Origin of the sequence: Clostridium sp. ATCC BAA-442 (genome assembly GCF_964239415.1) — a bacterium.
GTDB classification, from domain to species: domain Bacteria; phylum Bacillota; class Clostridia; order Oscillospirales; family Oscillospiraceae; genus Flavonifractor; species Flavonifractor plautii.
On record NZ_CAXSQB010000002.1, the window covers coordinates 959 to 57802 of the forward strand.

The 56844-nt window shown below is 54.2% G+C and carries 60 protein-coding genes (1 of these 60 running past the window's edge); 39 read left to right on the forward strand and 21 right to left on the reverse strand.

The window, feature by feature from the left end:
- Positions 1-39: 39 nt before the first annotated feature.
- The 4 genes from ACESY8_RS01075 to ACESY8_RS01090 all read right to left on the reverse strand — a co-directional run bounded on the left by ACESY8_RS01075 (position 40) and on the right by ACESY8_RS01090 (position 2939).
- Positions 40-1107 (reverse strand): class I mannose-6-phosphate isomerase, encoded by a 1068-nt coding sequence (locus ACESY8_RS01075; protein WP_054338595.1) that lies wholly within the window; start codon positions 1105-1107, stop codon positions 40-42.
- A gap of 42 nt (positions 1108-1149) precedes the next feature.
- A complete protein-coding gene (locus ACESY8_RS01080; RefSeq protein WP_154025142.1) occupies positions 1150-1518 on the reverse strand; it encodes a thioredoxin family protein in 369 nt (122 codons plus the stop codon).
- A 13-nt stretch (positions 1519-1531) separates the two neighbouring features.
- Positions 1532-2539 (reverse strand): permease, encoded by a 1008-nt coding sequence (locus ACESY8_RS01085; protein ID WP_009260765.1) that lies wholly within the window; start codon positions 2537-2539, stop codon positions 1532-1534.
- Positions 2540-2633: 94 nt separating this feature from the next.
- Entirely contained in the window at positions 2634-2939 is a 306-nt protein-coding gene (locus ACESY8_RS01090; protein WP_007489954.1) for an ArsR/SmtB family transcription factor, read from the reverse strand.
- 398 nt (positions 2940-3337) lie between these two features.
- Here ACESY8_RS01090 and ACESY8_RS01095 point away from each other — a divergent pair, with 398 nt between their 5' ends.
- The 27 genes from ACESY8_RS01095 to ACESY8_RS01225 all read left to right on the forward strand — a co-directional run bounded on the left by ACESY8_RS01095 (position 3338) and on the right by ACESY8_RS01225 (position 30730).
- Positions 3338-3955 (forward strand): TetR/AcrR family transcriptional regulator, encoded by a 618-nt coding sequence (locus tag ACESY8_RS01095; RefSeq protein ID WP_009260766.1) that lies wholly within the window; start codon positions 3338-3340, stop codon positions 3953-3955.
- Positions 3956-4012: 57 nt separating this feature from the next.
- A complete protein-coding gene (locus ACESY8_RS01100; RefSeq protein ID WP_434307703.1) occupies positions 4013-5806 on the forward strand; it encodes an ABC transporter ATP-binding protein in 1794 nt (597 codons plus the stop codon).
- A 16-nt stretch (positions 5807-5822) separates the two neighbouring features.
- Positions 5823-7574, forward strand: a complete 1752-nt coding sequence (locus tag ACESY8_RS01105) for an ABC transporter ATP-binding protein (RefSeq protein ID WP_054338639.1) — start codon at positions 5823-5825, stop codon at positions 7572-7574.
- A gap of 914 nt (positions 7575-8488) precedes the next feature.
- Positions 8489-11581 (forward strand): type I restriction endonuclease subunit R, encoded by a 3093-nt coding sequence (locus ACESY8_RS01110; protein ID WP_054338598.1) that lies wholly within the window; start codon positions 8489-8491, stop codon positions 11579-11581.
- Positions 11581-12288, forward strand: a complete 708-nt coding sequence (locus ACESY8_RS01115) for a M48 family metallopeptidase (RefSeq protein WP_054338597.1) — start codon at positions 11581-11583, stop codon at positions 12286-12288. The genes ACESY8_RS01110 and ACESY8_RS01115 overlap by 1 nt, the downstream gene beginning before the upstream one ends.
- Positions 12289-12971: 683 nt before the next feature.
- On the forward strand, positions 12972-14486 hold the full coding sequence (locus ACESY8_RS01120; RefSeq protein ID WP_054338599.1) for a ParB/RepB/Spo0J family partition protein: 1515 nt from the start codon (positions 12972-12974) through the stop codon (positions 14484-14486).
- 298 nt (positions 14487-14784) lie between these two features.
- Positions 14785-15126, forward strand: a complete 342-nt coding sequence (locus tag ACESY8_RS01125; protein ID WP_054338600.1) for a DUF7768 domain-containing protein — start codon at positions 14785-14787, stop codon at positions 15124-15126.
- A 1-nt stretch (position 15127) separates the two neighbouring features.
- Positions 15128-15832, forward strand: a complete 705-nt coding sequence (locus ACESY8_RS01130) for an antirestriction protein ArdA (protein ID WP_054338601.1) — start codon at positions 15128-15130, stop codon at positions 15830-15832.
- A gap of 27 nt (positions 15833-15859) precedes the next feature.
- On the forward strand, positions 15860-16366 hold the full coding sequence (locus ACESY8_RS01135) for a PcfB family protein (protein WP_054338602.1): 507 nt from the start codon (positions 15860-15862) through the stop codon (positions 16364-16366).
- Positions 16353-18188 carry a VirD4-like conjugal transfer protein, CD1115 family gene (locus ACESY8_RS01140; RefSeq protein ID WP_257361539.1) on the forward strand — a complete coding sequence of 612 codons (1836 nt, stop codon included), beginning with the start codon at positions 16353-16355 and terminating at the stop codon, positions 18186-18188. Before ACESY8_RS01135 ends, ACESY8_RS01140 begins: the two co-directional genes overlap by 14 nt.
- Positions 18189-18283: 95 nt before the next feature.
- Entirely contained in the window at positions 18284-18496 is a 213-nt protein-coding gene (locus tag ACESY8_RS01145) for a Maff2 family protein (RefSeq protein WP_002578752.1), read from the forward strand.
- Between the two features lie 11 nt (positions 18497-18507).
- Positions 18508-19374, forward strand: coding sequence for a VirB6/TrbL-like conjugal transfer protein, CD1112 family (locus tag ACESY8_RS01150; protein ID WP_054338603.1), 867 nt, complete (start codon positions 18508-18510; stop codon positions 19372-19374).
- 14 nt (positions 19375-19388) lie between these two features.
- The gene (locus tag ACESY8_RS01155; protein ID WP_082382850.1) at positions 19389-19955 is read left to right on the forward strand and encodes a septation protein SpoVG family protein; all 567 of its coding nucleotides are present in this window, start codon (positions 19389-19391) and stop codon (positions 19953-19955) included.
- Entirely contained in the window at positions 19945-20739 is a 795-nt protein-coding gene (locus tag ACESY8_RS01160; protein WP_054338604.1) for a DNA methyltransferase, read from the forward strand. Before ACESY8_RS01155 ends, ACESY8_RS01160 begins: the two co-directional genes overlap by 11 nt.
- A gap of 17 nt (positions 20740-20756) precedes the next feature.
- Positions 20757-21320 carry an MT-A70 family methyltransferase gene (locus ACESY8_RS01165; protein WP_498794465.1) on the forward strand — a complete coding sequence of 188 codons (564 nt, stop codon included), beginning with the start codon at positions 20757-20759 and terminating at the stop codon, positions 21318-21320.
- A 2-nt stretch (positions 21321-21322) separates the two neighbouring features.
- Entirely contained in the window at positions 21323-21718 is a 396-nt protein-coding gene (locus ACESY8_RS01170) for a PrgI family protein (protein ID WP_054338606.1), read from the forward strand.
- A gap of 31 nt (positions 21719-21749) precedes the next feature.
- The gene (locus ACESY8_RS01175; RefSeq protein WP_498794517.1) at positions 21750-24035 is read left to right on the forward strand and encodes a VirB4-like conjugal transfer ATPase, CD1110 family; all 2286 of its coding nucleotides are present in this window, start codon (positions 21750-21752) and stop codon (positions 24033-24035) included.
- Positions 24016-25767, forward strand: a complete 1752-nt coding sequence (locus ACESY8_RS01180) for a C40 family peptidase (RefSeq protein ID WP_498794467.1) — start codon at positions 24016-24018, stop codon at positions 25765-25767. The genes ACESY8_RS01175 and ACESY8_RS01180 overlap by 20 nt, the downstream gene beginning before the upstream one ends.
- Before the next feature lie 13 nt (positions 25768-25780).
- Positions 25781-25999: a DUF4315 family protein gene (locus tag ACESY8_RS01185; protein ID WP_054338607.1), complete on the forward strand. Its 219-nt coding sequence runs from the start codon at positions 25781-25783 to the stop codon at positions 25997-25999.
- Positions 25999-26778, forward strand: a complete 780-nt coding sequence (locus ACESY8_RS01190) for a DUF4366 domain-containing protein (protein WP_054338608.1) — start codon at positions 25999-26001, stop codon at positions 26776-26778. The genes ACESY8_RS01185 and ACESY8_RS01190 overlap by 1 nt, the downstream gene beginning before the upstream one ends.
- Positions 26775-26951, forward strand: a complete 177-nt coding sequence (locus tag ACESY8_RS01195; protein WP_498794469.1) for a hypothetical protein — start codon at positions 26775-26777, stop codon at positions 26949-26951. The genes ACESY8_RS01190 and ACESY8_RS01195 overlap by 4 nt, the downstream gene beginning before the upstream one ends.
- Positions 26952-26955: 4 nt before the next feature.
- A complete protein-coding gene (locus ACESY8_RS01200) occupies positions 26956-27309 on the forward strand; it encodes a cysteine-rich VLP protein (protein WP_257361544.1) in 354 nt (117 codons plus the stop codon).
- A 332-nt stretch (positions 27310-27641) separates the two neighbouring features.
- Positions 27642-28268, forward strand: a complete 627-nt coding sequence (locus ACESY8_RS01205; protein ID WP_498794471.1) for a defense against restriction DarA-related protein — start codon at positions 27642-27644, stop codon at positions 28266-28268.
- Between the two features lie 10 nt (positions 28269-28278).
- Positions 28279-28443 carry a hypothetical protein gene (locus tag ACESY8_RS01210; protein ID WP_164468429.1) on the forward strand — a complete coding sequence of 55 codons (165 nt, stop codon included), beginning with the start codon at positions 28279-28281 and terminating at the stop codon, positions 28441-28443.
- Positions 28440-28787: a plasmid mobilization protein gene (locus ACESY8_RS01215; protein ID WP_054338610.1), complete on the forward strand. Its 348-nt coding sequence runs from the start codon at positions 28440-28442 to the stop codon at positions 28785-28787. The genes ACESY8_RS01210 and ACESY8_RS01215 overlap by 4 nt, the downstream gene beginning before the upstream one ends.
- A gap of 158 nt (positions 28788-28945) precedes the next feature.
- Positions 28946-29236 carry a CD1845 family protein gene (locus ACESY8_RS01220; RefSeq protein ID WP_054338611.1) on the forward strand — a complete coding sequence of 97 codons (291 nt, stop codon included), beginning with the start codon at positions 28946-28948 and terminating at the stop codon, positions 29234-29236.
- Positions 29237-29383: 147 nt separating this feature from the next.
- Entirely contained in the window at positions 29384-30730 is a 1347-nt protein-coding gene (locus tag ACESY8_RS01225) for a relaxase/mobilization nuclease domain-containing protein (protein WP_054338612.1), read from the forward strand.
- Between the two features lie 190 nt (positions 30731-30920).
- Here the strand turns inward: ACESY8_RS01225 and ACESY8_RS01230 are convergent, their stop codons facing one another.
- The gene (locus ACESY8_RS01230) at positions 30921-31280 is read right to left on the reverse strand and encodes a helix-turn-helix transcriptional regulator (protein WP_054338613.1); all 360 of its coding nucleotides are present in this window, start codon (positions 31278-31280) and stop codon (positions 30921-30923) included.
- Between the two features lie 151 nt (positions 31281-31431).
- Between ACESY8_RS01230 and ACESY8_RS01235 the strand changes: the two genes are divergently transcribed.
- From ACESY8_RS01235 to ACESY8_RS01280, 10 genes are all read left to right on the forward strand, one after another.
- Complete coding sequence (locus ACESY8_RS01235; protein WP_257361676.1) at positions 31432-32145, forward strand: response regulator; 714 nt, start codon at positions 31432-31434, stop codon at positions 32143-32145.
- A complete protein-coding gene (locus tag ACESY8_RS01240; RefSeq protein ID WP_054338614.1) occupies positions 32138-33418 on the forward strand; it encodes a sensor histidine kinase in 1281 nt (426 codons plus the stop codon). Before ACESY8_RS01235 ends, ACESY8_RS01240 begins: the two co-directional genes overlap by 8 nt.
- A gap of 115 nt (positions 33419-33533) precedes the next feature.
- Positions 33534-33713 (forward strand): hypothetical protein, encoded by a 180-nt coding sequence (locus ACESY8_RS01245; RefSeq protein ID WP_054338615.1) that lies wholly within the window; start codon positions 33534-33536, stop codon positions 33711-33713.
- Between the two features lie 5 nt (positions 33714-33718).
- Positions 33719-34390: an ABC transporter permease subunit gene (locus tag ACESY8_RS01250; protein WP_162231854.1), complete on the forward strand. Its 672-nt coding sequence runs from the start codon at positions 33719-33721 to the stop codon at positions 34388-34390.
- Positions 34391-35284, forward strand: coding sequence for an ATP-binding cassette domain-containing protein (locus ACESY8_RS01255; RefSeq protein ID WP_257361707.1), 894 nt, complete (start codon positions 34391-34393; stop codon positions 35282-35284).
- A 2-nt stretch (positions 35285-35286) separates the two neighbouring features.
- A complete protein-coding gene (locus ACESY8_RS01260; RefSeq protein WP_257361708.1) occupies positions 35287-35652 on the forward strand; it encodes a GntR family transcriptional regulator in 366 nt (121 codons plus the stop codon).
- A gap of 478 nt (positions 35653-36130) precedes the next feature.
- The gene (locus ACESY8_RS01265; protein WP_257361582.1) at positions 36131-36568 is read left to right on the forward strand and encodes a sigma factor-like helix-turn-helix DNA-binding protein; all 438 of its coding nucleotides are present in this window, start codon (positions 36131-36133) and stop codon (positions 36566-36568) included.
- 322 nt (positions 36569-36890) lie between these two features.
- A complete protein-coding gene (locus tag ACESY8_RS01270) occupies positions 36891-37091 on the forward strand; it encodes a hypothetical protein (RefSeq protein WP_021903912.1) in 201 nt (66 codons plus the stop codon).
- A gap of 109 nt (positions 37092-37200) precedes the next feature.
- The gene (locus ACESY8_RS01275; protein WP_022200308.1) at positions 37201-37374 is read left to right on the forward strand and encodes a hypothetical protein; all 174 of its coding nucleotides are present in this window, start codon (positions 37201-37203) and stop codon (positions 37372-37374) included.
- Positions 37375-37458: 84 nt separating this feature from the next.
- Positions 37459-38940, forward strand: a complete 1482-nt coding sequence (locus ACESY8_RS01280) for a recombinase family protein (protein ID WP_054338617.1) — start codon at positions 37459-37461, stop codon at positions 38938-38940.
- Here ACESY8_RS01280 and ACESY8_RS01285 read toward each other — a convergent pair.
- From ACESY8_RS01285 to ACESY8_RS01310, 6 genes are all read right to left on the reverse strand, one after another.
- Positions 38890-40002, reverse strand: a complete 1113-nt coding sequence (locus ACESY8_RS01285; protein ID WP_498794477.1) for a DUF3800 domain-containing protein — start codon at positions 40000-40002, stop codon at positions 38890-38892. The genes ACESY8_RS01280 and ACESY8_RS01285 overlap by 51 nt on opposite strands.
- 24 nt (positions 40003-40026) lie before the next feature.
- On the reverse strand, positions 40027-41814 hold the full coding sequence (locus ACESY8_RS01290) for a restriction endonuclease subunit S (RefSeq protein WP_054338618.1): 1788 nt from the start codon (positions 41812-41814) through the stop codon (positions 40027-40029).
- Positions 41808-44258, reverse strand: a complete 2451-nt coding sequence (locus ACESY8_RS01295) for a type I restriction-modification system subunit M (protein WP_204681926.1) — start codon at positions 44256-44258, stop codon at positions 41808-41810. The genes ACESY8_RS01290 and ACESY8_RS01295 overlap by 7 nt, the downstream gene beginning before the upstream one ends.
- A gap of 44 nt (positions 44259-44302) precedes the next feature.
- The gene (locus ACESY8_RS01300) at positions 44303-45292 is read right to left on the reverse strand and encodes a restriction endonuclease (RefSeq protein ID WP_498794478.1); all 990 of its coding nucleotides are present in this window, start codon (positions 45290-45292) and stop codon (positions 44303-44305) included.
- A gap of 103 nt (positions 45293-45395) precedes the next feature.
- Positions 45396-45605 carry a helix-turn-helix domain-containing protein gene (locus ACESY8_RS01305; RefSeq protein WP_054338619.1) on the reverse strand — a complete coding sequence of 70 codons (210 nt, stop codon included), beginning with the start codon at positions 45603-45605 and terminating at the stop codon, positions 45396-45398.
- A 65-nt stretch (positions 45606-45670) separates the two neighbouring features.
- Complete coding sequence (locus ACESY8_RS01310) at positions 45671-46138, reverse strand: hypothetical protein (RefSeq protein WP_054338620.1); 468 nt, start codon at positions 46136-46138, stop codon at positions 45671-45673.
- A 109-nt stretch (positions 46139-46247) separates the two neighbouring features.
- On the opposite strand from ACESY8_RS01310, the gene ACESY8_RS01315 reads away from it, so the two are divergent.
- Complete coding sequence (locus ACESY8_RS01315) at positions 46248-46559, forward strand: helix-turn-helix domain-containing protein (RefSeq protein WP_054338621.1); 312 nt, start codon at positions 46248-46250, stop codon at positions 46557-46559.
- A 57-nt stretch (positions 46560-46616) separates the two neighbouring features.
- Here the strand turns inward: ACESY8_RS01315 and ACESY8_RS01320 are convergent, their stop codons facing one another.
- From ACESY8_RS01320 to ACESY8_RS01340, 5 genes are all read right to left on the reverse strand, one after another.
- On the reverse strand, positions 46617-46862 hold the full coding sequence (locus ACESY8_RS01320) for a DUF6061 family protein (protein WP_054338622.1): 246 nt from the start codon (positions 46860-46862) through the stop codon (positions 46617-46619).
- A 454-nt stretch (positions 46863-47316) separates the two neighbouring features.
- On the reverse strand, positions 47317-48492 hold the full coding sequence (locus ACESY8_RS01325; RefSeq protein ID WP_054338623.1) for an AAA family ATPase: 1176 nt from the start codon (positions 48490-48492) through the stop codon (positions 47317-47319).
- Entirely contained in the window at positions 48482-48817 is a 336-nt protein-coding gene (locus ACESY8_RS01330) for a plasmid mobilization protein (protein WP_054338624.1), read from the reverse strand. Before ACESY8_RS01330 ends, ACESY8_RS01325 begins: the two co-directional genes overlap by 11 nt.
- A 4-nt stretch (positions 48818-48821) precedes the next feature.
- Positions 48822-49904, reverse strand: a complete 1083-nt coding sequence (locus ACESY8_RS01335) for a site-specific integrase (protein ID WP_054338625.1) — start codon at positions 49902-49904, stop codon at positions 48822-48824.
- 2 nt (positions 49905-49906) lie between these two features.
- On the reverse strand, positions 49907-50110 hold the full coding sequence (locus ACESY8_RS01340) for a MerR family transcriptional regulator (protein WP_054338626.1): 204 nt from the start codon (positions 50108-50110) through the stop codon (positions 49907-49909).
- A gap of 303 nt (positions 50111-50413) precedes the next feature.
- Here ACESY8_RS01340 and ACESY8_RS01345 point away from each other — a divergent pair, with 303 nt between their 5' ends.
- Complete coding sequence (locus tag ACESY8_RS01345) at positions 50414-50902, forward strand: helix-turn-helix domain-containing protein (protein ID WP_054338627.1); 489 nt, start codon at positions 50414-50416, stop codon at positions 50900-50902.
- Between the two features lie 293 nt (positions 50903-51195).
- Here the strand turns inward: ACESY8_RS01345 and guaA are convergent, their stop codons facing one another.
- The 5 genes from guaA to carB all read right to left on the reverse strand — a co-directional run.
- Complete coding sequence (guaA, locus tag ACESY8_RS01350; protein WP_054338628.1) at positions 51196-52737, reverse strand: glutamine-hydrolyzing GMP synthase; 1542 nt, start codon at positions 52735-52737, stop codon at positions 51196-51198.
- A 155-nt stretch (positions 52738-52892) separates the two neighbouring features.
- The gene (locus ACESY8_RS01355; RefSeq protein WP_055180817.1) at positions 52893-53525 is read right to left on the reverse strand and encodes an HAD family hydrolase; all 633 of its coding nucleotides are present in this window, start codon (positions 53523-53525) and stop codon (positions 52893-52895) included.
- Entirely contained in the window at positions 53522-54157 is a 636-nt protein-coding gene (locus tag ACESY8_RS01360; protein WP_243427648.1) for an HAD family hydrolase, read from the reverse strand. Before ACESY8_RS01360 ends, ACESY8_RS01355 begins: the two co-directional genes overlap by 4 nt.
- 69 nt (positions 54158-54226) lie before the next feature.
- The gene (locus ACESY8_RS01365; protein ID WP_009260796.1) at positions 54227-54889 is read right to left on the reverse strand and encodes a hypothetical protein; all 663 of its coding nucleotides are present in this window, start codon (positions 54887-54889) and stop codon (positions 54227-54229) included.
- Positions 54890-54904: 15 nt separating this feature from the next.
- Positions 54905-56844: the 3' portion of a carbamoyl-phosphate synthase large subunit gene (carB, locus tag ACESY8_RS01370; protein WP_434307705.1), read on the reverse strand. The gene runs 1279 nt beyond the window's last position; the window shows 1940 of its 3219 coding nt (coding positions 1280-3219); its start codon lies beyond the right edge, outside the window — the gene reads right to left on this strand; the stop codon is at positions 54905-54907.

Here is a 56844-nt window from a genome sequence, read left to right on the forward strand (position 1 = left end):
GCGCCGGCCGGCGCTCCGCCCCTCTGTTTCCCAGCCGCTTCACACGCCCGGAAGCCCGCACTCCAGCAGGCGGCACGTCCCCTCCGCCGTACACTGGTAGGAGGCCACGCCGTGGGGGACAAAGAGCTCCTCGCCCCTGCGGGCCCGCAGGGAACCGCCCTCCCACTGGAACTCCGCCTCCCCCTCCAGCACCAGGAGCACCTGGAACCCACGGTTGACACAGAGGGCGCTCCCATGGGCCTCCCGGCGCAGCTCCACCTCATCCATATAGAAGCGGGGGGTCTGCTCCGGCGTGATGAGCCGCTTCCGCCAGGGCTCTTCCGCCCCGGGGGCGGGGCGGAACCGGTGCCGGGCCAGCAGCTCCTCCCGGGGCAGGCAGTCAAAATGGAAGCAGTCCAGCAGGCCGTCCATGCCGGCGGGGCCATACATGCTCTCCACCGGCAGGCGGGAGCCGTCCGGGCGGATGTACTCCGCCCGCAGGGTGATGTCCACCGGCTCCTGCAGCTCGGCCACCAGGGAATCGCTCCCCATGGCGTGGGCCGTGCCCGCCGGGATGAAGTACACCTCCCCCGGACGGATGGGGATCTGGTGCAGGCAGTCCAGCAGGGCCGCCGTGTCCTGCCGCTCGATCAGCTCCCGGAAATACGCCGGCGTGACGCCGGGCCGGAACCCCAGCCAGATGCACGCCCCCGGACGGGTGTCCAGCACGTACCACGCCTCATCCTTCCCGGAGGGCAGGCCGAAATACTTCCGCGCCCGCGCCCCGTCCGGATGGGTCTGGAGCAGCAGGCGGTCCCTGGAGTGGAGCAGTTTGAGCAGAAAGCCCAGGCTGACCCCCCAGTGCGCGGCGTGAGCCTCTCCCAGCCAGGCCGCAGGGTTTTTCGCCAGGCAATCCCGCAGAAAAACGTCCGTCCCCGCCACCCTGGACAGCCCCGTGGCAGTGCCGGGCTGGAGCGCGGAGGTCACCAGGGAGGCGATCCACATCTGGGAACACACCCGCGCCCCCGGTCCCTCCCCCAGAAATTCGTTGATCATCTCGCCCCCGGGGATTAGGTAATCCACCTTGTTGGGGGCCAGTCTGAGCATTTGGTTCGGTGATAGGTCCATTCGTCCCAGCCTCTTTCCCATTGTGATACTGGGGCCAGTATATCACACCGCAGGGCCCTGTTCCAGCGTTTCTTTTTCTAGGGCCTCCCGGAGCATCTCCCGGAGTTCCGCCTGGCCCGGCACGCGGCCGCAGGACACCACCCGGCCTCCCACCACCAGGGCCGGGGTGGTCATCACCCCATAGGCGGCGATCTGCATGAAGTCCGTCACATGTTCAATGGCGGCGTCCACCCCAAGCTCCGCCAAAGCCGCACGGACGGCCGCTTCCAGGGCGCTGCACCTGGCGCACCCGGAGCCCAGCACCTTGACGCTGGCGGCGGTCTTGTCCGCTCCCACCCACACCGCCGTTTCAGGGGTACGGCCACAGCAGGGCGGGGGCGTACCCCTTTTCTTTTTTCCGAACAGTCCCATGTTTCGTTACCTCCTAAATGGAAATCAGATAGAATTGGAACACGTTGAACAGATAGCCGATGAGGATAATACCGCCTGTGCAGATGGCGATAAACAGCCCCAGCAGTCTGGGCTTCACCGCCTTGCGGAGCATGATCATCGAGGGCAGGCTCAGCGTGGTGACCGCCATCATGAAGGCCAGGACTGTACCGAGCTGCGCGCCCTTGGCGAGCAAGGCCTCCGCCACCGGGATCGTACCGAAAATGTCCGCATACATCGGGACGCCCACCAGCACGGCCAGGACAACGCCGAAGGGATTGCTGCCGCCCAGAACGGTCTCAATCCATGACTCGGGTATCCAGTTGTGGATCACCGCGCCGAGCCCCACGCCCACCAGGATGTAGGGAGCTACTTTCTTGAAGGTGGACACAGCCTGCTCCCTTGCGTACCGCACCCGCTCTCGCCTTGTCAGCTCGGGCGACTCAATGTCTATACTGCCGGCCGAAAAGACGAATTGCTCAACATGCTTCTCCATGTGCAGCCGCTCCAGAAGTGTACCGCCCGCCACGGCAAGCGCCAGCCCTACCACCACATAGAAAATGGCCACCTTAGTCCCAAAGATGCTCATCAGCAGCACCAGACTGCCCAAGTCCACCATCGGCGAGGAGATCAGAAAGGAAAAGGTGACGCCCAGGGGCAGCCCCGCGTTGGTAAAACCGATGAACAGCGGGATGGACGAGCAGGAGCAGAAGGGCGTCACCGTCCCCAGCAGGGCGGACACCAGATTGGCGCCCACGCCGTGGAGCCGGCCCAAAATGTGCTTGCTCCGCTCCGGTGGGAAATAGCTCTGTATATAGGAAATAGAAAAAATCAGAACACAGAGCAGTACTGTAATTTTCAAGCTGTCATACAGGAAAAACTGTACACTGCCGCCGAGCCGTCCATGGATATCCAGACCCAGCGCGGACAGGCCGCGTCCGAGCCACTCGTTCAGCCACTTCATGCCCAAAATCTGCTCCTGAAACAGGCTCCATAACTCCATATCGTTCCGCCTCCCTTTATGTATTATAGATCAAGTTTTTTTGATGCTTTACTGGAAAACACGCCATCTACTGTGACGGCGTGTTCCGCTCCCACTATTCAAGCGGTGTCCCCTGTTCTGTAACCGGCGTAGTCAGCTCCAGCAGCAGCTTCACCGCATACTCCCTGCCCGTCCTGCTCAGCTGGTAGTGGGTCCACTTGCCCTCCTGACGGCTCTCCACCAAGCCGGACTCGCACAGCACCTTCATGTGGTAGGATAGCCCGGACTGGGTCAGCTCCATGGGCTCCTGCAAGACACAGGCGCACTTTTCCCCGCCGCGCAGCTCCTCCAAAATGGCCAAGCGCTTGGGATCGCACAACGCCTTGAATACCCGAGCCGCCGCCCTATAATCTCTTTCCATAAAGCCCTCTTCATATCAAATATTTTTGATATTATTTTATATGGCTTTTCTTCAATCGTCAACCCTCAATTTTTAAGCAAAAGCCATCCCAGCAGGATAGCCATACTGCTCTGCCTCCGAAAACAAAGGCTGTATAAAAACTCTGTATGTCAAATCCCTTTCCAGCAGAACATCGGCAGAGCGGACAGAGAACTCTTCGTAACTATATAGAACAAGCGGCACACTGTGCCCGATACCGTATACCTTGTGTCCTGTCACAGTACAGCGGCGGGCCGGTTCGCCTACAACTTTGTAGTTGATATGATCACAAAAAGTATTTTCAGATAAGTTGACACCCTTTCCGCTCAATGGTATAATAACACCGTTATATAACACTGTTATAAGGCGGTGAAGTTTGAATGGAGGAGCGGTCCACTGCTACACTGGAAAAAATTCAGCAGGCGGCTTTGGCGGAATTTCTGGACAAGGGATTTCTGGGAGCCTCCCTGCGGCAGATTGTAAAGAACGCCGGGGTGACCACCGGGGCCTTTTACGGCTACTTTTCCAGCAAGGAGGCCCTGTTCAACGCCATCGTGGAGCCCCACGCCGCGGCCCTCATGGGCCGCTTTATGGAAGCACAGACTACCTTTGCCGAGTTGCCGGAAAAGGAGCAGCCGGAGCACATGGGCCTGGAGTCCGGTAGATGTGTGGACTGGATGGTGGACTATATCTGCGCCCACCGGGAGCCGGTGAAGCTGCTGCTCTGCTGTGCGGAGGGGACCAGCTATGAGCACTTCGTCCATAACATGGTGGAGGTAGAGGTGGAGTACACCCAACGCTACATGGAGGTGCTCCGCCGCCTGGGCCGGGACATCCCGGTGCTGGACAAATCCCTGTGCCATATCATCGCCAGCGGGATGTTCAATGGCATCTTTGAGATCGTGGTTCACGATATGCCCCGGGATCAGGCGATGCGGGATGTGGATCAGTTGCGGGCGTTTTACACCGCTGGTTGGTCAAAACTGATGGGGGAATAATCCCCTATCCTTTTGAAATATGGTTAGTTTATACTAACTTTAAGAGGAGGTTTTTTCATGAAGCAGAAGAGAAAGAGCGATGTGGCCGTCCTGCTGGACTACGCGGGCAGCCACAAAGGGCTGACCTTCCTGGGGCTGGCCCTGTCGGCGGTGTCCATGCTGCTGAGCATGGCGCCCTACATCTGCATCTGGCTGGCGGCCCGGGATCTGATCGCGGTGGCGCCGGACTGGACGGCGGCGCAGAGCGTCGCCCAATACGGTTGGCTGGCGTTCGCCTTTGCGGTGGCTGGCATCATCCTGTACTTCGCGGGATTGATGTGCACCCATCTGGCTGCCTTCCGCACGGCGGCCAACATCCGCAAGCAGGGCGTGGCCCATGTGATGAAGGCCCCGCTGGGCTTTTTCGACGCCAACGCCTCCGGCCTCATCCGCGGGCGGCTGGACGCGGCGGCGGCCGACACGGAGACCCTGCTGGCCCACAATCTGGCGGACATCGTGGGCACCATCACCTTGTTCATCGCCATGCTGGTGATGATGTTCGTCTTTGACTGGCGGATGGGGGCGGCCTGCCTGCTGGCGGCAGTGATCTCCATTGCGGCCATGTTCTCCATGATGGGCGGTAAAAACGCCCAAATCCTGGGGGAATATCAGGCGGCCCTGGACCGCATCACCAAGGCGGGCACCGAGTACGTCCGGGGTATCCCGGTGGTCAAGATCTTCCAGCAGACCGTTTACTCCTTCAAGGCGTTCCAGGAGGCGATTGAGGACTACAGCACCAAGGCCGAGCACTACCAGGCGGATATTTGCCGGACACCCCAATCCGTCAACCTGACCTTCACCGAGGGGGCCTTTGTGTTCCTGGTTCCGGCGGCCCTGTTCCTGGCGCCCGGGGCCCTGGCCGGCGGCGACTTCGCGGGGTTTGTCACGAACTTCGCCTTTTACGCGGTGTTCTCCGCCATCATCTCCACGGCCCTTGCCAAGATCATGTTCGCCGCATCGGGCATTATGCTGGCTGGCACCGCTCTGGGCCGCATTGATCAGGTCATGGGCGCTCCCGAGCTGAAAGTGCCGGAGCATCCCAAGTCCCCCCAGAGCAGCCGTGTGGAATTTGAGGATGTGAGCTTTACCTACGACGGTGCGGAGACGCCCGCCCTCTCCCATGTCTCCTTCACAGCGGAGCCGGGACAGACTGTGGCCCTGGTGGGGCCCTCCGGCGGCGGCAAAACTACCGCCGCCAGCCTGATCCCCCGTTTCTGGGACGCCGCCTCCGGCGCGGTGAAGGTGGGCGGCGTGGATGTGCGGCAGATCGACCCCCATGTGCTCATGGACCAGATCGCCTTTGTGTTCCAGAACAGCCGCCTGTTCAAAGCCTCTATCTTGGAAAATGTCCGGGCCGCCCGCCCCGACGCCACCCGGGAGCAGGTGCGCGCGGCGCTGATGGCCGCCCAGTGCGGGGACATTCTGGAGAAACTGCCCCAAGGCATGGACACCCTGATCGGCTCCGAGGGGACCTATCTCTCCGGCGGCGAGCAGCAGCGCATCGCCCTGGCCAGGGCCATCTTAAAGGACGCGCCCATCGTGGTCCTTGACGAGGCGACCGCCTTCGCGGACCCCGAGAACGAGGCGCTGATCCAAAAGGCGTTCTCCGAGCTGACCCGGGGCCGCACCGTTATCATGATCGCCCACCGCCTGTCCACCGTTGTGGGCGCGGACAAGATTCTGGTGTTGGAGGAGGGCCGCATCGTGGAGCAGGGCTCCCATCAGGAGCTGACCGCCGCCGGCGGGCTCTATGCCCGGATGTGGGCGGACTACAACCAAGCGGTCCAGTGGAAGATCACCAGCGAGCAGTGAGAGAGGGGTGAAGAAGATGTTCAGCAAAAGCTTTCAGCGCAAATACGCCCTCACCGACCAGGGCGTGAAAAACACCAAAAAGGGCGCCTTCTGGACGGTCATTGTCAATCTGGTCGTCATGGGCGGCATGGGCATCCTGTACCTGTTGATGTACGGCCTGATGGGAACCCTGACGGACGGAGCGCCGCTACCCGGCCCGGCGCTCTTTCTTGGGCTGGTAATCGCGTTTGTCATTCTGTCCTTCGTGACCCACCTGCAGCAGTACCACGCCACTTACGGCCTAGTCTATAACGAGGTGAAGTCCACCCGTCTCAGCCTGGCGGAGCGGCTGCGCAAGCTGCCCTTGGGCTACTTCGGCAAGCGGGATCTGGCGGATCTCACCGAGACTCTCATGGGCGATGTGAACCGCATGGAGCACGTCTGGTCCCATGTGCTGGGGTACCTGTACGGGGCCTACATCTCCACGGCCATTATCGCGGTGTGCCTGCTGGTATATGACTGGCGGCTGACCATCGCCTGCCTGTGGGGGGTGCCGGTGGCCTTCGGCCTGTTGTTCGGCACCCGGAAGATCTCCGCCCGTGCCTCGGAACGGACGAAACAGGCCGCGGTCCGTGTCTCCGACGGCATCCAGGAGGCGTTGGAAAATGTCCGGGAAATCCGCGCCACCAACCAGGAGGCGCGCTATCTGGCCGGGCTCAACCAGAAGATCGACGACCATGAGAAGGTCACCATCCAGGGCGAGCTGGGCACCGGCATCTTTGTCAATGCGGCCAGCGTCATCATGCGCCTGGGGGTAGCCACCACCATCCTGGCGGGGGCCAGCCTGATCCTCTCCGGGCAGATCGACTTCATGCTGCTGTTTTTGTTCCTGCTGGTCATCACCCGTGTGTACGCCCCCTTCGACCAGAGCCTGGCCCTCATCGCAGAGCTGTTCGTGTCCCAGGTGTCCGCCGACCGCATGAACGAGATTTATGATACGCCCACCGCAGAGGGGGCCGAGGTGTTCCAGCCCAAGGGCCACGACATTGTGTTCGACCATGTGGGCTTCGCCTACGACAAGAAGAAGGTACTGGACGATGTGAGCTTTACCGCCCGGGAGGGTGAAGTGACCGCTCTGGTGGGGCCCTCCGGCTCCGGCAAGAGCACCTGCGCCCGGCTGGCCGCCCGGCTGTGGGATGTTACGGAGGGCACCATCAGGGTAGGAGGCGTGGACATCTCCACCGTGGACCCGGAGGCGCTGCTGACCGACTACTCCATGGTGTTCCAGGATGTGGTGCTCTTTGACGATACCGTGATGGAGAACATCCGCCTGGGCAAGCGAGGAGCCACCGATCAGGAGGTGCGGACCGCGGCGGAGGCCGCCAACTGTGGGGAGTTCATCCGCCGTCTGCCCCAGGGATACGACACCCCCATCGGAGAAAACGGGGCGAAGCTCTCCGGCGGGGAGCGGCAGCGCATCTCCATTGCCCGGGCGCTTTTGAAGAACGCCCCCATCGTCCTGCTGGACGAGGCCACCGCCAGCCTGGATGTAGAGAACGAGACCAAGGTGCAGGGCGCCCTCTCCCGCCTGCTGGCAGACAAGACGGTGCTGGTCATCGCCCACCGGATGCGCACCGTGGCCGGGGCGGACCACATCGTGGTGCTGGAAAATGGTCGGGTGGCCGAGCAGGGCACGCCTGCGGAGCTGATGGAAAAAGGAGGACTCTACCGTCGTATGGTGGAGCTACAGAGCCACAGTGCCCAGTGGCAACTCAACGGGAACGAATAACATAGGATCCCGTAGCAGAGACTAGGTAGTTTTCCTTTATCAGAAATTTGGCCGCTGATCTGTTACTGGTTTTTCGTTTGCAATTATGAAAGAATCAATCATAAAACATAAAAAGGTCTTACCGATTTGCAAAAATCGGTAAGACCTTTTGTTATTAATAAGCTATGCGTTGTACTTAAAGTCCAGTGATGATCTGACTGAAATCCAAGAGGTGTGAATTGGGAAAGTATTATCAGATACGAAAAATTTTTTCTTAAAAGCACCGTTTTCCCGGCTAAAGCACTGCAAGAGCCGGAGACAGAATGAAATCTCCTCATTCCCACTCGCTCCTGACAAGCCCATCTTAAACAGGTTTGTTAGGACGATTTAGCACATAATATTTACATTCTTTGCATTACCGCAAAAACAGGGGCTATCCGATTTCCTGTTGCCAAATCGTTGCCACAAAATCAGCCCATTTGCAGTCTTTTCGGGTGGTTTACGATTATATTTTACTACAAAAGGTAATGGATTGCAACTATTTCCCCCGCATAGCCATTATCAAAACTTCCCTCAATTTGATGTAAGTTTCTGTCGAAATATGGCTCAAATTGATCCATATTTCGACCACCCTCAGGGAGCGTTTACGCTCCCTGAGGAGAGGAGGAGCGGCGGGCGGTGCCCGCCGGGAAATCAATCGCACCATGGGACGCAATCCAGCAACCGCACCCTGCACAGAGTCAGGGGCATCGGGTAATACTTACCCGACGTGATTATCGTATAGCAAAATAGATAAAGGAAATGCGTAATAATCTGTTTTTTAATTCTGAATACCAGCATTGGTGCCAAGTAATTATTCAAAATATTGCCGAGTCGGATTTTTCGCGGCATGCAGCTTGTTTCGATGAATTATATTCAAGTGGAGGAGGAGAGCCATGAGTATCGGCCAACGGGAAAAAGCCACGCAGAAGCGTGTCATAAATTTATTTGTCCAGGAACTTGGATATACATATCTGGGCGATTTTACCGAGAGGAAAAACTCCAATATTGAAACCGAACTGTTGACGAAATTCCTGACTGGCAAGGGCTATTCGCCGGTACTCATCAGTCGTGCCTTGAAGGAGTTGCAGAATGCTGCCGGAGATCAATCGGTGAACCTTTACGACCTGAACGAGCAGACCTATAAAAAGCTGCGTTATGGGGTCAAGGTCAGCGAATCTGTCGGCCAACATAAAACCACCGTCCAGTTTGTGGATTGGGAGCATCCGCTGGAAAATGACTTTTACATTGCCGAAGAAGTCACTATTAAGCACAAACGCCCTGATTTGGTGCTTTACATAAATGGCATCGCTTTTGCCGTCATCGAGCTGAAGCGCAGCACAGTTTCCATGTCAGAGGGCATCCGCCAGAACCTGACCAACCAGCGCCCGGATATGATCATGCAGTTCTTTGCCACCATTGGGCTCGTCCTGGCGGGCAATGATTCGGAGGGGGCGCGTTACGGTACTGCTGGCACACAAGAAAAGTATTATCTTTCCTGGAAAGAAGATCCCAATGCCAAAGATGAGGTTTCCGTAGCGGTACGCGCTCAAATCGAAAAATACCCCCTGCGTCTGGACAAAAACCTGATTTCTCTGTGCCGGAAAGAGCGGCTTGCAGAACTGCTGTACAATTTTATCGTATTTGACAGTGGAAGAAAAAAGACCTGTCGGCCTAATCAGTTCTTTGGCAATATGGCAGCGCGGGATTTTGTGCGGCGGCATGAAGGCGGCATCATCTGGCACACTCAAGGCTCTGGAAAATCCTTGACCATGGTGTGGCTCAGTAAGTGGATCAAAGAGAATATTTCTGACAGCCGTATCCTGATTATCACCGACCGGGACGAGCTGGATGTGCAGATCGAGCAGGTGTTTGCCGGAGTCAATGAGAGCATTGTCCGTATTCGCCGGGGAAGTGAATTGATCCAGAAGATTAACGACACCTCGCCTGTCATGATGTGTTCCCTGATCCATAAGTTTGGCAAGAAAAACAGAAGCAAGAGCGGCGAGACCGATTATACTGGATTTATTGAGGAGTTGAAACGCTCGCTGCCGGAAAACTTTTCTCCCAAAGGAGATTTCTATGTCTTTGTGGATGAATGTCACCGCACCCAGTCCGGCAAGCTCCACAAAGCGATGGAGACCATTTTGCCGAAGGCCACTTTTATCGGCTTTACCGGTACTCCGTTGATGAAAAAGGATAAGGAGACCAGTCTGGAGGTATTTGGCCCTTATATTCATCGCTACAAGTTTGATGAAGCGGTGCGGGATAAAGTGGTTTTGGATCTGCGTTATGAGGCCCGAGAGGTGGAGCAGAATGTTGTCCAGCAGGATCGGATCGACGCCTGGTTTGAGGCGAAAACGCGCGGTCTAACCAATGTGGCAAAGGCTAAGCTGAAGCAGCGCTGGGGTAATCTGCAAAAGATGTTCAGCTCCAAGGCCCGGCTGGGACAGATCGTAGCGGATATTGTTTTTGATATGGAGACAAAGCCGCGTCTGCACGATGGCCGAGGCAATGCCATGCTGGTGGCTGGCAGTATCTATCAGGCGTGCAAATTCTATGAATTGTTCCAGGAGACCGAGCTGAAGGGGAAGTGCGCCATCGTGACTTCTTACGAGCCGACGGTGGGCGATATTCGCACCGAAACGGTAGGGGATGATGGCGAGACTGAGGCTGTGGAGCAGTACGAGATCTATATGAAAATGCTGGGTGGAAAAGACCCGAAGGCATTCGAAAAAGAGGTCAAGGAAAAGTTTATCAAGCAGCCGGAACAGATGAAACTGTTGATCGTGGTGGACAAGCTGCTGACAGGCTTTGATGCTCCGCATGCCACTTATCTGTATATTGATAAGTCTATGCGAGATCATGGCTTATTCCAAGCAATCTGCCGCGTCAATCGCCTGGATGGTGAAGATAAAGAATTTGGGTATATTATTGACTACAAAGACCTGTTTCGCTCCTTGGAAAATGCGGTTGCAGACTATACCTCCGAAGCATTTGACTGCTACGATAAGGAAGATGTTTCCGGCCTGCTGACAGACCGTTTGGACAAGGCTAAGGAACAGCTGGAGGATTCGCTGGAAGCTCTGCGTGCACTGTGCGAGTCTGTGACTCCACCCAAAGATATGGTGGACTACTACCATTATTTCTGCGGTGCCGACACTGAAGCCTTTGACTTGGATGAATTGGAAGAGAATATGCCCAAGCGGGAACAGCTTTATAATCTGTCGGCGACAGCTCTTCGCGCTTTTGGCGAGGTATCGGGCGAATTACAGGAAAAGTACCACTATACTGTGGAACAGATTAAGGCGTTGGAGAGAGAAGTTACCTACTACATCAAGGTGCGTGACGATGTGCGTTTGGCCAGCGGAGACTATGTGGATTTGAAGAAATATGATCCGGACATGCGCCATTTAATCGATACTTATTTGTCGGCTGATCCAAGTCGTGTGTTGACCTCCTTTGGAGGAGCAACACTGGTCGAGCTGTTGGTAGACAACGGGATTTCCGCATTGAAGGATATGCCTGCCTCTACACCCAAAGAGCAGGAAGCGGTTGCAGAGACTATTGAAAACAATATTGGCAAGGAAATTGTTGAGAGAACCCAAAGCAACCCCAAATACTACGAGAAGATGTCTGCACTTCTTCGTGAGTTGATTGAAAAACGCAAAAATGACGTGATCAACTATGAGGAGTATTTGCGTCAAATTGTGGAACTGGCAAGGAAGGTACATAAACCAGAAAGCGGCACAGAATATCCTCCGGAAATCCGGGAGAGTGCCGCCAAGCGAGCCTTTTATGACCATCTCAACGGGGATACGGTTGTGGCCAATCAGATATATGACGCTGTCATGTCTAGCAAACAGGACAATTTCCGGGGAAGCAAAATCAAAGAGCGTAAAATCTGGCGGGCTATTCGTGCTGTCGTAAAAGATGACCAGGAAGCCGATCAGTTGCTTGCATTGGTAAAGGAGCAGAGTGAATTTTAGTGGATGAACTGCAAATCGGCAACATGAGTATTGCCGTTACAAAAAAGAACATCAAGAATATGTACATCCGCGTTCTGCCGCCCGATGGGAAAGTCCAAATTACTGCACCGCACTCTGCTGGGGATGACGCAATCCGAATGTTTGCGGTATCCAGAATTTCCTGGATTAAAAAGCAGCGTGCAAACTTCGCAGCACAGGCACGACAAACGAAGCGACAGTATGTGACCGGAGAGAGCTACTATGTCTGGGGGCGTCGTTATCGTCTGGATGTGCAATACTCAAATGTTAGGAATGAGGTGTCCCTTACAGGCGGGCATCTGATTTTGCAAGTGAGGCCTGAAAGCACCCCGGAGCAGCGCGAGCGTGTTTTGAATGATTGGTATCGGGAGCAGCTAAAAAGCAAGCTGCCGGAAGTGATTCAAAAATGTGAACAGGTTGTAGGTGTCCATGCATCTGAGTGGAAGGTCAAAAACATGCGTACCAAATGGGGAACCTGCAATATAGACCGAAAAAGGATTTGGATTAACCTCCAGCTTGCAAAGAAAACTCCAGAGTGTCTCGCTTATGTCGTGACCCATGAATTGGTGCACTTGCTGGAGCGAAATCACAATGAGCTATTCCAGAAGTATATGGACGCCTTTTTCCCGGAGTGGCGAGTAGTAAAGGAAACACTGAATCAGCAAATGCTGGATTATATGAGCGAGTAATGTCTGATTAGGCAAAATGAAATTTCTATAGAAAATTCGATAAAACCATGCTATAATACTCCTAAGCCACCCAATCATCCATCTCAAGCAAAACTCCTGATAGGATGGCCCAGATAGATTTTTGATAGCAAAAGTCCGAATAGACCTTAGGATAAGGATAATCTGCATCAAATAAAACCACGTCGAATCAAATCCTCTATACAAAAAAGTTTAGAAATGGATTTAACTCGGCGAGTGGGAATAAATTGAAAATCCCTAAAGTTCACTATTATGGACTTTAGGGATTTTTGTATAAGAACGGTTATTGCCTGGCAGGCATTCCTTTTTACAAGAAAATCACAAGAAACAAAAAATTCTTGTAATCTTGTATTGACAAATCAAATAAATGCATATATTATAAAGAAAAAAGGGGGAGTGTCTTTGACAACGAGTTCAAAAATACAAGAAAAGATTCTTGAATACCTAAGGTTTCTTTACAAAGGCATAATCATAAATCACAACAAAAAACCGAGCCAACCTACACTAAAACGTCGCTTTTTCAAGAAAAAGGCGGCGTTTTTTTCATGGCCCGGTTTGGGAAAGGAGTGGTGCTGACTTAATACTAAAACGAAAGGGGGAATTTTTTAGCTGGCCAGGCCGGGAGGTCTGGCCTTTTTTCATCTCACGAAAAAGGAGGTTAGCCAATGGCAGATGAAAAAGTAAACGTGAGCCCGGAGGAAAGAAAAACCCCGGAAGCTCCAGCCCCGTCCGGGCCGGGCGATCCGCCCGCGCCGGAACACACCGAGGGGCCCGCTGTCCCTGGTGGGGATCAAGCGGCCCCCGCTCATGTGGAGCCCGCCACGCCAGAGCAGTCTGTTATCCCTGGTATGGGTGAGGACGCTCCCGCGCCGTCCGGCAAGGTAATCAACCTTTCGGACATCCAGGCCGCTGATAAGGGCGGCAAGGAGGCTTCTGCTCCTGCCCAGGACAAGAAAGCGCCGGAGGCAGATAAGCCGCCGAAGCGCCGGGGCCGCCCGCCGAAAGAGCAGGCCGGGCCGACTGCGGAGAAAAAGGCGAAAGCGGCGGAGCCCCGCACAGGCCGCCCGTCTAAGGTTGACAAGGCGGCCCGTGAGGAGGCTCCGCCCTCTGTTCTGGACAAAGTGTCCAGAGGTAAGAAAGCCGACAAGGGCAAGGAAACGGGCTCCGGCGGTGCGCCTGCGTCTAAATCCGCTAAGACGGTAAAGCCGGGCAAGGCCGCTCCCGTCAAGGAGGCGGCAGTCCCGCCGCCGGAGATCAAGCTGCCGCCCACGCCGGAGGTGCCGCCCCGCCCGGTGGAAGAGGGAAAAATCGTCTATCTGAAGATGTCGGAGCTCCACCCGTTCCATACGTTCCGGGAGCATCCCTACAAGGTGCAGGACGATAAGGCGATGGACGATCTGGTGGGGACGATCAAGGAACACGGCATTATGACCCCCGCTACCGTCCGCCCGGAAAAGGACGGCAAGGGCTATGAGATCATCGCGGGCCACCGCCGCCATCATGGTGGTGCGCGGGCCGGGCTGGAGGAAATGCCCTGTATTGTCCGCGAGATGACTGACCTTGAAGCTGTCCGGGAAATGCGGAACAGCAACAAACAGCGCGGTGATCCCCTCCCCAGCGAGCTGGCAAAGCTCCTGGATTTGGAGGTGGAGGCCATCAAGCGCCAGGGGGCCCGCCCGAAAAATGAGAAAGAGGCCGAGGCCCTGGGTAAGCTCTCGGTGGAGATCGTGGGTAAGGAACACGACATGAACTATAAAAAGGTCATGCGGTATATCCGGCTCAACTCCCTGGTGCCGGAGCTTCTGGACAAGGTGGACGCAAAGCAGATGGGCTTTATGCCTGCGGTGGAGATCTCGTATATCAGGCCGGAAAACCAGCGGCTGATTGCCGTTTCCATTGACGGGGAGCAGTCCTCCCCCTCAGTGGCCCAGGCAAAGCGGCTCCACGAGCTGGACAAGGAGGGCAAGCTCAACGGCGATGTGATTGACGGTATTTTGAGTGAAGAGAAAAAGGAGGATCGCGGTGTGATTATTTCGACTGCTGAACTGTCTAAGTATTTCGGCAAGGAGGTCACTCCTGCCAAAATGAAGGAGCAGATCATGGCCCTGCTGGACGAGTGGAAAGAGAAACAGCCGCCCGAACTGGCAAAGCCGGACAAGAAAAAGGACTTGGAAAAGTAACCGGGCCCCGCTTCTGGACACTTTGTCCAGAGGTAAGCGCCCCGCGCTTGGGATGGGCTCTGTGGTGATATATCCCCCGTCGCCGCCTATATTCCTGCACAGCCGGGAGTGGGCCGTCAAGGGTGCAACGCACCGCCGCTTGCGGCGGCCTGCCCTTGACGGTCTGCCCCGGCTGTGCTACTTCCAGCGGCGCGGCGGGGGCATATATCCTCCAGAGCCGCCCCCTTTCCCTGGATAGGGAAAGGGCGGGGGGATAGGGTCGAACTACCACCTATTATAAATATCGGAGGTGTTGAAGATGAAACGATCCCTTGCTTATATTACTGCCGCATGGCGCGGCGATCCTGCGGCGGACATGGAGCAGGCGGCGCATTACTGCCGCGTGGTCTACGATGCGGGCTATTCCCCCATCTGCCCCATGCTCTATCTGCCGCTGTTTCTCAATGATGCGGTGCCGGAGGAGCACAAAAACGGCATCGACATGGGCCGTGATCTGCTCCGGCGCTCCCGTGTGCTGGTGGTGTGCGGGCATACCGTCACCGAGTCTATGAAAAATGATATTGCCGTGGCCCAGCGGCTGGGGATTACCGCCACCACCCTTGAGGGCATCCTGACCGTCAAGGGCCAGGGCCGCCGCTGATATGGCGTTCCTGTTTGAAGCCTACATCACCAACCTGGGAAAATACAACGAGGGCGAGCTGGTCGGTGAAACCTTGAAATTCCCCACTACCACGGAGGAGGTGCAGGCACTCCTAAAGCGCATCGGCGTGAACGGGGTGCGGTATGAGGAATTTTTCATCACCAGCTTTGACGGCGATGTGTTGGGGCTCTATGACTATTTGACGGAATACGAAAACCTGGACGAGCTTAACCATCTGGCCTGCCTGCTCTCCGAGCTGGATCAAGGCGACTTGGAAAAGTTTGAGGCGGTCATTGACAGCGGCGGACATACCTCCAGCGTGGCCGATCTCATCAACCTCACACAAAATCTGGATTGCTTTGAATTTTATCCTGATATTGAAAATGAAGAAGATTTAGGCCGCTATTTTACGGAGGACTTGCCGATCCCGGAGGAGCTCAAAGATTACTTTGATTATGAGGCTTACGGACGGGATTTTCTAATCAATGAGGGCGGCCATTTGGCTCCCGGCGGCTATATCGTCCAGACCAGCGGTGACTTCAAGGAATTTTATCACGGGATCGAGGACATTCCCGCCGAGCACAAGGTTTTTGCGTTCCCGCAGCTCTCAGTGCGGGAGCAGATGGCGGCCTACAAAGAAATTATTGACGGCTCCTCCCTGGAGGGCTATCGGAAGATCGCCAAAAAGGAGCATGAGGAGCGATAGCGGCACTTCTGGACATTTTGTCCAGAGGTGCTTTTTTCACGGAAAGGAGGGATACGGCTGATTGATGAGGACGTTTCCAGACGTACCATAGCAGTTTCCATCAAGGCGACAAAGCTCACGGGCCGGGTGCTGGCCCAGGCGTGTCTGGCGGTGGGCCGGAAGATCAAGAAAGCGCACCAGGCCCGCCAGACACCCCACGGCAAACAGACGGTGCGCCAGCTCATGGGCCACGGGGCCGCCACGAACAGCATCGAGGTGGAGTCCCCAAAGGACTTTGACCGGGTGGCCCGCCGCTGGAATGTGGACTATGCCTTTTATAAGGCCGGGCCGGACAAGTACCTGCTGTTTTTCAAAAGTGGGCAGGCCGATGCCATCACCGCTTGTTTTTCGGAATATTCCCGGCGCGTGATGAAGCGTTCCAAGTCCCGGCGCGTCCCGATCCGGGAACAGCTCAAACGGGCCGCCGCTGAACTGGCCCGTCAGCCGTCCCACAAGAAAGAACGTGCAAGGGAGGCGGTGCATGAGGACAGATAGCGTCAAGAAATATGTGATACCCAACATCCCGTACCTGTTTATTCTGTGGGCCTGCCTAAAGCTGGGGACGGCCTACCGCCTGGCTCCCGGAGCGGACTTTGCTCACAAGCTCATGGGCCTGGGGCAGAGCATCGGCCCGGCCTTTGCCGACTTTGCGCCGGGGCTCCATCCCCTTGACTGGCTCATCGGCATTGTGGGCGCGGTGGGCTTCCGCCTTCTGATCTATATGAAAAGCAAGAACGCAAAGAAATTTAGGCGGGATGAAGAGTACGGGTCGGCACGATGGGGCACCGAAAAAGACATCAAGCCCTTTGTCGATCCGAAGTTTGAGAACAACGTCATTTTGACAAAGACGGAGTTTCTCACCATGAACACCCGGCCCAAAAACCCGGCCAACGCCCGCAACCTCAACGCCTGCATCATCGGCTCGTCCGGGTCGGGCAAAACCCGCTTCTGGCTCACGCCCCAGCTACTCCAGGCGCACAGCTCTTATGTGTGCGTCGATCCAAAGGGCGGGGTGCTCTCCCAGGTGGGTGCTTTCCTGCAACGCCGGGGCTATAAAGTCAAAGTGTTCAACAGCATTGATTTTTCAAAATCCATGCACTACAATCCGCTGTCCTACATCCACAATGAGGCGGACATCCTAAAATTCGTGGACACCCTCATAGCGAACACCAAAGGCGAGGGCAAGGAGGGCGATCCGTTCTGGACAAAGGCAGAAACGCTCCTTTATTGTGCGTTGATTGCCTATATCATCTTTGAAGCGCCCGCCGAGGATCGGAATATCAATACCCTGGTGGACATGATTTCCGGCATGGACGTGAAAGAGGATGACGAGTCCTATATGAACGCGGTGGACTATATGTTCAAGGGCCTGGAAAAGCGCAAGCCGGATTGCTTTGCCGTAAAGCAGTACAAGAAATATAAGCTGGCCAGCGGCAAAACCGCGAAAAGCATTTTAATTTCCTGCGGCTCCCGGCTGGCCCCCTTTGACATCCCCCAGCTCCGGGAGATTATGTCTTATGACGAGCTGGAGCTTGACCGCATCGGGGATCGGAAAACGGCGGTTTTCTTCACCATTTCCGACACCACCCCGACTTATAACTTCATTGTGGCCCTGGCCTTTTCGCAGATGTTCAATCTTCTGTGTGAACGGGCGGACAATGTTCACGGGGGCCGCCTGCCCCATCATGTGCGGGTGCTGTGGGACGAGGCGGCGAACACGGGGCAGGTGCCCTCGCTGGAGAAACTTGTCGCCGTTATTCGTTCCCGCGAGGTGAGCCTGTGCCTGTTCTATCAGCAGTACGCGCAGTGCAAGGCCATTTACAAAGACAACGCGGAAACGATCTTAGGCAACATGGACAGCGTGATCTTCCTGGGCGGGCGGGAAAGCTCCACCATCAAGGAAATATCGGAAAACTGGCTGGGAAAGGCCACGATCTCCATGCAGACCGAGGGCCGTTCCCGTGGCCAGTCGGAAAGCTACAACCAGAACACCCAGCGGCTGGGCCGGGAGCTGATGACACCCAGCGAGCTGGCTACCATGCCGGGCGATAAGTGCATTTTGCAGTTGCGGGGCCTGCCCCCGTTCTTTTCGTCCAAATACGATTTGAAACAGCACCCGAACTACAAGTACACGGCTGAGGCCGATAAAAAGAAAAACGCCTTTGACCTGGATAAGCTCATCAACCGCCGCAGGCGGCCTGGGCTTTCCGAGGCTTGTGAGGTGTACGAGGTAGACGTATCCGAGGCGGGGCCCGTAAGCGAGGACGAGGACATCCTCAATTACGACGACGTGGACGATCCGGATGCCTATGTATAAATCACTTCTGGACAAAGTGTCCAGAGGTCGCAACCTGCCGCCAGAAATGGCGGCTTTTTTCATGGCCGGGGAAAACCCGGAGAAATGGAGGCTATATGCAGTTCTTTTCTTCCGCTATTGATACTTTGCAGACCCTTGTTGTGGCTCTCGGCGCTGGCCTGGGCGTGTGGGGCGTTGTCAATCTCCTGGAGGGCTACGGCTCGGACAACCCTGGCTCCAAAAGCCAGGGCATGAAGCAGCTCATGGCGGGCGGCGGCATCATCCTGCTGGGCACCACCCTGATCCCTCTGCTGAGCGGTTTGTTCTAAGGTAAGGGCCTATGGATTTTCTCACCGACTGGCTCACGGACTGGCTCAAAGAGCTGTTGATTGGCGGGATCATGGGGAACCTGGAGGGGCTCTTTGATTACGTCAATACCCAAGTCGGAGAGATCGCGGTACAGGTGGGGACTACCCCGGCGGCGTGGAACGCCGGGGTATTTTCCCTCATCCGCCAGCTTTCCGAAACGGTGATTTTACCGATTGCCGGGCTGGTACTGACCTTTGTTGCCACCTATGAGCTCATTCAGATGCTTTTGGAAAAAAACAATATGCACGAGTTTGACGTGGCGAATATCTACAAGTGGATGTTCAAAACGGCTTGTGCCATCTTCATTCTCTCGAATACCTTTGATATTGTGATGGCCGTCTTTGACGTGTCGCAGACGGTGATCGCCCAGGCCGGAGGGCTCATCCAGGGCTCCACGGACATCACGCCGGATATGATCACGGAGCTGGAAACCACCCTGGAGGGGATGGACTTAGGGCCGCTTCTCGGCCTGTGGCTCCAGTCCTCGATTATCGGCGTAACCATGTGGGCGCTGGGCATCGTCATCTTTGTCCTGGTCTACGGGAGGATGCTGGAAATATATTTGCTCACCAGTTTGGCCCCGATCCCTATGGCGACAATCTCCCACCGGGAGGTGGGCCAGATCGGGCAGAACTATCTGCGCTCCCTGTTTGCCGTGGGCTTCCAGGGGATGCTCATTCTGGTGTGTGTTGCAATCTATGCGGTGCTGATCCAGGGGATTGCCACGGGCGGAGATCCCATCGGGGCGATCTGGGGCACCGTGGGCTATACGGTTTTGCTCTGCTTCATGCTGTTCAAAACCGGGACGATAGCGCGCAGCATCTTTAGCGCGCACTAAGGAGGTTTGATTTTATGGCGAATATGCAGACGGCGGCACAAGGGGCCCCCGTTATGGACGAGGCGGCGATGGCGGAAATGCGCCGCCTGATTTTTGAAGCGCCCATCCAGGAACTGGCGGACGCCCAGGGCATTTCCATTGATGAGGCCGTACAGCTCCGGGTGGAGAAAAACCTGGAGGCCGCCGAGGTGCCCATCGAGGTGTCAGTGCGGCCCATTGAGCCCCAGGGCAAGCTGATTGGCTTTGCCAGTGTGAATATCGGCGGCATCGTGATTGACGATTTTAAGGTAGTCAACGGGAAAAACGGGATCTTCCTGGGTGAGCCCAGCAAACCCGATCCCACAACCCGGACGGGCTACCGCTCCACAGCGCGGGTGACAAACCGGGCCTTGCAGGAGCGGTTGAGCGCGGCGGCGGCAGACGGCTACAACATGGCCGTGGAAAAGCTGATTGCCCGCGCCGAGGCCCTGCGTCCAAAGCCGATCCGGGAGCAGATGGCAAACGCGGCAAAGGAGGCCGCAAAGGAAAACGCCACCCGGCCCGCCCAGGCAAAGGGCAAGGAGGCCAGGGATGACCGATAAGGGCACCTCTGGACAAAGTGTCCAGAAGTCCCCGGAGCTCTCGGAGGGGCTGTTCCTCATGGATGGCATCGAGGGCCTGCGCTCCCTGCCCCGTCATTCCGTGGATATGCTCTTAACAGATCCGCCCTATGGCACCACCCGGAACTTTTGGGATGTGCCCCTGCCGCTCCCGGAGCTGTGGGAGGCGGTGAAATGGGCGGTCAAACCGGACGGCGCGATCCTGTTCTTTGCTCAGTGCCCCTATGACAAGGTGCTGGGGGCATCCAACCTGTCCATGCTCCGCTATGAGTGGGTATGGTACAAAAGCCGCTCCACTGGCTTTCTCAATGCCCGCCGCGCTCCGCTGAAAAAGACGGAGAACATCCTTGTATTCTATCAGAAGCTCCCCCTTTACAATCCGCAGTTTGAACAGGGCAAGCCCTATAAGCGGAGCTTGACAAACAACGGGGACAGCCCGAACTATGGAAAATTCGTCCGCACCACGGGCGGCTCGGAGGACGGCCTGCGCTTTCCAGGGAATGTGCTCACGTTCCCCGCTGTCCAGCGCACCGTCCACCCAACGCAGAAGCCGGTGGCCCTGTGCGAGTATTTCATCAAGACCTATACCCGGCCCGGCGAGCTGGTGGCGGACATCTGCGCTGGCTCCGGCACAACGGCGGTGGCCGCCCTCAACACGGGCCGCCGCTTCCTCTGTTTTGAAACCGTCCCGGCCTACTATGCCGCCGCCAGTGAGCGCATCCGCGTGGCGGGCGCGGCGGTGGAGGCCGGGGAGAAAGGAGTGTAACTATCGGGAAATATTCTGTGATCTACGCCGATCCCCCCTGGCGGTATGCTCAAAAGGGCTTGCAGGGGGCGGCGGAAAAGCATTACCCCACAATGGGGATTGACGAGTTATGCACGCTCCCGGTGGCGGATCTGGCGGCCCCGAACAGCGTGCTTTTTTTGTGGGCTACGTTCCCGCAGCTCCCGGAGGCCCTGCGGCTGATCAAGGCGTGGGGCTTCACCTACAAGAGCGTTGCTTTCGTCTGGCTGAAGAAAAACCGCAAGTCCGAGGGCTGGTTCTACGGCCTGGGCTTCTGGACGCGGGGCAACGCGGAGATCTGCCTGCTGGCAACACGGGGACACCCAAAGCGGCAGGCGGCAAACGTCCACCAGTTTATCATTTCCCCTATCCAGGAGCACAGCCGCAAGCCGGAGGAGGCCCGTGAAAAGATCGTGGCCCTCATGGGTGACGTGCCCAGGGTGGAGCTGTTCGCCCGGCAGTCCCCGCCCGGCTGGGACGTGTGGGGGAACGAGGTGGAAAGCACCATCCCGGACTTCTGGACAAAGTGTCCAGAGGTGGCCGGGCCGGAAAGGAGTGAGTAAAAATTCCCTATGTAAATGTCCCCAACGACTTATCCAAAATCAAGACCAAACTTGCCTTTAACCTGACAAAGCGCCAGCTTGTGTGCTTCGGGATTGCGGCGGCGGTGGGCATCCCGTCCTACCTGCTGGCCCGGAGCACTATCGGCAACACGGGAGCCATGTTCCTGATGATGGGGGTGGCGCTCCCGGCGTTCCTGCTGGCGATGTACGAAAAAGACGGGCTCCCCTTTGAAAAGGTGGTGCGGAACGTCCTGCGGGCAAAGTTCCTGCGGCCTGGGGTGAGGCCCTACCAGACGGAAAATATCTATGCCCCGTTCACCCAGCGGGGCGCTGTGAGAAAGGAGGATGCGATTGCAGAACGCAAAAAGCCCAAAGCGCGGCCCCGGAAAGGCCGCTAAACGGAAAGCGGCTCTCTCCGCCCAGCAGACGATCCCCTATCTGGTGATGCACCCGGACGGGGTGTGCCAGCTCCCCGGAGGGCTCTACACAAAGACGGTGGAATATGAGGACATCAACTATTCCGTGGCAAGCACCGAGGATCAGACGGCGATTTTTGGCGGGTGGAGCTCGTTCCTCAATTACTTCGACAGCTCCCTGCCGTTCCAGCTCTCTTTTATCAACCGCCGCTCCCGTTCCCGGAGCAAGTACAAGGTGAACATTCCCCCGGCCCAGGATGACTATGACAGCATCCGGGCGGAGTTCACGGGAATGTTAAAAAGCCAGATTGCCAAAAGCAACAACGGCATCGAGCGGTCAAAATACATCACGTTCGGCCTGCCCGCCGAGGGGATCGCGGAGGCCCGCCCCCGCTTGGAACGGGTGGAGGCCGACGTGACAGGCAACCTCAAACGGCTGGGCGTTCCCTCTGTCCCGATGGACGGGCAGGCGCGGCTGGCCCTGCTCCACGGCCAGATGCACCCCGGCAACCGGGAGCCGTTCCGCTTCTCCTGGCAGGACATCCCCAAAACCGGGCTTGGCACAAAGGACTATATCGCGCCGGACAGCTTCGACTTCCGGCAGTCCCGGACGTTCCGCATCGGCCAATACTGGGGCGCGGCGTCCTACTTGCAGATTTTGGCGTCCGAGCTCTCTGACAAGCTCCTGGCGGAGATCCTGGAGCTGGATGCGGAAATGACGGTTACGCTCCATATTCAGACGGTGGATCAGCTCAAGGCCATTAAGACCATCAAGGGCAAGCTCTCCGACATCGGCAAAATGAAGGTGGAGGAACAGCGCAAGGCGGTGCGGGCCGGGTACGATCCCGACATCCTGCCCCCTGACCTGATTACATTCAGCAAGGACGCGGCGGAGCTCCTGGCCGATCTGCAGTCCCGCAACGAGCGGATGTTCCTCTTGACGTTTACGGTGATCAATATCGCGCCCACCCGCCAGCGGCTGGAAAACGATGTGTTCACGGTGGGCGGTATCGCACAGAAATACAACTGCGCTTTGAAGCGGCTGGACTGGCAACAGGAACAGGGCTTTGTGTCCTCTCTGGCCCTGGGATATAACGAGGTGGAAATCCAGCGGGGCATGACAACCAGCTCCACGGCGATCTTTATCCCCTTTATGACCAGGGAGCTGCGGATGGCCGGGCCGTCCCTCTACTACGGCATGAACGCCCTTTCCCACAACGTCATCATGGCTGACCGCAAAAAGCTGAAATCGGCCAACGGACTGTATCTCGGCTCCACGGGCTCCGGCAAGAGCTTCGCCGCAAAGCGTGAGATCATCAACGTGTTTCTCGCTATCCCAAAAGACCGCATTATCATTGTCGATCCGATGGGGGAATATGCCCCGCTGGTGCGTAGGCTGGGCGGCCAGGTGGTGGAAATCGCGCCCGGCTCCCCCAGCCATATCAACCCGATGGACATCCAGCTTGATATGGACGATGACGAAAGCCCGCTTTCCATGAAAGCGGATTTTTTGTTGTCCCTGTGCGAGCTGGTGGTGGGCGGCAAGGACGGCCTGCAACCCATCGAGAAAACCGTGATTGACCGCTGTGTGCGGCTCATTTACCGGGACATGGCCCTGGGCCTGGGGGACGGCAAGCCGCCTTTGCTCCAGGACTTATACGAGGAGCTTCTCAAACAGCCGGAGCCGGAGGCCCGTCGGGTGGCAACCGCCCTGGAACTCTACTGTACGGGCTCCCTTAACCTGTTCAACCATCAAACCAACGTAAAACTGACGGCGCATATTGTCTGCATCGTTCTCAAAGGACTGGGAGAAAACCTCCGCAAGATCGCCATGCACGTTACCAACGACTTTGTAACGTCGGCGGTCAATGTGAATTTCCACAACGGCGTTTCTACCTGGTGCTACTTTGACGAGTTCCACATCCTGCTCCGGGACGCGCTCACCGCCAGCTACTTTGTAGCCGTGTGGAAGATGCTCCGCAAAAAGGGTTGCGTGCCCTCGGCTTTAACGCAGAACGTCAAAGACCTTTTGGCCAGCCGGGAGATCGAGGCCATTCTGGACAACACCGACTTTATGATCCTGTTGTCCCAGGCCCAAAGTGACCGGGCGATTTTGGCGAAACAGCTCGGCATTTCCGAGCATCAGCTCTCCTATATCACCCACTCCAATTCCGGCGAGGGCCTGCTGTTCTATGGCAATGTGACCATCCCCTTTGTGGATCGGTTCCCCAAAGGGGAGATCTATAACCTGCTCACCACCCGCCCGGAGGATTTGAAGAATGAAGCGAAAACCGAATAAACCCCAACAGGAGCCCAGGGAGCGCCCCGGCTCCTGGGAGGAGCCCGCCGATCCCGGCGGCGCTTCTTCCGGGGACGCTGGGGGCGGCTCCCCAGGCGGTGCCGGGACGGAGGGCACTTCTGGACAAAGTGTCCACAAGTCTAAGTTTAGGCAGAAAAGCAAGCAGGAACAGGCCGCCGCATCTAAGCTCCGCATGGAAAAGCGCGGGGAAAAGCTGGAGGCGGCCAGGGGCAAGCTGGCAAAACAGAAGCCCCCGAAAAAGCCCGGCCCCGTCCGGCGGGTGGGCCGCGCCGCTGGCGGGGCCGTTCACGGCTTTGTGCATGGGAAGATTTACGAAAACGAGCAGGAAAACGTGGGCATCGAGGGGGCCCACCGCTCCGAGCTGGTGGGCGAGGCCGCCCTGCGGCATGGCTCCCGGTTTGTGAAGCGGAAAGTCCGGGAACACCCGGCAAAGGCCGTCCAGCGGGCCGAGTCCAAATATGTCAAGGCCACGGCGGACTATCACTTCCGCATGGCCGCCCAGGAGCACCCGGAAATGTCCGGCAACCCGGTTTCCCGGATGTGGCGCAAGCACCGCTTGAAAAAGCAGTATCAGAAGCGGGCGCGGCAGGCGGTCAAGACCGGGGCGGCAGGCGCGGCGAAAAAGACCGTCGCCGCCACGGAAAAGGCCGGGGCAAAGGCGGTGGGCTTTGTGAAGCGGCATCCCGTGGGGGTGGTGCTGGCCCTGGCCTGTGTGCTCCTGCTCTTTCTGATGCAGTCCTGCTCGTCCTCCCTGGTGACGCTTGGCAACGCCGGGGCGGGCGCGGTGGGCGCGACTACCTACCCATCCCAGGACGAGGAAATGCTGGCGGCGGAGGCGGCTTATGTGGGAATGGAGGCGGAGCTCCAGGATTACCTGGACAGCTACGAAAGCACCCACGACTATGACGAGTACCACTTCGACTTGGACAGCATTGAGCACGATCCCTATGTGCTGATCTCCATTCTGTCGGTGCTCCATGAGGGGGCATGGACGCTGGATCAGGTGCAGGGGACGCTGGAAACCCTCTTTGACCGCCAGTACATTCTCACCGAGGATGTGGTGGTGGAGGTGCGCTACCGGACGGAAAGCCGGACGGACAGCGAGGGCAACTCCTACGATGTGGAAGTCCCCTATAATTACTACATCTGTTATGTGACGCTGGAAAACAAAAACCTGTCCCACCTGCCCCTGGAAATGATGGACGAGGAACAGATGTCCCGGTACTCCCTCTATATGTCCACCCTGGGGAACCGGCCTGACCTGTTCCCTGAGTCGGCCTATGTGGGAAAATACGTTACCAACCCGCCCGCCGGATATGACGTGCCGGGGGAATATCTGGACGATGAAACCTTTGCGGCCATGCTCACTGAGGCGGAGAAATACCTGGGCTATCCCTATGTGTGGGGAGGCTCCAGTCCGGCCACATCCTTTGACTGCTCCGGCTTTGTGTCCTGGGTCATCAATCACTCCGGCTGGAATGTGGGCCGCCTGGGGGCCCAGGGGCTCTATAACATCTGCACCCCTACCAGCAGTCCAAAGCCCGGCGATCTGGTGTTCTTTGTCGGCACCTATGACACGGCGGGCGTGTCCCACTGTGGCATCTATGTGGGGGACGGGATGATGATCCACTGTGGAGATCCCATCCAATACGCAAATTTGAATACAAGCTACTGGCAATCTCATTTCTACGCCTACGGGCGTTTACCCTGACAAGGAGGTATCTATGGCGGTAAGCAAAAGCCAGAAAATCCAGGCCGAGATTGATAAGGTCAAGGCCAAAATCAGCGAACAGCAGGCCCGGCTCAAGGAGCTGGAAAAGAACAAGCAGGAGGCCGAAAACAGCGAGATCGTGGACATCGTGCGGGGCATGAGCATTTCCCTGGAGGAGCTCCCCCTGGTGCTCCAGCGGCTCCGTGACGGCGGAAAGGAGGAAAACGAATAATGAAACGCTTTCGGGTGATGGCGGCGGCGCTGTGTGTCGCCGTTCTTTTATGCGGATTTAGCGTCCCGGCCTATGCCTATGCGGACGGCGGCGAGGGCGCGGACTATGGCGATCCCACCATGACCGAGGAACCCCCGGCCCCGGAGCCGGAGCCCACCATTGAACCGGGCAAGGGCTTTTCGGAGGAGGGCAACCTTGTGACCCGTGATCTGCTCTATGACGAGCACACCAACAAGCAGTTTATCACGGTGCAGACGGCGGGCGGGAACACCTTTTACATTGTCATTGACTATGACAAGCCCGTGGACGAGGAGGGCGAGCAGTATGAAACCTACTTCTTCAGCGTGGTAGACGAGGCCGATCTGCTGGCCGCAGCCGAGGCCGCCGGGGTGGAGCAGGCGGTCTGCTCCTGCTCTGAAAAATGCGCGGCGGGTGCCGTGAATACGGAGTGCGCGGTCTGCTCGGTCAATATGGAAAAATGCGTGGGCGTGGAGCCGGAACCCGTGGAAACCGAGGAACCCGCCCAGGAGGAGGCCGAGCCGGAAACGGGCGGCAATACGGGGATGCTCCTGGCGGTGCTGGCCGTGGCCTTAGTGGGCGGCGGCGCGGCGTTCTATTTCAAGGTACTGCGCCCCAAACAGCAGAAAGCCGCCGAGCCCCAGGAGGACTATGGCGACGAACTCCCGGACTATGACGGGCCGGACGGCTACGGGGACGAGGACGATGACGGCCCGCCCTGGGACGAGGAGGACGATAACGGAGAGGAGGCGGACAAATGAAGTTTACCGACAGCCCCTTTGAAAAAATGATGAAGCAGAAGCCCCGTCCCCAGGCCCCGTCTGTCCCCAAAGCGCCCAGGGGCTCCCGGTGCTCCGGGTGCCCCTACTGGCGGGGCATCGGCTGTGTGTCCTGCTACCGGGAGCTTTTGAAAGCCCCGGCTGGCGGGAGGTGACGGCTTGGCCCGTGAACTGACACGCGAGGAAAAAAAGAAAATCCGCGCCCTGGTAACAAAGTGGTGCGCCAACTATGACAAGGAATACGGGTGCCTGCCCCTGGAGTGCGAGTGCTATATGTTCGGGAAATGCTGGACGGGTGCCTACTGCCGCTACTTCCGGGAGGCCGTTCTGCCCCTTGATCCGGCGCTGGAAGCCGCCCTCTTGACCGAGGGGCCCAGGCCGGAGTTTAAGCCCTGTCCCATCTGCGGCGGGGCCGTCCCCGCCGATGGGCGCATGGCCTACTGCTCCGAGTCCTGTGCCCGGATCGCCCTGCGGCGGCAAAAGCGGGATTATATGCGGAAAAAACGGAGGTGATGTGTGGAAAATTAGACCCCGGAAAATCCGCTTGTATCAAGGCTTTCCGGGGCCGCTTTTGGGGTAGGCCGTATCTTTCTATGGCTTCCCTGGTTTGCTCAAATGCTTTCCACATCTATCCTCGCCGCTTCTGGACACTTTGTCCAGAGGTGCGGGGCATTTAAGGAGGTGTTATTCTGGAGGAAAATCAAGGCTATGTAATCCGGCGCACAATCCTGTTTGACAATCAATGCGGCTTTGCCCTGGGGGAAAACAGCAGGGCCCCTAATCCCTTTGTGACATGGCAGTTTAACGAGCAGGACGGCCACCGGGATTACTTTTGGGGCCACTATATGAATGAGCCGGATATGGCGGAACGGGACTTACTCAATCGGGCCGGGGACTACCAGCGGCGCTACCATGTGCAGGAAGTGGAACAGGCCCCGGACAAGGAAACCTATCTGTATTACTCTACCCAGCGGCCTATCGACATCGGCACATACCCGAACAGCTATTTTAACCGCCCTGTCCACATGGATTTATACTTTACCCGCCAGCAAGTGACGGGTGAGGCGTTCCAGGCGTGGGGAGCCATCACCTATGCCCATCCCCTGACGGAACGGGAAATGCAGGACTATGAGCTCCGGCCCTCCCGCAATAACCTGGATATTCGGCGGCAGATGGACGCCCAGGCCCAGGTGGTGGGGAAATGGGAGGATGCTCACCGCGTCCCGGATCAAAAGCGGCTGACGTGGTTTTACCCGGACTTCGGCAGTTATGTGGTGAAAGAATACATCACCCCGGAGCAACTGGCAGACTTTGCCCGTGGCGTGGAACGCCAGGAGGCGGCGCGGGCCCACAAGGAGGCCAAACGCCAGCCCCCGATTGCGGAGCAACTGAAAGCGGCCCAGCGGGAGGTCCAGGAGCACCGGGCCCCGGATGGCCACAAAAAGAAAGCCCCTGACCGGGGCGACAGATAGGAGGAAGATTATGGACAAGAAGCGTGAACAGGATTTTGCCAACCAGGAAGCCCTGCGGCTCTCCGGGGTATTCAATACGCCGATCCCCGCCCAGCCCCCGGAACGGGAAAAGGCGCTGGACAAGGTAAAGGAGCCGCCCCGTACCAGCCGGAGTCTGGAACGGGAGGAGCGGTGACAAAGAAACGCCGCCGCCCCATCCATCTCCATGTGATGGTGTCCGAGGAGGAGCTGGCGCTGATCCGGGAGCGCATGGCCGAGGCGGGCATCCGCAATATGGGGGCCTATATGCGGAAAATGGCCCTCAATGGGCATGTGCTCCATGTTGACCTGTCGCCTGTCCAGGAGCTGGTGTCGCTCCAGCGGCGGTGCTCCAACAATCTAAACCAGGTGGCGATCCAGGCGAATACCTACGGCGGTATTTACCCGGAGGAGATTACGGCTCTGCAACGGGACTATGAAAAGCTGCGGCGGCCCCTTTCCGATCTGCTGGAAAAGCTCTCCGCCATCGTGCGGCTCTGACCTGCCGGGGAGCGGCTTTGCCGTTCCCCGGCTATCTCGACTTCTGGACATTTTGTCCAGAGGTGGGGATAGCCGAGGCATCCTTGTTGGCCCCCTCCTGCGGAGTTATAATATACATATAGAGGCAAACAACGAACATTTTGTAGGAGGTATGAACGATGCGGACAATCTTGAAAATCATCGCGGCTCCCTTTGTCCTGGCCCTGATCCTCATTGTGGCGGTGCTTACGTTCCTGTCCTGCGTGGCAGGGGCGGTGTGCATTGTGGCTTGTGTGGGCCTGTCCCTGCTGGCGATCCTCTGCCTGCTGGCCGGGCAGACAGTAGGCTGCATCGCCATGTTTGTGCTGGCGTTCCTCGTTTCCCCATTTGGGCTCCCAGCCCTGGGCGGCTGGCTGGTGGAGCGTCTGCATGGGATAAAGTATGCGGCGATGGACTTTATGGCAAGCTGATACTTATGGACAGAGTGTCCAGAGGTGCCGGGGGGCGGGTGAAACAGACCGCCGCCCGCTTTTTCTGCTGGGAAAGGAGGTGCGGCTATCGCTACAACTTACATCCGGCCCTACAAGGTGGCGGCGGGAAAAACGGCTGTCCAGACGATGGAGGATCGGTTTGCCTACGGGCTCAATCCGAAAAAGCTGGGGGCCGTGTCTGCCTACCTCTGCGATCCGGCGTTGGCCCCGGCTGAGTTTCTTCTGACGAAAAGCCAGTACCAGGCGGAAACGGGCCGGGCCGTGGAGCGCGGAGCCCTGTTCTTTCAGATCCGGCAGGCGTTCCCGCCCGGTGAGGTCACGCCGGAGGAGGCCAACAAAATCGGCTATGAAACGGCCATGCGCTGGACAAAGGGAAAGTATCAGTTTTTTGTATGTACCCACATTGACAAGGGCCACATTCATAATCACATTTATTACAACTCCACCGCCCAGGACTGTTCCCGGAAGTTTCATAACTTCATCGGCTCCAGCTTTGCGGTGCGGCGGCTCTCTGACCGGGTGTGCATTGAGCATGAGCTGTCTGTTATCCAAAATCCGAAACAGCACAGCAAAGGCCGCTTTCTCCATTATGGCCAGTGGATTGGAGAAAAGCCGCCCACCGCACAACAGCGGGTGCGGCTGGCCATCGTGGAGGCCCTGGAGAAAAAGCCTGCCGACTTCCCGGCGTTCTTGCGGCTCATGGAGGAGTCCGGCTTTGCGGTGAAGCATGGGCGGGGCGGTGTGATCTCGTTCCTGGCTCCTGGGCAGGATAAGCCCACCCGCCTGCGCTCGTCCACCCTGGGCCCCGGCTTTGACCCGGAGGACATTCGGGCGGTGATTGCCGGGGAGCGCCCGATCCCGGAGCTGCCGAAAGAGGGCCCGCCCTCGGCCCGGCGCGTCGATCTGATTATCGACATCCAGGAGCGGCTGGCCCAGGGCAAAGGCCCGGCCTATGAGCGGTGGGCCAAAGTTTACAACCTCAAACAGATGGCCGCCGCGCTCCAGTACCTCCGGGAACATGATCTGATGGATTATGACGCGCTGGCCGTCAGCACCGAGGCGGCGGTGGATCGCGCCCACAAGCTGGCCGAGGAACTGCGGGACACGGAGGCCGCCCTCTCTAAAACTTCTGAGCTCATGGGCGCGGTGGTACAGTATGCAAAGACGCGCCCTGTGTTCGATGGTTACAAGGCGGCCCGGTACAGTAGAAAATATCTGGCCCAGCACGAGGCGGAGCTGGCAGACTACCGGGCGGCCAAAGCTACTATGAGCGATCTTTTGGGCGGGGCGAAGCTCCCGAAAATGGACACGCTGAAAAAGGAGCGCCGGGAGCTCTCCGAAAAGAGAAAGGCCCTTTATGCAGAATACCGCAAGGCCCAGGCGGAAATGCGGCAGGCCGTGGCGGTCAAGGCGAACATTGACCATCTGCTCGGCCATACGGATGGGCGTGAAAATAAGGCCCAGGAGCGATAGCTCCGGGCCGCAGACAACCAGGGACTTCTGGACAAAGTGTCCAGAAGTCCGGCGGGTTTGGGGAGCTCCCCAACAAGCATTTTCACGGGCCTGCGGCCTGTGAAAATTTCGGAGTGTGGCTACACCCGAATTGCTTGCCGAAACGCGCAACCCCCGAAGTGGCGCGAAAAAACGGAGGCATACGCTTTTCTTACGCATCCTCCGTTTCCTTAGCCGCTTTCATCGCTTGGATCGTGGCTTCTACAATTTTCAGTTCTTTTTCGTCCAGGGCGTTGAGCATGGCGTCAATCCGCTTTCTGCACTCGCTCCCTCTGTTCTTGGACGGATAGAAATATTGATCTACCGATATATCGAACATTGTCACCATCTGATAAAAGGTATTAAGGCTGGGGTGCTGGCCGTCATTCTCATTATACATGATAGTGCGCGGAGCCCGGTCAACAATATAAGCCAGTTGCTCCTGCGTCATTCCGCTGGCTTCTCTTGCCCGCTTGATGGCGAGCCCTATATCGTGAAAATCAAATCGTCGTTCATCTCTTTCAATCTTCATAATATCACCTAATGTAATTTTACATTTCAGGTATTATTATTTGAACGATTGTATATTTCATTCTACTGACTGTTTAATTTCACGAAGAGTGAAGAAGAGGATTGTTCAGACAGCGGTAACAAGCTATAATTGAATTGTATGAGGTGGTAATATGCGAATTGCAGTTTGCGAAGATGATAATATAGTTGCTGCATACTTGGAGGATTATTTATCTTCTTTGAGCGTGCAGAATATTGAATATGAGATTTTTACTTCTGGTAATGATCTCATTCATTACATGGAGCAGGAAAAAACTTCTTTCAATATTTTTTTTATGGACATAGAAATGCCAGGGAGAAACGGTATTGAAACATCTGCCTATATTCGGGAGCACGATAAAAATGCTTTGATAATCTTTATCACAGATCATCAAGATTATGTATATCAAGTATTTGAGGTGCTTCCATTCCGATTTTTGATAAAGCCAGTCCAGCGGGAACAGTTAAACACGGTTTTGAAAGATGCGATTTTGCAAATTAACACGGCAAAAAAATTGTTTTTCTTCAGAATTGGTAAACAGCAATTTCAAGTCGCCTATGATGAAATTTTATATTTTGAGGGAAATCTACGAAAGGTACGACTTGTATCAACCGTTGGAGAATGGGATTTTTACGGAAAAATTTCTAAAGTGTTTAGTGACCTGGATGTAAATTTATTTTTGCAGTCCCATAGTTCCTTTCTTGTCAATATGGAATACATCCGTTGCATTACAGAAACAGAAATCACTTTGACGAATGGAATGACAATTCCGATTAGTAAGAAATTTCGTGACAGTGTAAAACAACGTCACATGGAATATGTAGAATGGAGGTGTGGGAATGGCTGAATTGATCGTGTTAATCTTTCTAATACTACTATTCAATTTAGTAGATAGTATCTTTATATTACGATACCATGAACACCTTTATGGAGCCGTTCGTTGGGAAAAGCGGAAGTTTGTTTTACGTTTTACGATTATTATTCTTTCGGCCACAGTAGTAATTTCTGCCATACCAGCAATGATATTATGGGGAATGACTTTGTTTAGCTCCTTTTGGATGGGAGCATATCATGGTGGAAAGAAAAACAAAGTGCTGTTCCAGGTGGTATTGATTTCTTTAGCAGTTTTATCATTCATTTTATCGTTTGTAATTGCTATTGCATTTTTCAAGGATGACATTACAGTTGGCATATTTACACTGTTGGCTTCCCATATAATTTTTGGCGTTATGGTAGAAGTTACAAGGCATTTCCAGCAATCCATCTTGATTGATCTCCCTGGAAAAATGTGGCTGATTCTCTTTTCAATTCCAGTTGCCAGTTTGATTTGTGTTCCTGCTTTTTCTCGGATGATTGCTCTAAATGAAAGCCCTGCAAGCGGTATTGGGAGAAATCAAGTTATTATATTGTTCGCTGTTTTCTTCATTAACATTATGGTGTTCTATTTATTCGGAAAATTCTCTGAATTATTAAGCACAAGAATAGACGCGGCTGTATTACAGCAACAAATTGAAATGCAGGAGAAATACTACCTTGCTATTGAAGAAAATCACGCAAAAGTACGCTTACTCCAGCATGATATGAGAAACCAGATCAATGCAATTACGACAATGTTTAAAGAAAATCAGATGGAAAATCTCGGTCAATATCTGAAAGAAATCGGAGGACAGATCAATCAAATTGAAAAAGTGATTGTAACAGGAAATGCCCCTATAGATACGATACTTAACATCAAAATTTCAGAGCTGATAGGGTGTGGTATCAAAGTAAATACAAATGTCTTGCTCCCCAAAGGAATAAAAATAGATTTTCGTGAAGCCGCTACTTTGTTTGGAAACCTTTTAGATAATGTTATGGATGAGTGTAAGCGGCTTCCAAAAGAAAAACAAGAGGCTAAAATTCAGCTTTCCTATATCAACCATATCATGTTTATTCGGATTTCAAACCCGATGGCAGTAGCCGAAAAACAGTTCCCGCTCAAAAGCGAAAAACCAGATTCGGAATTGCATGGGTTCGGGATGAAAAGTGTTCAACAAGTGGTAGAACAATTTAATGGAACTATAAAACTGACTGCTCAAGATTATTTATTTCAGATTTCCATTGTTCTATATGGCGTTTAGGACAATAATGACAATTTGGTTCATCAAATATGACGACCAGCTATTTTCTTTGATTTTTGGTGCTACTATGTTTCTGCAAAGAATACATAGTAGCACTTTTTTGGAGGTAGATAACATGAAAAAAGGATTGTTTGGAGCTATCGCTCTACTTGTGTTTGCTTTGATTGGGGGCGCAATCTTAAAGACTATGGGTGCCCCTGCTCTGGCGATAAAAGGAGCAACCCTCGTTGCCGTATTTTCGGTTTTGATTGGTGGAAAATTGATTTTTGATTACTTCTGGAAAAAGCGGAGGTGATCAGTGTGTGGGCAATCACAAAAAGAGAATTTTGGAACCTGATAAAAAGCGTAAGGGCTCTTATCATCATTCTGTTGTTTAGCGCAGGTAGCATTTGGGTGACAAATAGTTTATCCAAAGTAAGCGGACAACTCGATGTAGCAGAATACTATGCCAGTTTGAGGTTGTTGGTCTTGATTTTCGGCTTCCTGTTTGCAACCATTTTATCTCACAGTTGCTTTAACGGTGAAGTGGAAACAAAAACAATACGTTTGCTCCTGACCAAAGTTTCCAAAACAAGTATTGTTGTTGGTAAACTGCTCGGCACTTCCTTATTTTGGATGGCTTGCTTAACAGGTAGCTTCCTTTTTATATCAGTGGTTGGCAAAGTTTTTCGTCCGTCTGAACTGTTTATTGCTTTTTCAACAATGGCATATTTTAACAGTATTGTACTTTTGATTTCAGTAGTCACGACAAAATCTTCTCGAAGCAATTTTATTGGACTTATATTTGCACTGTTACTTCCCGGCCTTGGATTGTATGCTACCCTTACAGCTACCTCACCTCTGCATTTTTTACAATACTTCTTTCCATATTTTTATTTGCTGCAAGGCGTGAGATATATGAGTGTCCCCCTGGTCTTTGCCGTGTTGTTGACTTGGGTAGCCGTATTGTTGGTAAAAAGGAGGGACTACTAAATGGCTGCAATTAGAACACAAAATTTACAGAAAAACTACGGGAAAACCAAGGTGCTTCAAGGTATTACACTATCTGTCGAGGATGGTACATTTTGGGGACTGATTGGGAAAAACGGTGCAGGTAAAAGTACACTTATCAACACTTTGACAGGGACAGTTCTAAAATCTGGCGGTTCTTTTTGGATTTATGACACGCCGGATCAAGAACTGGATCAGGCAAAAAAGTCTATTGGTGTTATGCCGGATGTTTCTGGCCTATATGGTGCAATGACAGGTGTTGAATTTTTAAAATATATGGCAGCGCTAAAAGGCGTGAAGTTAACAAAAAATGATATTAAGCGCTGTCTGGATGATGTCAACTTGGATGTTCCTTTTGATCGCAAAATAAAGGAATACTCTTTTGGAATGAAAAAGAAGATTTCTTTAGCACAAGCTCTTATAGGCGAACCAACATTACTGTTTCTTGACGAACCGACATCCGGTGTTGATCCAGAGTCTATTTTACACCTGCAGGAGTTATTCCATCGTTTGCACCAAAACGGCACAACTATTTTTCTGGCATCCCATAATCTTAATGAAATAGAACGGCTATGTAGTCATGTCGCAATTTTGGATCAAGGTAACTTCCGTGTAAATGGTGAGATTAACGAAGTTATCAACCGCTATACGGCAGTTATAAAGGTGCAAATTCATTGCCGAGTTCCTGATGATTTTTGTATGTCACCCAAATTTCATTTTGCCAAATTGATTGAGGCTACGGCTGACACAATGATTTTTGAGGTTAAAACTCAGGAGGACATTTCAAGGATTGTTGAGTTGCTTGTCTCTTGCGGCATATCCATTTATTCTGTTTCTCCGCAAAAGGCAACTTTGGAAGAAATCTTTTTAACGTGATTATGAAAGCCAAAACAATAGATGAATTTCCATTTTCATCTAAGACCTTGTCAAAATCAATACGGTATCAGATACTTTCATATAAATTCTTGGCAGGCGCAAAACTACCCTCAATTCGTGTTCTCGCTCAGAAATATGACTGTAATCCGAATACCATCTGTCGGGCGTTAAATAAACTTGTGTCAGATGGATTGATAATTAAAAATCTGGGCCGAGGCTATTATGTAGTTGATGATGTGTTTCTGATTCAAGAGAAAAGACGTTTGGAACTTAAAAAGCTCACAATGGAATTATTTGCATCTCTTAGCTCTTTAGGTTATAAACACGATGAAATTCTGGAACTGATTTTTGCATTAGCGGATAAGTAAAATAGATATGACCGCCCAACGGCATATAAAAAAACCGTTGTTTCGGCGGCTGGATCATCACGCGCCAAAGCAAAATACAGTAGCCTTACGGCGGTTTTGAAATAACAAATTTCAAGCCGCCGTTTTCTTTTCAAAAAATGAGATTACGGGGGGGGGGTATTAAAGTCGCCCTTTTTTAAGGATACGGCGGTGTCCGGGAGGTATCGCTGTGTCCTTTTTCTTTTTCCATCCCCCTAACCTGTCAAAAAAAGCCCACCCGCCCAGCAGGATCAATCCGGCGGCGGATGTGCAATTTGGCAGTACATAAATGAATTTGTCGTTTCATGCGCTTGTGTGGCCTTGTGTCGCGCAGGCGCATTTTGTTTGTCCGACTTCTGGACACTTTGTCCAGAGGTGCGGGGCGGTTCCCCTGGGTGCCGCTCTCCGCCAGCCCCCGTTTCGGTCACTCGTTCACCCAACACCGAAACGGAGGTTTATAATGACTACCATCAATCTGAAAGATTTTTATTATTGGTACACGCAGGATCAGTTTATTGAAGTCACCGAGGAAGTGGCCGAGGCGCTCCGGGCCAGCATCCGCTATGAAGCGGCCTACCAGCGGCGGCTCGCCCGGCACAAGGCGCAGTATTCCCTGGACTGTGAGGACGGGATCGAATACTCCGCCTGCCTGCATGAGCCCACGCCCCAGGAGCTTCTGGAACGCATGGAGCTGTTTATCCGGCTCTGGAACGCCCTCAACTCCCTGCCGGAGATCCAGGGCCGCCGGATCGACGCTCATATCATTCTTGGCATAAGCATCAAAGAAATTGCTGAGGCCGATGGTGTACATGAGGAGTCCGTCCGCCAGTCTATCAAGCGGGGCCTGGAACGCATGAAAAAACTTTTTGATTTTTGCTGTTTCCCCACTTGGAATTGATGCAAAAATGTCTTGGTTAGTAGAGAGGGAAATATAAACCTCTCCACAACGGAACGACGGCGGCCCTGAGCATAGCGCGGGGAGCCGGGCGGCGGGTGCGCGGTGACTTCTCTCCACGGAGAACGAGCGATAAACACCAGCGCCGCAGGTGGGCCGGGCCAACCCACGGCCACGATCCGCCATTGGACAGGCTGGCCGCCTGTCCCTCCGGGCCGCCGTTCCCCGTTGCGTGGGGATGCCGCGCCGAGTATGGTTGTCTTTGGACAGGTCAAGGAAACGGGCGCGGCACTCCCTAATTTATCAAGAAAGAGGGGAACGCTCTATGAACTATGATCCAGAACTGGCGGCCTTGCTCTCCCAGCCGTGGAGCAACGATGCCTGCCGGGGGTACGTCATCGCCGCGATGGAGCGGTGCGGCTTTAAGCCGTCCGACATTGAACAGGTGATGGTCGAGCTTTACGAGGTATTCGACTATACCACTTTGCAGGAGGCCGAGGCTTACTACGAGCGGAGCCCCTACTAAGTTCTGGACACTTTGTCCAGAGGTACATATCCGGCCAAAGGCCAGCACTTTCCCGGTGCTGGCCTTTGCCATGTTTCAAGACATTCTTTGATTGTATGGGAGGGATTTTATGCAGGCACAGGTCAAATATGAAAGTGAAATCAAAACTGCTGTACTCGGAGATCGCACGATCACCGTCAAAAATCTCACCCCCGTTTTTTCCCCGCAGGAACAGGACAAGCGCAACCGCGAAATTGAGCGGCGGCTGTTTGACGTGTTCCGCAAATATGCCGGGCGGGGGTAGGCCAGAGTCATCCTTGTAGTAAGGGGGCGGCAGAGGTACAATATAATTGTAGGTTGGCTCCTGTTTAACGGAAGGGAGCTAATTATGGATAGTAGAATAGATGCAATTTATGGGCGGCAGTCGATTGACAAAAAAGACAGTATCAGCATTGAAAGTCAGTTTGAATTTTGCCGCTATGAGCTTAAAGGCGGTGAGGGTAAGGAATACAAAGACAAGGGCTACTCTGGCAAGAACATTGAGCGCCCCGACTTCCAGCGGCTTCTGCAGGACATCCGGCTGGGCCTGATTAAGCGGGTGATCGTCTACAAGCTGGATCGGATTAGCCGCTCCATCGTGGACTTTGCAAAGCTCATGGAACTGTTCAAGCAGTACGATGTGGAGTTTGTGTCCTGCACAGAAAAGTTTGACACTTCCACGCCGATGGGCCGGGCGATGCTCAATATCTGCATTGTCTTTGCCCAGCTTGAACGCGAAAGCATCCAGATGCGTGTGCAGGACGCTTTCTATTCCCGGTGTACCAAAGGCTACTATATGCGGGGCCGGACGCCATACGGTTTTGATACCGAGCCCATCGTCATGGACGGGATCAAGACAAAGAAGCTGGTGGAAAATGCGGAAATGGATTTTGCCGAGCTGATGTATCAAATGTATGCGGAGCCGGGCAATTCCTACGGCGACATATCCCGGTACTTTGCCGAGAACGACATCAAGGTTTATGACAAGTCCCTAAAGCGCGGGTTTATAGCTCAACTGCTGAGAAACCCCGTCTACGTCCAGGCCGATATGGACATCTACGAATACTTCAAGGCCCAGGGCGTAAAAATCGAAAGTCCCCCGGAAATGTTCACAGGGGACAATAGCTGTTATCTCTATCAAGGGCGCGAGGGCGAGGAGCCGATCCTCGTGATTGCTCCCCACCAGGGGCGTATCCCCTCCCAGCTCTGGCTGACCGTTCAGCGCAAGCTCTCACAAAACACCACATTCCAGAATGGCCGGAAATGCCATAACACATGGCTGGCCGGGAAAATCAAGTGTGGACGTTGCGGCTATGCCCTGGCAAGTCTGAACGCCAGAAATGGTGTCACCTACCTGCGGTGCAAACAACGGGCAGACAATAAGAGCTGCGAGGGAGCCGGTACGCTGACCGCGCAAAGCATGGAGGCGTTTGTTTACGGCGAGATGGTTAAGAAGATGCGGAAATTCCACACGCTGAAAGGCGGTAAGGAACAAAGCTACAATCCGAAGCTGACCGCCGCCCGTGTCGCCCTTGCAATGACGGAAAGCGAGATCGAGAAACTTCTGGACACTTTGTCCGGCGCTAATCCGCTTCTCCTGCAATACGCAAACACCCGCATTGAGGAACTGGATGCGGAACGGCAGAAACAGCTCCGGCTGGTCGCAGACCTCACCGCTAATTCTGTTTCCGCTTCACAGATTGATAGCATTACGGGCTATCTTGATGATTGGGAGTCCGTGAGCTTTGACGATAAGCGCAAGGTGGTTGATATACTCATATCACAAATTGACGCTACCAGTGAGAGTGTTACAATTCACTGGAAAATCTAAAACCTTTTCACTTGGCATTATGCCCTTGTCAAGAATAGTTGAGCATTTTGGTGCAAACATATCCTTCACGCAAAAGGCTAACGCCCAACTTTGGATTGGAACAGTAAACTTTATGTTTTGCGTTCCTATTTTTTGCAAGAATCGTGCTGATTGCGTTAATATCCATTCATTTTCAGGTGACCACTCTGTTTTTGTATCCCAGCATCGTACAATAGTATTTATTATCTTACAAAAGATGCTTGCGACATTATCGGCCAGTTGAATCAGTTCTTCCGCTTGACTATCTATAAACTTAACCGCCACATCGAGATGTTTAAGTTCTTCTCTTAACATTTTATCGATACCTGAAATATTATCATGAACAATATCAATTTTTCTGATATCACAGTTGTGTTCAATTTCAATCACTTCCAGCAACTCTGATAGAGCATTAAGATTGATAAGATTAGCAAATTTCTGATTCGAATAACTCCCAAACTTAAGAAAATCACTTACAAATATTTCTTCGAGTCCTTTGTTCTGAATCTCTGAAACAGCAAAAACCAATCCATTTCCAGCCGGTGGAATATGTTGATATGAATAGTTTTTTAAGTATTCAAACAGCTCATGCACGCTTGCCTTTGTAGTTCGTTTTGTTAGTTTGCAAAATGTTGCAAATAACTCATCTTTTTCTTGAGAAAGGTCACTCACCAGCGAGTAATATTCTACCGGGAACTGTTCTCTTGCTTGTTCTCCCAAAATGGCAAATAACAAAAGCGATGCCAGATAGAATTTTTTATCGTACAAACATATAGAAAAATGAATGTCGTCTATAATATTATCCAGAAAGTATTCTAAAGCATCGTTATTTTCTTTTGCAAATAGAGAGTTTCCTTTCAGTTCTTTCTCAGATGCAAATCGGCTCTTAAATGCTGCATATTTCTGACGAAGCAGCTGCTCACTTTGCAAATCATGAGCAACAACAGCTGCCAAACAAAAATGGCGCTGTGTTCCATAATTTAGTTTTTCATTCTTATCAATTATGCCACCAGTATTTCCCGCTTCATCTAGAAATAGACGCATTCAATATGTCACCTCCCGTAGGTATTAGCTTTCAAATAAATCTTGGCACTTTTTAATTGCTCGCTGAATCTCCGAATCGCGAAAATAGGCCTTTTTCAGTTTAGCTCTCCATTCTTTATTTGAGGAAATCAAATTCTTAATCGAGGCTACGGAAATTTCCTTGCCTTCCTGCTTTAAGTCACAGATTGCCATATCTACCGTTGCAAAAAGCTCCAGCTCATTGACACTTGTGTACTGGAACTGCGACACCAGCCAATCCACATCTCCCTGCTTTCCCCAGTCTTGCAAATAGGTCAACGCCTGTTGCATTTGCACACCTTTTTCAAAACGGCTGCCCTTTTCGTTTCTTTTGACCTGGATATACTTGTTTTTCTGAGCAATCGGCTCGCCGCCTTTATAGCGGACTTCATCAGCATAGGGACCAGCCGCTTTTTTATGGAAGGCGGAAATATCCGCTTGTTCCTTGCGGCGAACCAAATAGAGCAGCTTCTGAACTTTTTTGCGCCCCAGAGGATACTTCTCGGAATAGAAAGCATTCACAATTCCCGCAATCATGACTGCATCATCAAAATGCTGATTGTGTGCCGGTTGAGACTGCTTTTCCTGAAGAATCTGTGCCTTCGGCTGTTCTTTGCCATCTGCATCCACCAGCCGAATCCGTCCGGTAAGCAGCTCCTGCATCATGCCCTGCTTGATTTGCTGGTACTTTGCTAGTTTTTTTTCTAGCTGCTCAATTTCATTGTCCATATCAGAAAGCGTTTGAGCAATCAGTGTACGCTCTTTTAGATTGGGATATGGTATTGTAAACTCACGAATATCTTCAATTGTCACAGTAGCTTGTGCCCCACCTTTTGTAACGTTGCGTATTTGCTGCTGCCCAGATTCAGATAAAAAATAATAAAAAGCATAAATGGCATCTATTTCATGATAGAATTTAGCAATTCCAATCGCTCCACCACAAAATGCGACTTTGTCTCCGGGGAACAATCCAATATTTCCCACACTTGCACCTACGATAGAAAAAAGCAAACAAACCGTATCTAAAACTATTTTGTCAAATTCTTTGGCAATACCAGTGGGAATATAGTAATCTGTAGAAAAGTTAAACTTTCTCCCCTCAAAATTCTTGGTTTGAATCATTGGAAGTGCGTTAGACTGCGGATGTTCAATCAAATTTGGCTTAATTGTAGATGTATAGTCAAAACCTGTTTGCTTCGTAACTATACTGCAAAGTTCACCTACTTTTCTGGTTTCCCACTCCCCAGAAAAGCCCAGAAAGCGTTTTTGGCCGGTGAGCAGTTCCTGCATGGTTCCCTGCTTGATAGCTTTCTTTTTCTCAATCAGCTTTTGCAGGGAGGAAATCAGGCTATCTATATCGGAAAGGGCTTCGGCAATAGCAGTCTGTTCTTCTTTATTTTGGGGAATAGGGTATTCTAATTCCAAAAGTTTCTTTACTGATAAACCAGGCTGTGCCGAGGATTCCGAATATTGATTCAAGTTCATATCGTATAACACATAGGACATGAACTTAATATCTGTTTCCTTTTTAGGCGTTACTACAATAGCATGTTCAGACGCATAAAAGCGACCACTTACAAATGTTACATTTCCGCAGAGAGCTCCTTGCCGTCCTACTAGTGTATAACTTCCATCATGTGTAAAGGTAGTTGTATATCCTCGGAGCCCATTTCCACCAAAACAAGGAAACTTTCCTTCAGAAGTTATTCTTTCGGCTGTGATTGACTCGCCACTTTTCATAGAAATCACATCAGAAAGTTTTGTTAGCGGAAATATAGATTTCTTTTTCACCATGCAAATCCCATCCTTTCCAGATGAGATTTGACCTTTGCCTCGTAATGGTCTACTTCATCCTCACATTCCTTCAGGGTATACTCATACCGCTCTACCAGCTGGGTAACACGGGCAGAAAGGTGATGAGACACCGCCTCGTGAATGGCATCAATTCCACTGTAAATAGCGGCAAACCACTTTTCCTCCACCAGCAGATGGCGAATCTCTTCCAGCGTCAGCTGGGGGTACTTTTTCTCCAGTTTGGTGTCTAAGTCTGCTTCGGCCTGCTTAATTGCCTTTTTGTAATTGCTTTCGGCATCCATCAGGGACATATACTCTTTTAATACAGCCAATTCTTCCTTGGCTGCGGGATCTTTCTTGATTGCCTTGATCCGGGCACTGACAGTGGCTTTTTTCAGATCGTCCAGCTGAGCAAACAGTCTGTCCTCGCCGCCATTTTCTTCGGCTAGTTCTTCCAGCTTGGCGGACACCTCATTCAGTTGGCCCTGAAGGGTATCTAGCGCCTTGACATCCTCCTCAAAAAAGTGTGCGGCAATCAAAGCCTTGGGGAGCAGCTTACCCTCAAAGCCCTTGATCTTATCGGTCTTGACCTCGATGGTCTGGCCGTTTTCTTTTTTCTTCTTGGTCACGTATTCATAGGCAATTTCTCGCCCGGCCTCATAGCCGTCATAGCAGACCGCATACACATCGTCCTGCATGGTTTCCGCCCAGTACTCCATCAGCACTTCATAGACATCATATTTGTCGAGAAGAGCCACCTGGACAAAATCATCAAGGAGCTGCTCGGAAATTTTGGCAATCAGCTCTTTGGGGTGAATATCCCGGCTGAGTTCCATCAAATCGCGGGTAACCGTCACCTTCCATTGGGCATAGGCATCGTCCACCTGGTCGGCATGGTGGATAAACTCAGGGTGGGAGGTGATCGTGGAAACCACTTCATCTTTGTTCACCGCTGGACGCAGATACCCCGGGCGAATGGGCTGGAACAGGATCTCCTTCAAAGATGGGTACACCGCCCAATATTCCGCCATGCTGTCCACATCGGTTTCCGGAATGCCACCGTTCAGGTGAGCATTGATGTCCTGTAAATCTTCCGGCTCGCTGCTATCAATATAGCGCGGGATATTCAGGTTGTACTCGTTGGTGACTTTGATCTCCTCGTTCGGAACAAACCGGGCATACTTGGGGTCCGATTCATCCATTGTAAGGAAAGTGGTCATGATCTTGTGAATATCCTGTTCCCGCAGGCGGTTCTTGTTGCCATCCTTCACATAGCCTTTGCTGGCGTCAATCATGAAAATGCCGGTACGATCAGCAGCATCCTCTTTGTCCAGCACCAGGATACAGGCAGGAATTCCTGTGCCATAGAACAAGTTAGCAGGCAGACCAATAACGCCTTTAATATAACCCCGGTCAATGATCTTTTTGCGGATGTCAGCCTCGGCATTGCCACGGAATAGCACGCCATGGGGCAGAATGATAGCCGCCTTGCCGGTAGATTTCAAAGATTTCAGGACATGCAGCAGCCAAGCGTAGTCGCCGTTTTTCTCCGGCGGCACGCCCAACACAGCCTCGCTGTATCGCCCATAAGAATCAGGGATCGTAATGCCATCCATCCAGGATTTGTCCGAGAAAGGCGGATTGACCACGATGTAGTTGAAGGTTTTCAGCAATTCAGGGTTGTTCTCATCTTTATACTGGGGTGCGGACAGGGTGCTTTTATTGCCGATAATGACACCAGCTCCCTTGTTGTGCAGGACCAGATTCATGCGGGCAAGGCCGGCGGTTGAATTGTCCTTTTCCTGGCCATAGATGGAGATCTCGCAGGGGGCCTCATCCGCCGCACGAATCAGCAGTGAACCGGAACCGCAGGCCGGGTCATAGACCGTCATGCTGGGATCTGTGGCTTTATCAATGCCGATCACCTTTGCCATGATACGGGAGACTTCACCCGGTGTGTAGAACTGGCCCTTGCTCTTGCCGGAATCCTGGGCAAATTTCCGCATCAAAAATTCGTAGGCATCGCCCAGAATGTCATCACCGCCAGCGCGGTTGTTGGTGAAGTCCAACTCCGGTTTCTGGAAAATTTCCACGAGACCGGACAGCTTATCCACCGCTTCTTTATCGGTGCCCAATTCCTCACTGTTGAAGTCGGCAATGTCAATAATGCCTTTCAAGTCGTTGGCTTCTGCCAGCTTGCCAATGATGATGTTGATGCCTTCACCTATGTTTTTCTTATATTTCAGCGCAGCAATATCGTCAAAACTACCGCCTTCCGGTACTTCAATGTCCCAGTTATCGCTGCTCTTGAAGCGGTCGGACACATACTTCACAAACAGCAGTGTCAGAATGTAATCCTTATAACGGGCGGGTTCCACACCACCTCGCAGTTTATCGCACGCAGCCCATATTTGGCTGTAAATTTCGCTCTTTTTGATTGCCATCGGTACCTCTCCGTTCTCTTTTTAATTTCCTGTCAGGTTCCCATTTACTCCTCTGGTGGAACGGGGATGTACACCATTTTCAGGGGGATCATTTGGCGGTATTTTATGCTGAGCTGGTCGTAATATTTCAAGACCAGATCCACAAGTTCTGTGCCGTTAATACCGCGAATAATAGGGGTGCTATCCAGATATTTCTGCGCATTTCTGGTATAGTTGGACAGTGTCACAAACAGGCCATAATCTCCTTCACGCATAGCACCTTTTAAGGACTGGATGGTAGTCTCTTTGATGTCTCCATCCTGGCTTTTGACCTGGACAACAATGCGGGGCGGCAGTTCGTCTTTATAGGCGGTAATGTCGATACCGCTGTCACCACCATGCGGCGACAGAATCGTGCGGTAGCCCATGGCCTGCAAAAGATTTGCGACAAACGGCTCCAGATCATAGCCTTTCAGATTTTTGCTCAGCTCTTTTAAAATAAAATCTCGGGTAGCCTCGATAATTTCATCCGCCGTTTGTGCCACTGTCTCATCGGTATCCGGCTCCATGATATTACCTTTGAAGTCTTTATCTAGCGCCTTCAAATACTCATCCGCGTAGTTCTTCACCAAGAAAAAAGTCAATGCCGATCCTACTTCATGCAGAGCCCCTTGCGAAAAAGCCGTACGAGGCAGATGTTTGAGCCACTTTACTTTCCGACGATTGTGATACTGTGCAGCTGTACTATCATAAAAATAGGCGCTCTCAACGATTCCAATATTGATTTTACGGTCGATCTTAGATGGGAACACGACATAGTCCCCTTCCTGTACCTCATGAACGAATCGGTACAGCATTCCAGCACTTGTGGCAATCGAACCTTTTTTAGCGTCCGGATAGGTCGCAATATATTTTTCTTTGTAGGCATCACGAGATGCACTTATGACCGACAAGTCGCCCATCTCTTCCCAGCCAATTGCAATTAGATTCTGATGCAAAAAAAGGGGATCGTCCATCGTATGAATCCCCCAAACTGTTTTGTTTGCTGCTGCCATCACAGCCACACTCCTATCCAATCTTTCGCAGCTTTTCAGCTGCAAAGGTCTTGTGTCCCGAAAGTTACCTTCAAATATCAAACCACTTTGTCAAAATTCATGCTTATTTTTCTTCCGGAACAAACTCTAGAATATCGTCCACGCCACACTCCATCACGCGACAAATCTTCTCGATGCTTTCGATGGAAACATACTCGTTGCGCTTTAGGCGGGTGATAATATTGGCACTAAAACCGGCCTTCTCTTTTAGCTGTGCATTGCTTATCTTTTTATCAATCATCAGGTGGAATAAGCGGTCATAACAAATCGCCATTTTAGTCCCTCCAAAGCAAGAAATGCTTGGATTTATTTTATCACACTTTCGTGAAAAACTCAACTTTATGTCGAATCATTATGCTTTATCACTGTTATGAAAAGAGAGCCTTTCTTTACTCGCCTTTTTGCATACTCCACCAGCTCCCATGCATTACTGGCAAGGTGCCACGCATAGGCAATGAGGTAGTCTACATGATCCACAACATAGCGGTTTGCTCTCACGATTGCGATCTTGCGCGGAACGCTTTCCATCCCCGGTGGATAGAATGTTCCGTCAAATCCATCGGGTGTTGGGATGGGCCGCTCTGCCGGATGATATGACAATAGCAAAGTGAGCTTCACTTCTGGGTAGAAACGCTTTGCTTCTTTGACTGCTGACGCTGCAAGACGGTCAAATCCGCCGTAGTGGCCAACGATAAATTCTGTAACGCCATATTCCAAAATGTGCTGCTCCACAACCGCATACAATGCCGGGTAAATTGCCTCCGATGTTTCCCTGTGCCCGATGAAAAAACAGCTTTTTCCTCCCAAATTTTTCCCTCCTTTTAGTTGTGTTTATCGTTAAAATTATACGATATAAATGATTAAATCACAACGATTTATCAAAGTATAATTTACGAAGAACACAAGCAAAGGAGTGATGCAGGTGAAGGATATTCTCTCGGTTATAACCGTGTATCGAGAGGAGCGGGGCTGGACAGAGTATCAGCTTGCAGAACGCTCCGGTTTGCCGCAATCCACGATCTCCTCATGGTATCGCAAGAATATGGTTCCGACCATTCCATCCCTGGAGAAAATCTGCACAGCCTTTGGCATTACGCTATCTCAACTGTTTGCCGAAGAAGATGCACCGGTTTCCTTAACTGAGGCGCAGAAAAAGCTTCTGGAACGCTGGTCAAGACTAAGTGAAGAACAGCAGGCTGTTGTATTTGCTTTGATTGATAAGATGTAAAAAATCCGTCAGAGGCGCACCCTTTAGAGTGCTGCTTCTGGCGGATTTTCTTTGCCATCAATCTAACGGAGTTTTCTTTGTTACTGCTTTTAGATACAATTCAGGGTCCCCATTCAAAATCAGTTCGGCATAGGACAGCGGATCATTATAGATCAGCCAGTCCAGTTCTGACCGCTGGTACATACTGTTCGCTACCTCGTTCTCCACGGCGGTACAGTCGATGGACAACAGGGTTCCATCTTCCATGCACAGCTCCACGCAGGCAGTGTCCGGGTTGAACTCACAGGACAAAATCTTTCTCATACTCGTTACCTCCCAATACTTGAATTTCAGTTGATTTTCCGCAGCGGCACAAGGGCCGTTTCGGTTGTTTTAGATACAGGCAAGCAATGCGTGTGGATAGCCACACACAAATCCGGCAAGCAATGCGAGTGTTAATACACACTCACATTTCCTGCCGTCTGCTTGTTGAGGGCAGCGCCCCCAAGCCCCTTCTGAACACAGAATTTCATTCTGTGGCTGCGCGTTCTCCGAACGCTTTTTGCCCCTGTACCCGGTGCCCTGTTTCGGGGCATAGGGTGTCGTGAATCGCGACATCCTCTGATACTTTTAGGGTGTCCTAAAATGGGGCATCCTCCTTGAAGATGGGGTGGCAAAATACCACCCCATCTTTTTCTTTCCGCGACGGTGGCGACGGTCGCAACGGTGCTGGGAGCACCCCTCAAAACACCGTCGCGACCGTTGCGAGCGTCGCGCTTTACTCGATTACTTCAAACGCAGGTGCTTCCACCACCATGTAGGTCAGCCGGATACGCCGCCCGGCGTGCTTGGTTTTGTTCTCATACTTTACCTGATGTTCTTCCAACAGGCGGCTGGCATTCACATTCAGATGCTTGGTGAGCCGATTTACCGCCATATCTGTTTGAATTGCCTGGGCCAGCTCGGTGGGACTGCCTTCCCATTCGCGGTTGTCAGCAGATACGATCTTTGCTACGGCTTCCAGTACCGGGTCTGGAGGCTGCTTCCAAAGCTCATTCTCTGCATGGTCAAGCCCCCAAACTAGGCTCTCTTGGTCTTTGCTCAGATACAACCGCTGATCCGGCTGGTCTCTGCCTACCACTTCCAAGGTGGCCCTGCTATCCGTCCGCTTTTCCTTCTGCATCAGGAGCGCACCATCCGCACAGCCCAGCAAGCCCGTGGTGCCGGAAATCATTTCAAAGCTATCTCCCGCAGGTTGCTTTCTGGTGTGGTGGACAATCAGGACGCAAACGCCATATCGGTCAGCAAATTGCTTCAGCTTGCCGATTACCTCATAGTCGCTGGAGTAGCTGTAACTATCGCTCACTGCCTCCCGGACTTTTTGCAGGGTATCCACGATAATCAGCTTGGTATCACTGTGTTCCCGAACAAACTTTTCCAGCTGTTCATCTAGGCCACCACCGATCATTTTAGCGCTGGTAGCGAAGTGGAGGGAGCTTGTCCCCTCCACACCGAACATACGGAACATCCGGCGCTGCAGGCGGCTCTCGTCATCTTCCAGCGCCAGATAGAGAACCGTTCCCTGGTGTACTTTGTAGCCCCACAGGTCTTGCCCGGTACTGACATGGTGGGCGATCTGTGCAACCAAGAAGGACTTGCCGATTTTGGGCGCTCCGGCAAGGATGTACGCTCCTGTATAGAGCAGATTTTCAATCACCGCAGACTTGCCCTCGAACACATTGTCCATCAGCTCGTCCAGGGTCACAGTATGCAGGTAAGCTGGGTCGCTCATGCGGCGCATCTTTCGGTAAAGTTCCTCCAAATCTCTTCCTGGGGAATTGCTTTTTTCGTCCGGGTCTGGTATAGTGGTCTTGGAATTTTGAGAGATTGACTGCCCATCATCTGCGCCAACAGATGAGCCCTGGGCGGTCATTTTCTTTTTTTCATTGATCATAGGCGAAATCCTCCTGCATCCCGTTCATAATGGTGGCGATCATCTGGATGGTGTCCAGCAGCTCGCCGTTTACGCCCTGCCCAGCTTCGATCCGGTGGAGTTCGTCCAGCACGGCGGCCAGCTGGTCCCGCAGGGCCTTGTAGACCCTGGGGTTGCCCTGGACCACCACATCCCGTTCCAGCAGCCGCCGGATGATGTAGTCCTGCTTGGTCAGGCCTGTGAGCTTCACCAGGGCTTCCAGATGGAGGTCTTCCTCCGCCGACACCCGGAAAGCCACCGTCTTGTTCCTCCAGCGGTTGTGGTTATCGTAGTTCTTCTTGGACATTTTCTTACACTCCCTTCTCATTTTTCAGTGAATCCAGCTTGTCGGCCATTTCCACCTGACGGGTGGGGAACAAATGAGCGTAGCGGTAGGTGATGTCGATGCTCTCGTGTCCTACGCGCTCCGCAATAGCCAGGGCGGTAAAGCCCATGTCGATCAACAAACTGATGTGGCTATGTCTCAAATCGTGTATGCGAATCCTTTTCACCCCAGTTTGCTTGCAGCCACGGTCCATTTCCCGGTGAAGATAGCTTTTGCTGATGGGGAACATCCGGCTGTCCGGCTCCACGCCATAGAGCTGCTTAAGGTAGTCCTGAAGCTCGTCACAGAGAAACTGGGGCATCTGAATCACCCGGTTGCTCTTTGGTGTCTTGGGGGTGGTAATGACATCCTGCTTGTTGAGCCGCTGATAGGACTTATTGATGGTGAGGGTGCGCTTTTCAAAATCGAAGTCCGCCGGGGTCAAGGCCAGCAGCTCACCCTCCCGGATGCCGCACCAGTAAAGCACCTCAAAGGCGTAGAAGGACAGCGGCTTATCCATCATGGCCTCGGAAAACTTAGTGTACTCCTCCCGGGTCCAGAACAGCATCTCCTTCCGTTCTTCCGCCCCCATGTTGCCCGCCTGCCGGGCCGGATTGAGGTTCAGACCGTAAAACCGGGCAGCATGGTTGAAAATTGCACTAAGTTGATTGTGAACCGTCTTAAGGTAGGTTTTGGACAGAGGTTTGCCGTGGCAGTCCCGCATTTCCCGGATCTCGTTCTGCCAGCGCATGATGTCCTTGGCCGTAATCTCCGACAGCTTCCGCTTGGCAAAATAGGGCAGGATCTTCTTCTTGATAATGCTTTCTTTCGTGAGCCAGGTGTTGAGCTTCAACTTGGGCTTAATGTCCCTCTCATAGAGAGCAACGAAGCTCTCGAAGGTCATGTTTACATCGGCCTGCTTCTCCATCAGGAACTCCCGTTCCCATTCCAGCGCCTCTCGCTTGGTAGCAAAGCCCCTTTTGAGCTTCTGCTGACGCTCACCCTTCCAGTCGGTGTAGCGGAACTGCACATACCAGGTGCCGTTGTCCTTGTTCTTGAACGCTGCCATAATTACTCCCCCTTTCCCGCCGTCTCGGTTCTCGTGCCATAAAACTTCTCGTGGAAGAACTTGCGGTCGATCCGCCCGGAAATCGTGATGCAGCCGGTTTTCGCCAGTTCCTCGTTCATCTGCCGGATGAGCTTGTAGGCGTAGGGCACAGATACCCCCAGCTCCTCGGCCACTTCATTGACGCGCATAAAAATCTGGTTTGACATGATAAATACCTTCCTTTCTTCGTTGTTGGCGACTGGTGCCTAAAAGTGTTGTGTTTCATAAATGCCTCCTTACTTATGTCCGCCACTTTTTATCGGTTTCGCAACCATAAATCTGACGGGCCATTTGATGCGCTATATTATCTAAGCGTATATGCTTAGTATCCTTATAATACTATACATATAAGCTTAGTTCAAGCCTTTTAGAAGAAATATTATTAAATAAATTTGCTTAGATTATCTTGACAACACTAAGCAAATATGCTATGTTGCTTATAAGAACAACAATAGATGGGAGCTGGATGTATGGCGATTGGCGAACGGATTCACTTTTTCCGTCTCCTGCGGGGGATGACACAGAAATATCTCGGTATGGCGCTGGGCTTCCCGGAGAAGTCTGCCGATGTGCGCCTAGCACAGTACGAAACAGGATCAAGAACCCCTAAGGCGGACCTGACTGCTGCCCTGGCACAGGTACTGGATGTCTCGCCCCATGCTCTTTCCGTCCCGGATATAGACTCCTATGTGGGGCTGATGCACACCCTGTTCACCCTGGAGGACAACTACGGTCTGAAGGTCACGGAGCAGGACGGTGAGCTTGCCTTGCAGGTAGATTTCCGCAAAAACAAGGATGCTGCCCGGCTGCACGAAAGGCTTTGGGCCTGGCGGGAACAGGCGGCCAAACTGGAGGCCGGTGAGATTTCCCAGGAGGAGTACGACCGCTGGCGTTACCACTACCCGGAGTACGACAGCAGTCAGATCCGCGCCAAGGTGCCGCCGGAGGGCCTGATCTGACTCTCTCACTTGTAGGCCACGGGAAAGGCCATTTGTTGCACAAAATCAGAAAATTCAGATAAATGAGAGCAAAATAAAAAAGGTCTAACTGATCAGCAAAAATCAGTTAGACCTTTTACTTATGAATAAAAAGATAAGGATTTTCAGGCTACTCGCAAGCCACCCGATTTTTCTTTTCAAACTCAATAAATCGGGATTTGACGAGTGCTATCAATCTGCTATCAAATGGGGATTTGAAAAATCAAAAAGTCAGTATTTTCAAGGGTTTGCGGGCCCTCATATCCACTTTTTGCTTATTCCCACTCGATGGTGGCGGGGGGCTTGGAGGTGATATCGTAGACGATACGATTGATGCCCTTCACCTCGTTGACGATGCGGGTGGAGATCTTGTCCAGCACATCGTAGGGGATGCGGGCCCAGTCGGCAGTCATGAAGTCGCTGGTGGTGACGGCGCGGAGCGCCAGGGTGTAATCGTAGGTGCGGCCGTCGCCCATGACGCCCACGGAGCGGGTATTGGTGAGGACGGCAAAGTACTGGTTGATGTTCTTGTCCTCGCCGGCGGCGGCGATCTCCTCCCGGTAGATGGCGTCGGCATCCCGGAGGGTGTCCAGCTTCTCCTTGGTCAGATCGCCGATGACCCGGATGGCCAGGCCGGGACCGGGGAAGGGCTGGCGCATGACCAGGTATTCAGGCAGGCCCAGCTCGCGGCCTAACTGCCGCACCTCGTCCTTGAAGAGCAGGCGCAGGGGCTCGATGATCTCCTTGAAGTCCACATAGTCGGGCAGGCCGCCCACGTTGTGGTGGCTCTTGATCACGGCGGCGTCGCCGGCGCCGGACTCGATCACGTCGGGGTAGATGGTGCCCTGCACCAGATAGTCCACCCGGCCGATCTTCTTGGCCTCCTCCTCAAAGACGCGGATGAACTCCTCGCCGATGATTTTGCGCTTGCGCTCCGGCTCGCTGACGCCGGAGAGCTTCTCCAGGAAGCGGGCCTCAGCGTCCACCCGGACGAAGTGGATGTCCCACTTGGAGAAGGCGGTCTCCACCTCGTCGCCCTCGTTCTTGCGCATCAGGCCGTGGTCCACGAACACACAGGTGAGCTGGCTGCCCACCGCCTCGGCCAGCAGTGCGGCGGCCACGGAGGAATCCACGCCGCCGGACAGAGCCAGCAACACCTTGCCGCCGCCCACCTTCTCCCGGATGGCCTTGATGGAGCTCTCCTTGTAGTCGCCCATGGTCCAGTCGCCCTTGGCGCCGCAGACCTCATAGAGGAAGTTGCGGATCATGTCCACGCCGTGCTCGGTGTGATTGACCTCCGGGTGGTACTGCACCCCGTAGAAGCCCCGCTTCTCGTCGGCAATGGCCACGTTGGGGCAGGCGTCGGAGTGGGCGGTGAGGGCGAAGCCCTCGGGCACCTTGGCCATGTAGTCCCCGTGGCTCATCCAGGAGATGCCCCGCTCCGGCAGGCCTTTGAAGAGCTTGCAGGCGGTGTCGTAATAGGTCTCGGTCTTGCCGTACTCCCGGGCGGTGTCCTCGTGGGCCTCGGTCACCTGGCCGCCCAGGGTGTGGGCCATGAACTGGCAGCCATAGCAGATGCCCAGCACCGGCACACCCAGCTCAAAGATGGCCGGATCAGCCTTGGGCGCGCCCGCCTCATAGACGGAGTTGGGGCCGCCGGTGAAGATGAAGCCGATGGGCTCCATAGCGCGGAGTTGCTCCAGCGGGGTCGTGTAGGGCTTGACCTCGCAATAGACACCGCACTCGCGCACCCGGCGGGCGATGAGCTGGTTGTACTGGCCGCCGAAATCCAGGACAATCACGGTCTGATGGGACATCATCTTGCCTTCTTTCTCTCGTTTTCTCTCACGCCATGCCCATAGGCCCGGCGATATTTTTACAGTTTAGGATACCATATTCCGGCCTAAAGCGCAAGCATTCCGTAAAAAAGCCGCCGGACCCGGTCAGGTCCGGCGGCTTTTCAGCGCAGTCTTCAATCCACTTCCGCGCCGCCCCACTCCACGGCGGTGAAGCCGGTGCGCGCCTGGGCGGTTAACGTCTGGGGCTCCACCTCCACCGGCGCGTCCAGCCCCTTCCACGCCAGGAACACCCGGATCAGGGTATCGGGGGCCGGGTCGATGGTCAGCCCGGCGGAGTCGGTGTAGGCCTCGGTCTGGAAGGAGAGCAGATTGTAGGGATTGCCCTCCAGCTTTGGCAGCCAGTAGATGATGAATTCGTCAGCCTCCCGCTCGGTCAGGCCCAGCCTGTCCAGGGCGTCCTCCAGGAAGGCCGCAGTGTCCTCCCCTGCCACGCAGAAGCCGGCGGAAAAGTCATACTCCGCCTCGGTGATCCCCTCCCAGAACAGGCAGTAGTACTCCCGCCCCGTGGCCGGATTGGTGAGGGTGCCGTCGGGCCGGGCCGTCACTGTCCACCCATCGCCGTACGCAGGATAGGTGGAGGTCAGCGTCCCATCAAAGTCCAGAGTGACGGTCACCTCCATCTCCTCCTCCGGGTAGAGGTAGAGCACCGGCTTTTCCGGCACCGCAACATTTCCACTGGAATTGCCGCACCCAGCCAGTCCCGCCGCCAGCAAAGTGAGCGCAAGCAGCAACAGCAGCTTCTTCATTGCACTACCTCCGCGCCGCCCCACTCCACGGCGGTGAAGCCAGCGCGCTCCGGCGCGGTCAGCTTCTGGGGCTCCACCTCCACCGGCGCGTCCAGGCCCTTCCACGCCAGGAACACCCGGATCAGGGTGTCGGGGGCCGGGTCGATGGTCAGGGCTGCGGAATTGGTGTAGGCGCCGGTCTGGAAGGAGAGCAGATTGTAGGGGTTGCCCTCCAGCTTTGGCAGCCAGTAGATGATGAATTCGTCAGCCTCCCGCTCGGTCAGGCCCAGCCTGTCCAGGGCGTCCTCCAGGAAGGCCGCAGTGTCCTCCCCCGCCACGCAGAAGCCGGTGGAGAAGTCGTACTCCGCCTCGGTAATTCCCTCCCAGAACAGGCAGTAGTATTCCCGGCCCGTGGCCGGATCGGTGAGGGTGCCGCCGGGCCGGGCCGTCACCGTCCAGCCATCCCCGTAGTCCGGGTAGGTGGAGGTGAGCGTCCCGTCAAAGTCCAGGGTCACAGTCACCTCCGTCTCCTCCTCCGGGTAGAGGTAGAGCACCGGCTTGGCGGCCGGAACGCCGCGCTCCTCCCCCGCCCCGCAGGCGGTGAGACCGGCAGCCAGCAGGGCTGCCAGGGATAAAGTCAGCAGTCGTTTCATAGCATTTCCCTCCTGTCGTTGATATTCATTTAGACGAAGGGACTGGAAAAAGGTTCCCGGCTGGCCGGGTCAATTCCGCCCCGCCTTTTCCCTCCGCACGGTGGGAAAGAAGGCGGGGAAAATCCCGCTGCGGGAGCCTAGGGCATGGAGCAGTGGGAAGCAGACCAGAACGGTAACCAATTGAACCACTATAACATGATTTTCCGTCCGCTCCTCCTGACTGTAGCGTACCGCTTCTCCGGCCATGTCCACGTAGAAGTCGGTGCGGTCCAGGGGATAGCCGGAGGTGATCTGCTCCAGGAAGGCGGGGTCCTCCTCCAGGTCGGCCCAAATCACCCGACCCACCGGGAGGACAACCTCCCCGGATGCGAACTTCTCTCCATCCTGCACGCTTTCAGTATGGATGCGGGCAGCCACCCGTTCCCCGGAGGGGAGGGCCAAATTATAGAGATAGCTGCCCTCAAAATAGCCCGCTCCCTCGTTGCGGTAGGCAATACCTTGGGAAAGTACTGTGAAGGTATCCAGCTCCAGCAGCTCCGCGATACTCTGTGCCCGGGGAACCTCTGGCCCGGCAGGACTGCCCGCCTGGCCAGGAGCAGCGGAGTGAACCTCTGCATAGCCGTCATACGTGGCCGCGCTGAGGGCGGAGGCTGCGGCCCCCGTGCCCAGGGACACCAGATAGGCCACCAGCAGGCAGAACCAGATATCAAAGCGAAGGCGGTGCAGACGCATGGCGGTTTCCTCCCCTCAGATTTCAGTGATGTCGATGGGGCGCAGCTCAGCGGCCCGGCCCTGGGTGCGGACGGTGAGCATGGCCCGGGCGGTGTCGATGGCGGTGATGCAGGCCACGGAGTGCTCCACGGTAGAGCGGCGGATCTTGAAGCCGTCGGTATCGTGGCGGCGGCCGCGGGTGGGGGTGTTGATGACCAGATCCACGGTGCCGGAGGCGATCATGTCCAGGATGTTGGGGTGGGCCTCTGACACGCGGGCCACCCAGCGGGCGGGTATGCCCGCCTCGTTGAGCGCCTTGCAGGTGCCACTGGTGGCGAGAAGCTCAATGCCCATATCATAGAAGCCCCTGGCGATGCCAATCATCTCGTCCTTGTCCTCGTCCTTGACGGTAACGATGATGCGCCCGCCCTTCTTGGGGGCCTTCATACCGGCCCCCTTGAAGGCCTTGAGCAGCGCCTGGGGGAAGGACTCGGCCAGGCCCAGGCACTCGCCGGTGGACTTCATCTCGGGGCCCAGGCCGGTGTCCACGTCGGTGAGCTTCTCGAAGGAGAACACCGGCATCTTGACGGCGTAGTAGTCCGCCTCCCGGTAGATGCCCGTGCCGTAGCCCAGGTCGCGCAGCTTCTGCCCCAGCATCACCCTGGTGGCCAGGTCGATGATGGGCACGCCGGTGACCTTGGAGATATAGGGGATGGTACGGGAGGAGCGTGGATTGACCTCGATGACATACACCTGGTCGTCATAGATGACGAACTGGATGTTGACCAGGCCCACCACGCCCAGGGCGCGGGACAGGTCATAGGTGTACTTCAGGATGGTCTGCTTGTGCCTGTCCTCGATGTGGATGGGGGGATAGACCGAGATGGAGTCGCCGGAGTGGACGCCAGCCCGCTCAATGTGCTCCATGATGCCGGGGATGAGCAGCTCCTCCCCGTCAAACACGCCGTCCACCTCCACCTCCCGGCCCATGAGGTACTTATCCACCAGGATGGGGTGCTCCTGCTCCACCTGGTTGATGATGCGCATGAACTCGGTGATGTTGCGGTCGTTGTAGGCGATCTCCATGCCTTGGCCGCCCAGCACGTAGGAGGGGCGCACCAGCACGGGATAGCCCACCTCGTGGGCGGCGGCCAGGGCCTGCTCGGTGGTGAACACCGTGCGGCCGGCGGCCCGGGGGATGCCGCACTGGTTCAAAATCTCGTCAAACCGCTCCCGATCCTCGGCGGCGTCCACGCCGTCGGCGGAGGTGCCCAGGATGGGCACGCCCATGTCGGTAAGGGCCTGGGCCAGCTTGATGGCGGTCTGGCCGCCGAACTGCACCACCGCGCCCCAGGGCTTCTCCAGCTCCACCACCGCCTGCACGTCCTCGGCGGTCAGCGGCTCAAAGTAGAGCTTATCCGCCACATCGAAGTCGGTGGACACGGTCTCCGGGTTGTTGTTGATGATGATGGTCTCATAGCCCAGACGCTTGAAGGCCCAGACCGAGTGGACCGAACAGTAGTCGAACTCAATGCCCTGACCGATGCGGATGGGGCCGGAGCCCAGCACCAGCACCTTCCGTTTCTCCGCGCCATCATCCGCCCGGCTGGCCCCGGCGGCCTCGTTCTCCTGGTCGTAGGTGGAGTAGTAATAGGGGGTCTGGGCCTCGAACTCGGCGGCGCAGGTGTCCACCATCTTGAAGGCCGGGCGGATGCCGAAGGACTCCCGCAGGGCCTTGATCTCCTTCTGCTCCCGGCCGGAGAGGGCGGCGATCCACGCGTCGGAGAAGCCCATCTCCTTGGCCCGGCGCAGGGTGTCGCCGTCCAGGCGGCCGTGATCCAGGGCGTCCTCCATGTCCACGATGTTCTGGAAGCGGTCGAGGAACCACAGGTCGTACTTGGTGATCTTGTTGATCTTCTCCGGAGAGAAGCCCCGGCGCAGGGCCTCGGCCACCACAAAGAGCCGCTGATCGTCGA

Bases quoted from the DNA above. Each gene is read 5' to 3' on its own strand.
- ACESY8_RS01075 (WP_054338595.1), bottom strand. From the start codon at position 1,107: ATGGACCTATCACCGAACCAAATGCTCAGACTGGCCCCCAACAAGGTG.
- ACESY8_RS01080 (WP_154025142.1), bottom strand. From the start codon at position 1,518: ATGGGACTGTTCGGAAAAAAGAAAAGGGGTACGCCCCCGCCCTGCTGT.
- ACESY8_RS01085 (WP_009260765.1), bottom strand. From the start codon at position 2,539: ATGGAGTTATGGAGCCTGTTTCAGGAGCAGATTTTGGGCATGAAGTGG.
- ACESY8_RS01090 (WP_007489954.1), bottom strand. From the start codon at position 2,939: ATGGAAAGAGATTATAGGGCGGCGGCTCGGGTATTCAAGGCGTTGTGC.
- ACESY8_RS01095 (WP_009260766.1), top strand. From the start codon at position 3,338: ATGGAGGAGCGGTCCACTGCTACACTGGAAAAAATTCAGCAGGCGGCT.
- ACESY8_RS01100 (WP_434307703.1), top strand. From the start codon at position 4,013: ATGAAGCAGAAGAGAAAGAGCGATGTGGCCGTCCTGCTGGACTACGCG.
- ACESY8_RS01105 (WP_054338639.1), top strand. From the start codon at position 5,823: ATGTTCAGCAAAAGCTTTCAGCGCAAATACGCCCTCACCGACCAGGGC.
- ACESY8_RS01110 (WP_054338598.1), top strand. From the start codon at position 8,489: ATGAGTATCGGCCAACGGGAAAAAGCCACGCAGAAGCGTGTCATAAAT.
- ACESY8_RS01120 (WP_054338599.1), top strand. From the start codon at position 12,972: ATGGCAGATGAAAAAGTAAACGTGAGCCCGGAGGAAAGAAAAACCCCG.
- ACESY8_RS01125 (WP_054338600.1), top strand. From the start codon at position 14,785: ATGAAACGATCCCTTGCTTATATTACTGCCGCATGGCGCGGCGATCCT.
- ACESY8_RS01130 (WP_054338601.1), top strand. From the start codon at position 15,128: ATGGCGTTCCTGTTTGAAGCCTACATCACCAACCTGGGAAAATACAAC.
- ACESY8_RS01140 (WP_257361539.1), top strand. From the start codon at position 16,353: ATGAGGACAGATAGCGTCAAGAAATATGTGATACCCAACATCCCGTAC.
- ACESY8_RS01145 (WP_002578752.1), top strand. From the start codon at position 18,284: ATGCAGTTCTTTTCTTCCGCTATTGATACTTTGCAGACCCTTGTTGTG.
- ACESY8_RS01150 (WP_054338603.1), top strand. From the start codon at position 18,508: ATGGATTTTCTCACCGACTGGCTCACGGACTGGCTCAAAGAGCTGTTG.
- ACESY8_RS01155 (WP_082382850.1), top strand. From the start codon at position 19,389: ATGGCGAATATGCAGACGGCGGCACAAGGGGCCCCCGTTATGGACGAG.
- ACESY8_RS01160 (WP_054338604.1), top strand. From the start codon at position 19,945: ATGACCGATAAGGGCACCTCTGGACAAAGTGTCCAGAAGTCCCCGGAG.
- ACESY8_RS01180 (WP_498794467.1), top strand. From the start codon at position 24,016: ATGAAGCGAAAACCGAATAAACCCCAACAGGAGCCCAGGGAGCGCCCC.
- ACESY8_RS01185 (WP_054338607.1), top strand. From the start codon at position 25,781: ATGGCGGTAAGCAAAAGCCAGAAAATCCAGGCCGAGATTGATAAGGTC.
- ACESY8_RS01190 (WP_054338608.1), top strand. From the start codon at position 25,999: ATGAAACGCTTTCGGGTGATGGCGGCGGCGCTGTGTGTCGCCGTTCTT.
- ACESY8_RS01195 (WP_498794469.1), top strand. From the start codon at position 26,775: ATGAAGTTTACCGACAGCCCCTTTGAAAAAATGATGAAGCAGAAGCCC.
- ACESY8_RS01205 (WP_498794471.1), top strand. From the start codon at position 27,642: ATGAATGAGCCGGATATGGCGGAACGGGACTTACTCAATCGGGCCGGG.
- ACESY8_RS01210 (WP_164468429.1), top strand. From the start codon at position 28,279: ATGGACAAGAAGCGTGAACAGGATTTTGCCAACCAGGAAGCCCTGCGG.
- ACESY8_RS01220 (WP_054338611.1), top strand. From the start codon at position 28,946: ATGCGGACAATCTTGAAAATCATCGCGGCTCCCTTTGTCCTGGCCCTG.
- ACESY8_RS01225 (WP_054338612.1), top strand. From the start codon at position 29,384: ATGGAGGATCGGTTTGCCTACGGGCTCAATCCGAAAAAGCTGGGGGCC.
- ACESY8_RS01230 (WP_054338613.1), bottom strand. From the start codon at position 31,280: ATGAAGATTGAAAGAGATGAACGACGATTTGATTTTCACGATATAGGG.
- ACESY8_RS01235 (WP_257361676.1), top strand. From the start codon at position 31,432: ATGCGAATTGCAGTTTGCGAAGATGATAATATAGTTGCTGCATACTTG.
- ACESY8_RS01240 (WP_054338614.1), top strand. From the start codon at position 32,138: ATGGCTGAATTGATCGTGTTAATCTTTCTAATACTACTATTCAATTTA.
- ACESY8_RS01245 (WP_054338615.1), top strand. From the start codon at position 33,534: ATGAAAAAAGGATTGTTTGGAGCTATCGCTCTACTTGTGTTTGCTTTG.
- ACESY8_RS01255 (WP_257361707.1), top strand. From the start codon at position 34,391: ATGGCTGCAATTAGAACACAAAATTTACAGAAAAACTACGGGAAAACC.
- ACESY8_RS01260 (WP_257361708.1), top strand. From the start codon at position 35,287: ATGAAAGCCAAAACAATAGATGAATTTCCATTTTCATCTAAGACCTTG.
- ACESY8_RS01265 (WP_257361582.1), top strand. From the start codon at position 36,131: ATGACTACCATCAATCTGAAAGATTTTTATTATTGGTACACGCAGGAT.
- ACESY8_RS01270 (WP_021903912.1), top strand. From the start codon at position 36,891: ATGAACTATGATCCAGAACTGGCGGCCTTGCTCTCCCAGCCGTGGAGC.
- ACESY8_RS01275 (WP_022200308.1), top strand. From the start codon at position 37,201: ATGCAGGCACAGGTCAAATATGAAAGTGAAATCAAAACTGCTGTACTC.
- ACESY8_RS01280 (WP_054338617.1), top strand. From the start codon at position 37,459: ATGGATAGTAGAATAGATGCAATTTATGGGCGGCAGTCGATTGACAAA.
- ACESY8_RS01285 (WP_498794477.1), bottom strand. From the start codon at position 40,002: ATGCGTCTATTTCTAGATGAAGCGGGAAATACTGGTGGCATAATTGAT.
- ACESY8_RS01290 (WP_054338618.1), bottom strand. From the start codon at position 41,814: ATGGTGAAAAAGAAATCTATATTTCCGCTAACAAAACTTTCTGATGTG.
- ACESY8_RS01295 (WP_204681926.1), bottom strand. From the start codon at position 44,258: ATGGCAATCAAAAAGAGCGAAATTTACAGCCAAATATGGGCTGCGTGC.
- ACESY8_RS01300 (WP_498794478.1), bottom strand. From the start codon at position 45,292: ATGGCAGCAGCAAACAAAACAGTTTGGGGGATTCATACGATGGACGAT.
- ACESY8_RS01305 (WP_054338619.1), bottom strand. From the start codon at position 45,605: ATGGCGATTTGTTATGACCGCTTATTCCACCTGATGATTGATAAAAAG.
- ACESY8_RS01315 (WP_054338621.1), top strand. From the start codon at position 46,248: ATGCAGGTGAAGGATATTCTCTCGGTTATAACCGTGTATCGAGAGGAG.
- ACESY8_RS01320 (WP_054338622.1), bottom strand. From the start codon at position 46,862: ATGAGAAAGATTTTGTCCTGTGAGTTCAACCCGGACACTGCCTGCGTG.
- ACESY8_RS01325 (WP_054338623.1), bottom strand. From the start codon at position 48,492: ATGATCAATGAAAAAAAGAAAATGACCGCCCAGGGCTCATCTGTTGGC.
- ACESY8_RS01330 (WP_054338624.1), bottom strand. From the start codon at position 48,817: ATGTCCAAGAAGAACTACGATAACCACAACCGCTGGAGGAACAAGACG.
- ACESY8_RS01335 (WP_054338625.1), bottom strand. From the start codon at position 49,904: ATGGCAGCGTTCAAGAACAAGGACAACGGCACCTGGTATGTGCAGTTC.
- ACESY8_RS01340 (WP_054338626.1), bottom strand. From the start codon at position 50,110: ATGTCAAACCAGATTTTTATGCGCGTCAATGAAGTGGCCGAGGAGCTG.
- ACESY8_RS01345 (WP_054338627.1), top strand. From the start codon at position 50,414: ATGGCGATTGGCGAACGGATTCACTTTTTCCGTCTCCTGCGGGGGATG.
- guaA (WP_054338628.1), bottom strand. From the start codon at position 52,737: ATGTCCCATCAGACCGTGATTGTCCTGGATTTCGGCGGCCAGTACAAC.
- ACESY8_RS01355 (WP_055180817.1), bottom strand. From the start codon at position 53,525: ATGAAGAAGCTGCTGTTGCTGCTTGCGCTCACTTTGCTGGCGGCGGGA.
- ACESY8_RS01360 (WP_243427648.1), bottom strand. From the start codon at position 54,157: ATGAAACGACTGCTGACTTTATCCCTGGCAGCCCTGCTGGCTGCCGGT.
- ACESY8_RS01365 (WP_009260796.1), bottom strand. From the start codon at position 54,889: ATGCGTCTGCACCGCCTTCGCTTTGATATCTGGTTCTGCCTGCTGGTG.